Annotated in this window: 56 protein-coding genes (1 of these 56 running past the window's edge); 27 read left to right on the top strand and 29 right to left on the bottom strand. The window is 35.9% G+C overall.

The genetic code is table 11. From position 1 onward, the window contains the following. Positions 1–1,117, bottom strand: a 1,117-nt coding sequence (locus AsFPU1_RS04020) for a helicase (RefSeq protein ID WP_125061048.1), incomplete at its 3' end; no start/stop codon positions are given. Continuing rightward, complete coding sequence (locus AsFPU1_RS22945) at positions 1,105–4,194, bottom strand: hypothetical protein (RefSeq protein WP_227875705.1); 3,090 nt, start codon at positions 4,192–4,194, stop codon at positions 1,105–1,107. The genes AsFPU1_RS04020 and AsFPU1_RS22945, both read right to left, overlap by 13 nt. A gap of 258 nt (positions 4,195–4,452) precedes the next feature. Between AsFPU1_RS22945 and AsFPU1_RS04030 the strand changes: the two genes are divergently transcribed. From AsFPU1_RS04030 to AsFPU1_RS04050, 5 genes are all read left to right on the top strand, one after another. Beyond that, positions 4,453–6,417: a sodium:solute symporter family transporter gene (locus AsFPU1_RS04030; RefSeq protein ID WP_124976426.1), complete on the top strand. Its 1,965-nt coding sequence runs from the start codon at positions 4,453–4,455 to the stop codon at positions 6,415–6,417. 145 nt (positions 6,418–6,562) lie between these two features. Further along, entirely contained in the window at positions 6,563–6,769 is a 207-nt protein-coding gene (locus AsFPU1_RS04035; RefSeq protein ID WP_124976428.1) for a type II toxin-antitoxin system HicB family antitoxin, read from the top strand. Next, on the top strand, positions 6,762–6,974 hold the full coding sequence (locus tag AsFPU1_RS04040) for a type II toxin-antitoxin system HicA family toxin (protein ID WP_124976443.1): 213 nt from the start codon (positions 6,762–6,764) through the stop codon (positions 6,972–6,974). Before AsFPU1_RS04035 ends, AsFPU1_RS04040 begins: the two co-directional genes overlap by 8 nt. Before the next feature lie 99 nt (positions 6,975–7,073). Continuing rightward, positions 7,074–9,797, top strand: a complete 2,724-nt coding sequence (locus AsFPU1_RS04045) for a valine--tRNA ligase (protein ID WP_124976430.1) — start codon at positions 7,074–7,076, stop codon at positions 9,795–9,797. 33 nt (positions 9,798–9,830) lie between these two features. Further along, entirely contained in the window at positions 9,831–10,310 is a 480-nt protein-coding gene (locus AsFPU1_RS04050; protein ID WP_124976432.1) for an HmpF-related protein, read from the top strand. Between the two features lie 154 nt (positions 10,311–10,464). Here AsFPU1_RS04050 and AsFPU1_RS22445 read toward each other — a convergent pair whose 3' ends face one another. Beyond that, positions 10,465–10,614, bottom strand: a complete 150-nt coding sequence (locus AsFPU1_RS22445; RefSeq protein ID WP_172957544.1) for a hypothetical protein — start codon at positions 10,612–10,614, stop codon at positions 10,465–10,467. Positions 10,615–10,882: 268 nt separating this feature from the next. Here AsFPU1_RS22445 and rbp point away from each other — a divergent pair, with 268 nt between their 5' ends. Both rbp and AsFPU1_RS04060 read left to right on the top strand, forming a co-directional pair. Next, positions 10,883–11,161, top strand: coding sequence for an RNA-binding regulator (rbp, locus tag AsFPU1_RS04055; protein ID WP_124976434.1), 279 nt, complete (start codon positions 10,883–10,885; stop codon positions 11,159–11,161). Between the two features lie 131 nt (positions 11,162–11,292). Then, entirely contained in the window at positions 11,293–11,502 is a 210-nt protein-coding gene (locus AsFPU1_RS04060; RefSeq protein ID WP_124976436.1) for a hypothetical protein, read from the top strand. Positions 11,503–11,675: 173 nt separating this feature from the next. Here AsFPU1_RS04060 and AsFPU1_RS04065 read toward each other — a convergent pair whose 3' ends face one another. Continuing rightward, positions 11,676–12,152, bottom strand: coding sequence for an SRPBCC family protein (locus AsFPU1_RS04065; protein WP_124976438.1), 477 nt, complete (start codon positions 12,150–12,152; stop codon positions 11,676–11,678). Positions 12,153–12,378: 226 nt separating this feature from the next. On the opposite strand from AsFPU1_RS04065, the gene AsFPU1_RS04070 reads away from it, so the two are divergent. Continuing rightward, a complete protein-coding gene (locus tag AsFPU1_RS04070; protein WP_124972238.1) occupies positions 12,379–14,004 on the top strand; it encodes an IS1634 family transposase in 1,626 nt (541 codons plus the stop codon). Positions 14,005–14,481: 477 nt separating this feature from the next. Here the strand turns inward: AsFPU1_RS04070 and AsFPU1_RS04075 are convergent, their stop codons facing one another. Both AsFPU1_RS04075 and AsFPU1_RS04080 read right to left on the bottom strand, forming a co-directional pair. Beyond that, entirely contained in the window at positions 14,482–15,021 is a 540-nt protein-coding gene (locus AsFPU1_RS04075; protein ID WP_124977490.1) for a ComEA family DNA-binding protein, read from the bottom strand. A 5-nt stretch (positions 15,022–15,026) separates the two neighbouring features. Continuing rightward, positions 15,027–15,437, bottom strand: a complete 411-nt coding sequence (locus tag AsFPU1_RS04080; RefSeq protein ID WP_124977559.1) for an NINE protein — start codon at positions 15,435–15,437, stop codon at positions 15,027–15,029. A gap of 296 nt (positions 15,438–15,733) precedes the next feature. Between AsFPU1_RS04080 and AsFPU1_RS04085 the strand changes: the two genes are divergently transcribed. The 4 genes from AsFPU1_RS04085 to AsFPU1_RS04095 all read left to right on the top strand — a co-directional run bounded on the left by AsFPU1_RS04085 (position 15,734) and on the right by AsFPU1_RS04095 (position 19,155). Further along, on the top strand, positions 15,734–16,048 hold the full coding sequence (locus AsFPU1_RS04085) for a DUF1825 family protein (RefSeq protein WP_124977493.1): 315 nt from the start codon (positions 15,734–15,736) through the stop codon (positions 16,046–16,048). Positions 16,049–16,095: 47 nt separating this feature from the next. Continuing rightward, positions 16,096–17,286, top strand: coding sequence for an L-2-hydroxyglutarate dehydrogenase (lhgD, locus tag AsFPU1_RS04090; protein WP_124977495.1), 1,191 nt, complete (start codon positions 16,096–16,098; stop codon positions 17,284–17,286). 153 nt (positions 17,287–17,439) lie between these two features. Then, positions 17,440–17,574: a hypothetical protein gene (locus AsFPU1_RS23280; protein ID WP_265415792.1), complete on the top strand. Its 135-nt coding sequence runs from the start codon at positions 17,440–17,442 to the stop codon at positions 17,572–17,574. A 192-nt stretch (positions 17,575–17,766) separates the two neighbouring features. Beyond that, positions 17,767–19,155, top strand: a complete 1,389-nt coding sequence (locus AsFPU1_RS04095; RefSeq protein ID WP_124977497.1) for an esterase-like activity of phytase family protein — start codon at positions 17,767–17,769, stop codon at positions 19,153–19,155. Positions 19,156–19,375: 220 nt separating this feature from the next. Here AsFPU1_RS04095 and AsFPU1_RS04100 read toward each other — a convergent pair whose 3' ends face one another. The 4 genes from AsFPU1_RS04100 to AsFPU1_RS04115 all read right to left on the bottom strand — a co-directional run bounded on the left by AsFPU1_RS04100 (position 19,376) and on the right by AsFPU1_RS04115 (position 25,692). Further along, positions 19,376–20,428 (bottom strand): D-alanine--D-alanine ligase family protein, encoded by a 1,053-nt coding sequence (locus AsFPU1_RS04100; RefSeq protein ID WP_124977499.1) that lies wholly within the window; start codon positions 20,426–20,428, stop codon positions 19,376–19,378. A 294-nt stretch (positions 20,429–20,722) separates the two neighbouring features. Further along, on the bottom strand, positions 20,723–21,895 hold the full coding sequence (locus AsFPU1_RS04105) for an S-layer homology domain-containing protein (protein ID WP_438357540.1): 1,173 nt from the start codon (positions 21,893–21,895) through the stop codon (positions 20,723–20,725). A gap of 317 nt (positions 21,896–22,212) precedes the next feature. After that, positions 22,213–24,681, bottom strand: a complete 2,469-nt coding sequence (locus tag AsFPU1_RS04110) for an HD family phosphohydrolase (RefSeq protein WP_124977503.1) — start codon at positions 24,679–24,681, stop codon at positions 22,213–22,215. A 135-nt stretch (positions 24,682–24,816) separates the two neighbouring features. After that, entirely contained in the window at positions 24,817–25,692 is an 876-nt protein-coding gene (locus AsFPU1_RS04115) for an ADP-ribosylglycohydrolase family protein (protein WP_124977504.1), read from the bottom strand. A 92-nt stretch (positions 25,693–25,784) separates the two neighbouring features. Here AsFPU1_RS04115 and AsFPU1_RS04120 point away from each other — a divergent pair, with 92 nt between their 5' ends. Beyond that, positions 25,785–27,581 carry a fatty acyl-AMP ligase gene (locus tag AsFPU1_RS04120; protein WP_124977506.1) on the top strand — a complete coding sequence of 599 codons (1,797 nt, stop codon included), beginning with the start codon at positions 25,785–25,787 and terminating at the stop codon, positions 27,579–27,581. A 345-nt stretch (positions 27,582–27,926) separates the two neighbouring features. Continuing rightward, positions 27,927–28,619 (top strand): photosystem II repair protein Psb32, encoded by a 693-nt coding sequence (gene psb32, locus AsFPU1_RS04125; RefSeq protein ID WP_124977508.1) that lies wholly within the window; start codon positions 27,927–27,929, stop codon positions 28,617–28,619. Positions 28,620–28,865: 246 nt separating this feature from the next. Here psb32 and AsFPU1_RS04130 read toward each other — a convergent pair whose 3' ends face one another. From AsFPU1_RS04130 to AsFPU1_RS04145, 4 genes are all read right to left on the bottom strand, one after another. Beyond that, complete coding sequence (locus AsFPU1_RS04130; protein WP_125061049.1) at positions 28,866–29,504, bottom strand: DUF3011 domain-containing protein; 639 nt, start codon at positions 29,502–29,504, stop codon at positions 28,866–28,868. Between the two features lie 33 nt (positions 29,505–29,537). Then, complete coding sequence (locus AsFPU1_RS04135) at positions 29,538–30,482, bottom strand: TAXI family TRAP transporter solute-binding subunit (protein WP_227873629.1); 945 nt, start codon at positions 30,480–30,482, stop codon at positions 29,538–29,540. 124 nt (positions 30,483–30,606) lie between these two features. After that, positions 30,607–30,747 (bottom strand): tRNA isopentenyl-2-thiomethyl-A-37 hydroxylase MiaE, encoded by a 141-nt coding sequence (gene miaE / locus AsFPU1_RS04140; RefSeq protein WP_124977563.1) that lies wholly within the window; start codon positions 30,745–30,747, stop codon positions 30,607–30,609. Between the two features lie 136 nt (positions 30,748–30,883). Next, positions 30,884–32,167, bottom strand: coding sequence for an ATP-binding protein (locus tag AsFPU1_RS04145; protein ID WP_124977510.1), 1,284 nt, complete (start codon positions 32,165–32,167; stop codon positions 30,884–30,886). Between the two features lie 244 nt (positions 32,168–32,411). On the opposite strand from AsFPU1_RS04145, the gene AsFPU1_RS04150 reads away from it, so the two are divergent. After that, positions 32,412–33,887 carry a leucyl aminopeptidase gene (locus AsFPU1_RS04150; RefSeq protein WP_124977512.1) on the top strand — a complete coding sequence of 492 codons (1,476 nt, stop codon included), beginning with the start codon at positions 32,412–32,414 and terminating at the stop codon, positions 33,885–33,887. Positions 33,888–33,927: 40 nt separating this feature from the next. Then, complete coding sequence (locus AsFPU1_RS22950) at positions 33,928–34,443, top strand: PEP-CTERM sorting domain-containing protein (protein ID WP_227873630.1); 516 nt, start codon at positions 33,928–33,930, stop codon at positions 34,441–34,443. 60 nt (positions 34,444–34,503) lie between these two features. Here the strand turns inward: AsFPU1_RS22950 and AsFPU1_RS04160 are convergent, their stop codons facing one another. From AsFPU1_RS04160 to AsFPU1_RS04180, 5 genes are all read right to left on the bottom strand, one after another. Then, the gene (locus AsFPU1_RS04160) at positions 34,504–34,839 is read right to left on the bottom strand and encodes a XisI protein (RefSeq protein WP_124977514.1); all 336 of its coding nucleotides are present in this window, start codon (positions 34,837–34,839) and stop codon (positions 34,504–34,506) included. After that, the gene (locus tag AsFPU1_RS04165) at positions 34,827–35,243 is read right to left on the bottom strand and encodes a XisH family protein (protein ID WP_124977516.1); all 417 of its coding nucleotides are present in this window, start codon (positions 35,241–35,243) and stop codon (positions 34,827–34,829) included. Before AsFPU1_RS04165 ends, AsFPU1_RS04160 begins: the two co-directional genes overlap by 13 nt. A gap of 193 nt (positions 35,244–35,436) precedes the next feature. After that, positions 35,437–36,414: a vitamin K epoxide reductase family protein gene (locus AsFPU1_RS04170; RefSeq protein WP_124977518.1), complete on the bottom strand. Its 978-nt coding sequence runs from the start codon at positions 36,412–36,414 to the stop codon at positions 35,437–35,439. A gap of 49 nt (positions 36,415–36,463) precedes the next feature. Next, on the bottom strand, positions 36,464–37,312 hold the full coding sequence (gene btpA / locus AsFPU1_RS04175; RefSeq protein ID WP_124977520.1) for a photosystem I biogenesis protein BtpA: 849 nt from the start codon (positions 37,310–37,312) through the stop codon (positions 36,464–36,466). Between the two features lie 229 nt (positions 37,313–37,541). After that, positions 37,542–38,177, bottom strand: coding sequence for a Uma2 family endonuclease (locus tag AsFPU1_RS04180; RefSeq protein WP_124977522.1), 636 nt, complete (start codon positions 38,175–38,177; stop codon positions 37,542–37,544). A 291-nt stretch (positions 38,178–38,468) separates the two neighbouring features. On the opposite strand from AsFPU1_RS04180, the gene AsFPU1_RS04185 reads away from it, so the two are divergent. Then, the gene (locus AsFPU1_RS04185; RefSeq protein ID WP_124977524.1) at positions 38,469–38,930 is read left to right on the top strand and encodes a Bdr protein; all 462 of its coding nucleotides are present in this window, start codon (positions 38,469–38,471) and stop codon (positions 38,928–38,930) included. Between the two features lie 99 nt (positions 38,931–39,029). Here the strand turns inward: AsFPU1_RS04185 and ychF are convergent, their stop codons facing one another. Together ychF and rimI are read right to left on the bottom strand one after the other, a co-directional pair. Further along, entirely contained in the window at positions 39,030–40,121 is a 1,092-nt protein-coding gene (gene ychF, locus AsFPU1_RS04190; RefSeq protein WP_124977527.1) for a redox-regulated ATPase YchF, read from the bottom strand. Between the two features lie 76 nt (positions 40,122–40,197). Then, positions 40,198–40,743 carry a ribosomal protein S18-alanine N-acetyltransferase gene (rimI, locus tag AsFPU1_RS04195; RefSeq protein WP_124977529.1) on the bottom strand — a complete coding sequence of 182 codons (546 nt, stop codon included), beginning with the start codon at positions 40,741–40,743 and terminating at the stop codon, positions 40,198–40,200. A 320-nt stretch (positions 40,744–41,063) separates the two neighbouring features. On the opposite strand from rimI, the gene AsFPU1_RS04200 reads away from it, so the two are divergent. The 3 genes from AsFPU1_RS04200 (at position 41,064) to AsFPU1_RS04210 (ending at position 44,803) form a co-directional block, all read left to right on the top strand. After that, positions 41,064–42,242, top strand: a complete 1,179-nt coding sequence (locus AsFPU1_RS04200) for a GumC domain-containing protein (protein ID WP_124977531.1) — start codon at positions 41,064–41,066, stop codon at positions 42,240–42,242. A 512-nt stretch (positions 42,243–42,754) separates the two neighbouring features. After that, positions 42,755–43,432, top strand: a complete 678-nt coding sequence (locus tag AsFPU1_RS04205; protein ID WP_124977533.1) for a response regulator transcription factor — start codon at positions 42,755–42,757, stop codon at positions 43,430–43,432. A 21-nt stretch (positions 43,433–43,453) separates the two neighbouring features. Then, positions 43,454–44,803 (top strand): sensor histidine kinase, encoded by a 1,350-nt coding sequence (locus AsFPU1_RS04210; RefSeq protein WP_124977535.1) that lies wholly within the window; start codon positions 43,454–43,456, stop codon positions 44,801–44,803. 162 nt (positions 44,804–44,965) lie between these two features. Here the strand turns inward: AsFPU1_RS04210 and AsFPU1_RS04215 are convergent, their stop codons facing one another. From AsFPU1_RS04215 to folB, 6 genes are all read right to left on the bottom strand, one after another. Then, positions 44,966–45,445: an ATP-binding protein gene (locus AsFPU1_RS04215; RefSeq protein ID WP_438357539.1), complete on the bottom strand. Its 480-nt coding sequence runs from the start codon at positions 45,443–45,445 to the stop codon at positions 44,966–44,968. Further along, complete coding sequence (locus AsFPU1_RS04220) at positions 45,432–46,439, bottom strand: anti-sigma factor antagonist (protein WP_124977537.1); 1,008 nt, start codon at positions 46,437–46,439, stop codon at positions 45,432–45,434. The genes AsFPU1_RS04215 and AsFPU1_RS04220 overlap by 14 nt, the downstream gene beginning before the upstream one ends. A 28-nt stretch (positions 46,440–46,467) precedes the next feature. Continuing rightward, entirely contained in the window at positions 46,468–47,118 is a 651-nt protein-coding gene (locus AsFPU1_RS04225; protein ID WP_124977539.1) for a DUF3318 domain-containing protein, read from the bottom strand. Positions 47,119–47,341: 223 nt separating this feature from the next. Next, a complete protein-coding gene (locus AsFPU1_RS04230) occupies positions 47,342–47,956 on the bottom strand; it encodes a DUF3318 domain-containing protein (protein WP_124977541.1) in 615 nt (204 codons plus the stop codon). 27 nt (positions 47,957–47,983) lie between these two features. Next, positions 47,984–48,178, bottom strand: a complete 195-nt coding sequence (locus AsFPU1_RS04235; RefSeq protein ID WP_124977543.1) for a hypothetical protein — start codon at positions 48,176–48,178, stop codon at positions 47,984–47,986. A 604-nt stretch (positions 48,179–48,782) separates the two neighbouring features. Continuing rightward, complete coding sequence (gene folB, locus AsFPU1_RS04240; RefSeq protein WP_124977545.1) at positions 48,783–49,145, bottom strand: dihydroneopterin aldolase; 363 nt, start codon at positions 49,143–49,145, stop codon at positions 48,783–48,785. Between the two features lie 35 nt (positions 49,146–49,180). On the opposite strand from folB, the gene AsFPU1_RS04245 reads away from it, so the two are divergent. The 3 genes from AsFPU1_RS04245 (at position 49,181) to AsFPU1_RS04255 (ending at position 50,757) form a co-directional block, all read left to right on the top strand. After that, positions 49,181–49,771 (top strand): rhomboid family intramembrane serine protease, encoded by a 591-nt coding sequence (locus AsFPU1_RS04245; RefSeq protein WP_124977547.1) that lies wholly within the window; start codon positions 49,181–49,183, stop codon positions 49,769–49,771. A gap of 295 nt (positions 49,772–50,066) precedes the next feature. Then, on the top strand, positions 50,067–50,420 hold the full coding sequence (locus tag AsFPU1_RS04250; protein WP_124977567.1) for a DUF433 domain-containing protein: 354 nt from the start codon (positions 50,067–50,069) through the stop codon (positions 50,418–50,420). Then, the gene (locus tag AsFPU1_RS04255) at positions 50,395–50,757 is read left to right on the top strand and encodes a DUF5615 family PIN-like protein (protein ID WP_124977549.1); all 363 of its coding nucleotides are present in this window, start codon (positions 50,395–50,397) and stop codon (positions 50,755–50,757) included. The genes AsFPU1_RS04250 and AsFPU1_RS04255 overlap by 26 nt, the downstream gene beginning before the upstream one ends. Positions 50,758–50,822: 65 nt before the next feature. Here AsFPU1_RS04255 and AsFPU1_RS04260 read toward each other — a convergent pair whose 3' ends face one another. Together AsFPU1_RS04260 and AsFPU1_RS04265 are read right to left on the bottom strand one after the other, a co-directional pair. Next, positions 50,823–52,364: a bifunctional pantoate--beta-alanine ligase/(d)CMP kinase gene (locus AsFPU1_RS04260; protein ID WP_124977551.1), complete on the bottom strand. Its 1,542-nt coding sequence runs from the start codon at positions 52,362–52,364 to the stop codon at positions 50,823–50,825. A gap of 15 nt (positions 52,365–52,379) precedes the next feature. Further along, positions 52,380–53,384, bottom strand: a complete 1,005-nt coding sequence (locus AsFPU1_RS04265) for a septal ring lytic transglycosylase RlpA family protein (RefSeq protein ID WP_124977553.1) — start codon at positions 53,382–53,384, stop codon at positions 52,380–52,382. 713 nt (positions 53,385–54,097) lie between these two features. On the opposite strand from AsFPU1_RS04265, the gene AsFPU1_RS04270 reads away from it, so the two are divergent. The 4 genes from AsFPU1_RS04270 to iscB form a co-directional block, all read left to right on the top strand. Then, positions 54,098–54,307 carry a hypothetical protein gene (locus tag AsFPU1_RS04270; protein WP_124977555.1) on the top strand — a complete coding sequence of 70 codons (210 nt, stop codon included), beginning with the start codon at positions 54,098–54,100 and terminating at the stop codon, positions 54,305–54,307. 381 nt (positions 54,308–54,688) lie between these two features. Further along, entirely contained in the window at positions 54,689–55,696 is a 1,008-nt protein-coding gene (egtD, locus tag AsFPU1_RS04275; RefSeq protein ID WP_124977557.1) for an L-histidine N(alpha)-methyltransferase, read from the top strand. Between the two features lie 54 nt (positions 55,697–55,750). Then, positions 55,751–56,224, top strand: a complete 474-nt coding sequence (locus tag AsFPU1_RS04280) for a lysozyme (RefSeq protein ID WP_125061050.1) — start codon at positions 55,751–55,753, stop codon at positions 56,222–56,224. 197 nt (positions 56,225–56,421) lie between these two features. Further along, positions 56,422–57,671, top strand: the 5' portion of a protein-coding gene (gene iscB, locus AsFPU1_RS04285) for an RNA-guided endonuclease IscB (RefSeq protein ID WP_124975186.1). Its footprint extends 28 nt past the window's final position; only the first 1,250 of its 1,278 coding nucleotides appear in the window; its start codon is at positions 56,422–56,424; the stop codon falls past the right edge of the window.

A 57,671-nucleotide genomic window follows, 5' to 3' on the forward strand; every position in this document is an offset into this window, starting at 1 on the left:
AAATAGGAGAAAGGGGACTAGAAAAATTTTCTATTTTCTCTTGATGAACAAAAGAAGTAATTCCATCACTAGAAATATTTAAAAGTTGATTTAAAAAACTTTTTCCCTCGTTAAAGCTGTTTGCTCCTTTCACTTTAATTACCTCTAAAATCTTGCTTCGCGCAGTCGAAATTTCTTGAACTGGAGGTTTTTTTTTATAAATATGATGACAGGTTTCAATGATTTCTATATTTTCTTTTGTATCTGTCAGCGTCATGGAACTAATACCGCGATCGCTATATCCCATAATATTAAATGTTACAGAAATATCATCTCTCAGAAGATTATGGGAACTAAGAAATTTCCAGAAACTATAAGCATAACTTCCTGCTTGTATCATCTTGATACTTTCTTTGTCTTTGGTCGCAAATGCAGTGTAATGATTGGCTAAACTTTTAGATAATTGAATACCTGGATTTTTACTATCTAATCCTAAATTAGAAAAAATACTTTTCTTTCTTAAATAACTAATTTCTTTCAGTAAGATTCTTTTAAAAACTTCTACACTATGAAGATCTTCTAACTGATAAATTTCTTGAATAGAAAAAATTGAGTAATCTATACATAAAATATGCCATTTATTCTCATATTGAATTAGCATGAGAGTATCTGCTTTTAAAAATTCTCCTGTCTTTTTGTATTGATCAATATGTTCAACATCTTTTAACTGAGAAATAACTGCTTTATATCCCTCTATTTCTCCTTTATTATTATAAGTTCCTAAACTATTATCACCATGAAAATAACACTGATAATAGAGAATTTCTAAATCTTTATAATTACGTTTTTTAACAGGAATGGCCTCCAGGTACTCTTGGCACAAATTAAGTCCTGACAAAAAAGATTTTTGTAAGAAAAAAAGTACCCACTTTTTAATAATCTTTCGATCTGACTCATTCATAACTCCTTCACTATCAGCTATTTTTTTGATGATTTTAGAGAACTTTAGCTGTTGCAAATCTTGAGAGTATAAGTCACCAAAGCTATTTTTAATGTTGTTTTGTTTGATATAAGTGAGTAATCCGATATTAAATCCAACCTCAAACAAAAAACCTAACTTTTCTCCTAACTTTGACATGATTCTGTTTCCTCATTATCTGGGTTAATGTTTAAAAATCTTCTCACTTCTGTCAAAAAGGCAAGACAATTAAAGTCAATGTTGCTATTACTATGTTTAAATATTGATAATGCACCGACAGATTTTTCCCCAATTATTTGTTCATAAGGGTCTAATTTTAAATTTATTTTTCCCGATGCTGCTTCATATCGAGAAAAGTGGAACAGAGTTAAATAATTGAAGAGATCATTTTTAAGTTTACCATCATCTATTAATCCTGTGTGAATATCTGTCTCATGTTCAATTTCATCATAAATATTTAAGAACGTTGTATAGGATATGACTCCATTATAATATTTTTCTCCCCCTGGAACTGTCATACCATTAAACAAGTTAAAAAATACAATTGATTTTTGACTAGAATCTTTAATATCCTTAACTAATTGTGTTAATTCTGAAACATCTTGAATATAAAGTGAAGTTACCTTGGGTTCTTGAAGTTTGAGGACATAATATTTATCAAAGAAAACGGGATAAATTTTTATATCTTTTCTGTCTCTCTTTAAACCTTGAATAATATCAGGAGACATAAAAAATAACTCTCTATCTGTTCCTGTGATATTGACATAATTAGAGTAAGGAGATTTAGCAATATATAAAAAGTGACGATATCCTTTATTATAAAGTTCATTTACTTTATCAAAAAGAACATCGGGATACTTATGGATCTTTTCACTACCATAATTACTAGAAAATGTTCCCTGATTATACAGTCGAATAGTATTATCTGGTTGACGATATAGACAAATAACCTCTCCCATCATATTAGAAATTTTGTAACCATTTTTATACGGGCGATCGCATTCTCGACTACAAACAACAATAATCGCTAATTTATCTAACTGAGGAGTATAATTATTAAACTTAAATACTTTAGGGATAATAGAATAAAGAGAACTTAAACTATTCTTTATTTTATATTGTTTCAGAGCTTTAACATTAATTCCTTGAGTGCTAAAACGGTTCTTTTCATTTAAAAGATGGGATAATATATAAGAAAAAGAGCGCATAAATGTTTCTTCTGGTGAAGCATCATCTTTTGTCGTTAAATGAAAACGTAATAAAGAGATAAATAACTGAGGTTTGTAGTCATCAAGTAAAGATTTAAGGCTAAGATAGGTTAATAAGGAAAAAGTTAGTTGATAACAAAAAGCATTATTGTTATCTAGTTTATTAAAAATGTTTTGTTTAAGACGTTGATAGTTATAAGAAAAATAAATAATATTGTTTGTCAGACAAATCTGTTGGAAAATTTGATTACATTTATTTTCTTGGGGAAATAAAAGAATAGGTATAGTTTTTATTCCTCGTAAATCATAATTCATGCTAAATTTTTGCTCTTCTTCAGTAGGAAAGTATTGAATATCATTGATTTTTATATCAACGGCAAGACTACATAGGGACTGAGGATTAACAGGAGAATCATTAACTGAAATATATTTTAAAGCTTGCTTAATGTTTAAGATTGGTTTAAATAAGCTAATGGTGTTTTCAATATTGTCAATATCGTTTTCCAAAATTGCCGTACTAACACTAATCTTAAGTGGGTATGTTTGAGAATTAAATATTTTTTTATCTTTCATAAACTTTATTAAAAGAACTTTAAGTCTGTCAATTTTAACTGAAACATTATAAAGTTTAAATCCTTCTATTATATCTAGAAATAAACTTTTTTTGTCTAGATCATTAGCATTTTTTAAAATAGGCAAAATAACTTGTTCAAAGTATATTATTGGATTATAATTTAATTCTGAAGATCGATCATACTTATCGTCTAAAGGATTACTACGAGAATTAAAAACCAAACAATATAAAAAGACAATTCTTAAGACTTTTTTGATTAATCTTTCTTTCTCAATCTCGTTATCAAGTTTTGCTTTATTTTCTTTAGTATCTAGATCAAGATGACTAAGATGATAGTCAAAAGAATTCATACCTCCAGCAGTTTGTACTTGTCCATTTAATTTTAGTTTAAGTCCATAGATAAACTCTTGTTTCTCCTGTTCATGATCATTAATTTCTCCTAAATAACCTTCTATTTGAGGAATAATTGGTAACTTATCAAAAGCATAGGAATTATTAAAAAACTCTTGATAATCAACTTCTACCCCTTGATAATACACTTTATAATAATTATCAGGTTTATTTTCATCATTAATATACTGTTCTATGATCTTAAGTCTTCTAATTAAATCTTTAAGATAAATAGCATTTTCTTCATGTTTAACTTGTTTGTATAAAAATTCTAAATATTTAATACTTGCTGTTTTTTTGAGTTTACCTAAAGCTTCTTCTGTCATCAGTTTTTTCAGTAAAAAAATATGATTACCTTCTTGTTCTTGATTCTCAAATAGTCCATCTAAAATATCTTGTAAAGTTTCTCTTTCATCCTCATTAAATCGCTCTTCGTTGTTAATATAATTTTGTAGACTGTTTTTTAACTCAGTGACAAAAATCGTTGGTTTTTTGATAGTTATTGTCAATTTATGCAACCTTAATAATGGAGAGGTAGTTAAATTATCTTTAGGAAGTGTTAACCGTTGCTTTTGTAAATTTGTATATTGTTTTTCAAAAGGGTAATTAAAGCTGATTTCTTTTTTATTTATTGTTTCACTAAACTTTTGCTCTGTAACTTTTAAATTTGTTAAAGGCGTTGCTATGATATTTATATACTCTTGAATTGATAATGTTTGATTTTCTTGTTTGGGTAAAGCTTCTTCTAATAAAAATTTTACCCTATCTTGAATAGTATGAAGTTGCTCACTAAATTGAGTTTCTAAACCTTTTAAAAAGTTAATAGAAGCACATTTTGTCCCAGAAGTTCTTCCCGTAAAAAGACTTTCAATAGGTAAGCAAGCAACTTGATAAGCAATTTCATCAACATTCATTAGAAGTCGTTTACCGTCATCAGACACTTGAAAAAGTTCCTCAGATTTATCACTTTGTAACACTTCAATAATCTTGTTTAAGATATCACTATAATTTAATTTAACTAAATTGTTACCATCTTCTCTCAAATTACTTCCAGAATTTGTCATTTTTTTGTAACCAATATGTAAATAAACAATAATCTTTCATCACCCATTAATAAGTTTATGGATCACGCTATAGTTATAGTACCCAAAATTGAAGCTAAAATTATCATCAGAATGTCAAGATTTATAACGATTGAGAACATCAAGAACAAAAAATCGTCTAAATGTGATCTAAAAAAATATCTATTAATCGATATACCTTGACTAATTGACACTAGGAATGTTATAGTTCTGCCCTAATTACCTTATCCTCCAAAGCCTATGCAACCTATTGATTATCTCATTATCTTATTTTACTTAATTATGACTCTGATTATTGGCTTTATGCCCCTTTTATTTCGCAAAAGAAAAGATATTAGTTATTTCTTGTTTAATAAAAAAGATATTCCTGGTTTATGGCATTCACTACGCACAAATGATGATCAACAAAGTTTAGAAGACTATCACTTAGGAAACTTCCCCTGGTGGGCGTTAGGGGCTTCAGGAATGGCTTCTAATGTGGATATTGCCGGAACAATGGTTATTGCTGCCCTGGTTTATGCTTTGGGAACTCAAGGCTTCTTTATTGAAATTCGGGGTGGAATTGTGCTAATCATGGCATTTTTAATGATTTTCATGGGAAAATGGACGAGAAGGGCTGTTATTACTGAAAATGGAGAAGAAAGACGAGTAATGACGACGGCAGAATGGATGATTTTCCGCTTTGGAAAAGGCAAAGGGGGAGATTTTGCTCGTCTTATTAGTGCCGTTTCTAATATAGTATTTTCTATTGGGGCAATGAGTTATTTTTCCATTGGTGGCGGTAAATTTATCGGAACTTTAATGGGAATTGATGATCGTTTTGCTTCCATATTATTAGTGGTTTTAGCTGCAGTTTATACCATTGCTAGTGGCTTTAGTGGAGTAATTTGGACAGATGTTTTTCAAGGTTTATTAATCCTTGTTGCTGTGATTTATATTTCTTGGTTATCTTGGACAACTGTGACACTACCTGAGACATTTTCTGTATCAATTCCTAATGGTGACAGTTTCATTATTAAAAATTGGAATTTTGCAGATTGGAGTCATATTTATCCACCTTTTACCGCAGATTTACCAGGAGATTATGCTATTTTTAATTTGTTTGGTGGTGTCATTTCGTTTTACCTGTTAAAAACAGTTATTGAAGGCTGTAGTGGGGCAGGTGGATATATGGCACAACGATATTTTGCTGCGAAAGATGAAAAAGCAACGGCATTTTTATCCCTGTTTTGGATTATTTCTATGTCCTTTCGTTGGCCCCTAATTGCTGCTTTTGCTATGTTAGGTATTCACTATGGTTTAACCCATAGTTCGCCTATTACTGACCCTGAATTAATCTTACCTATTGTTATAAACACCTATGTTCCCACAGGTTTAAAAGGATTATTAGTGGCTTGTTTTATGGCAGCAGCGATGTCAACCTTTTCCTCAATTATTAATGCGAGTGCTGCTTATTGGACAAAAGATATTTATGAACCTTATGTCCTCAAAAATAATCCCTCTCGACGTAATCAAATGTCCCTTGAAGAACAGAATCAAAAATTAGTTTTTCAAAGTCGTTTAGCTTCTCTTTTAATTGTTGCTACTGGATTAGTTTTTAGCTTTAATTTGAGTAATATTAATGAAATTTGGGGTTGGTTATCTTTGGGGTTAGGAGTTGGATTAGGAATTCCTTTATTATTACGCTGGTATTGGTGGGAATTTAATGGTTATGGGTTTGCTTGGGGTACATTAGGAGGAATGATAGCAGCTATCCTTACTAAAGCGGTTATTTTACCCTTAACAAATAATCTTCAAAATCAAGAATATATTCTCTTTTTTGTCCCGGCTATTTTTTCTTTATTAGGTTGTATTATTGGCACTTATGCTACACCTGAAGAACATAAAACTGATAAAAAAGTTGTAGAAAATTTTTATAATATAACGAAACCTTTTGGCTTCTGGGGAGAATTTAGTAAAGGTTTAACGAGAGAGCATAAATTTGATATCATATCCACATTTATTGCTGTTCCTTGGCAATTATGTATGTTCTTGCTAGGAATGATGATTATGATGAAGAATTGGGAAAATATTAAAATCTTAAGTTTAGTATTTTTCTTGTTATCCATTGCCTTGTATTTTACTTGGTTAAGTCCTATCATCAAACAATCATTAAAAGATAACAAAAAAGAAAAATTGAAGGAGATTGAGAAAATTTCTTCCTAACCTTTACTGACTTATTGATTAAAATTACTTCCGTATAAAGACTCTAGACTAGATAAACTAAGCCTGGCGACCCAGGCTTTTTAATTTGAATTTTGTTAGAATAATAATATGGAAATGCTATAGATTTATTGACAAGAGGAACAATATGCGTTATAAAGTCACCCTAAAAAAGACCGATGAAGGATATGCTATTTGGTGTCCAAACTTGCCTGGATGTTGTTCTCAAGGAGAAACAAAAGAAGAAGCTTTAAACAATATTAAAGATGCAATAGAATCGTACTTGTTTGTTCAGGAACAGCTTAAACAAGATGAAGAGTCTTGTTATGTAGAAGTTGAAGTTAATTATCCCTAAATTATCAGGAATTAATCATCAACGGGCAATTAAAGCATTTGAAAAAGCAGAATTTTATCTGGCCAGACAAGGTAAACATATTACCATGACAGATGGAGAAAAGATCATTACAATTCCTAGAGCAAATCCCATTAATGCCTATACAATGGGAACAATTATAAAAGGGCCAGGTATGACAATTGAAGAATTCAAAAAACTTTTATAATTAATAAAATATTGCTGAAAGCCTATTTTTTAGAACTTTAGACTTAATCTATTATAATCTGAATAAGGATAACGACAGACACCCCTATTTTGATCGTCCATGACTGCAAATATACCCGAATTACCGCCTCAATACGACCCCAAAACTACCGAAACCAAATGGCAAACCGCTTGGGAAACCCATCAAGTCTTTAAAGCGGATAATAGCCACAATGGGAAAACGTTCTGTATTGTTATCCCACCCCCCAACGTTACGGGAAGTTTGCACATGGGTCATGCTTTTGAAGATTGTCTCATGGATGTGCTAGTACGATATCATCGGATGGATGGCTATAATACCCTCTGTCTCCCCGGAACTGACCATGCGAGTATTGCAGTTCATACAATTCTTGATAGACAGTTAAAAGCAGAAGGCAAAACCCGTTATGATATTGGACGGGAAAAATTCTTAGAAAAAGCTTGGCAATGGAAGGAAGAATCTGGCGGTACAATTGTTAATCAGTTAAAGCGGATGGGTCTATCTGCGGACTGGTCACGGGAACGATTTACTCTCGATGAAGGGTTATCAAAAGCTGTTAGAACTGCCTTTGTAAAACTCTATGAAGCAGGATTAATTTATCGTGGTAATTATTTAGTAAACTGGTGTCCCGCTTCTTTATCAGCAGTCTCAGATTTAGAAGTTGAAAGTAAAGAAGTTGATGGACATTTATGGCATTTTCGTTATCCCTTAACTGATGGTAGTGGTTCTGTAGAAGTAGCAACAACTCGACCTGAAACTATGTTAGGAGATACAGGAGTAGCGGTTAATCCTAATGATAAACGATACCAAAAATTAATCGGTAAAACCGTTACTTTACCAATTGTAGGGCGAGAAATTCCTATCTTTGGTGATGAATTAGTTGACCCTGAATTTGGGACTGGTTGTGTGAAAGTTACACCGGCCCATGACCCCAATGATTTTGAGATGGGAAATCGTCATAATTTGCCCTTTATTAATATTATGAATAAGGACGGCACTTTAAACGGAAATGCAGGAATTTTTGCTGGACAAGACCGTTATATTGCTCGTACAAATGTTGTTAAAAAGTTAGAAGAAGATGGTTATTTAATTAAAGTTGAAGAATATCGTCATGCTGTCCCTTATAGTGATAGAGGAAAAGTTCCCGTTGAACCCTTATTATCAACTCAATGGTTTGTAAAAATTGACCCCCTTTCTCAAAAAGCATTAAAGTTTTTAGACGAACAAAATTCTCCTCGATTTGTGCCGGAACGTTGGACAAAAGTATATCGAGATTGGCTAATTAAATTAAAAGATTGGTGTATTTCTCGTCAATTATGGTGGGGTCATCAAATTCCTGCTTGGTATGTCATCAGTGAAACTAACAACACAATTACCGATCATACACCGTTTATTGTGGCAGATAATGAAACAGAAGCCCTAGAAAAAGCCCAACAAAAATACGGCAAAAATGTTAAATTAGAACAAGATCCCGATGTCTTAGATACTTGGTTTTCTTCCGGTTTGTGGCCCTTTTCAACTTTAGGATGGCCCGAAAATACAGAAGACTTTAAAACTTATTATCCCACCAGTACCCTAGTAACAGGATTTGATATTATCTTCTTTTGGGTAGCCAGAATGACCATGATGGCCGGATATTTTACCGATCAAATGCCTTTCCAAGATGTCTATATTCATGGGTTGGTGCGGGATGAAAACGGCAAAAAAATGTCCAAATCTGCTAATAATGGGATTGATCCTTTAATATTAGTGTCTAAGTATGGAACCGATGCCTTACGTTATACTTTAATTAAGGAAGTAGCAGGGGCCGGACAAGATATTAGCTTACAATATGATCGCCAAACAGATGAATCTGAATCTGTCGAAGCTTCCCGAAATTTTGCCAATAAACTGTGGAATGCTGCTCGGTTTGTTATGATGAATTTGAAAGGAGAAACCCCCCAAACTTTGGGAACACCAGATTTAGAGCAATTAGAATTATGCGATCGCTGGTTACTTTCCCGTTATTATCAAGTGGTAAAACAAACCAGACAAGATATTGAAACTTATGGCTTAGGAGAAGCAGCTAAAGGACTTTATGAATTCATTTGGGGAGATTTTTGTGATTGGTATATTGAACTGGTAAAATCTCGTTTATGGCAAGATATACCATCCCGTAAAGTTGCTCAACAAACCTTAGCTTATGTGTTAGATGGTACACTAAAGTTACTCCATCCCTTTATGCCTCATATTACCGAAGAAATTTGGCAAACCCTCACCCAAACTACAGATAAATTTATTGCGTTACAATGTTATCCAGTAGTTGATGAAACTTTAATTAATCCAGAATTAGAAGTATCATTTAGTCAACTATTTGAGACTATTCGTACTGTACGTAACCTGCGGGCCGAAGCGGACATCAAACCAGGAGTCAAGGTTTCAGTAATATTACAGAGTGAAAATGAACAAGAACGGTTGATCCTAGAATCCGGTCAAGATTACATAAAAGACTTAGGAAAAGTGGAAAAATTAACCATTACCTCCCAATTAGAAAAAGAGACGGAACAAGTAATTGCCGGAGTCGTCGGAACCATACAGGCGTTAATTCCTCTGTCGGGTGTTGTAGATATTGCCAGTTTACAGGCTAAACTAGAGAAGAAATTGAGTAAAATTGAAGCAGAGGTAAAAGCCTTAAGCGGTCGCCTAAACAACCCTGGTTTTGTTAATAAAGCCCCCCAAGAGGTTGTTCAAAGTGTAAGGGATACCTTAGCAGAGGCGCAAAAACAAGCTGAAATTTTACGGGAACGTCTGCAACGTCTGAAATAATAACTAAAGCCACCCCTGAATTCTTTATTTGCTATGTTGCACTTGGCTCAAGTTAAAAAGAATCCGACTTCAGGCGAGAGGGAACTTCAGTTGCTGGCACGCCAAAAGTCTCAATATCTCTGGGATGTGAGTTACTCGCAGATGAGTGACTCACCCATTATCTCCCGTGAAGCGGCAATCGCTTTAGGAGAGGGAGTTTTAGTGTTAATTGAACTAGAAGAAAATCAGCAAATAGTAAAAATTTATGAAGCAAAAGATTGGATTATTAGTTTAATTGATACTTATCTAACCAATGAAGTGATTACACCCGAATGGGTAAAACAAGAACAGGAAAGAATTGAACAATGGCGACAAGAAATGACAGCTAAAAGTCTCGATTTAACTCGTCGTCAATTAGAATTAGAAACCCATACAGAACAAATTCAAGAATTAGAAACTAAGTTAAAACAGGAACGGGAAGAATTAGAAAGTCGTTGGGAAAAACTAAAAGCATTAGAAGATGAGTCTGAATAAGTTTAATTCGGATAAATTAAATATTGATGAGGTCAAAGAACAGGGAAGTCGAACTCAGCTTTATTAATGAGAACTTTGTATTTTACTTAGGTGTGGAGTGTTTGGGTCGTCACTCCACAAAGTAATTTAGAGAGATTTTTTAATTCCTAGCCCCTTAATAATCAGTTTCTCTGTGAGTCAGTGCGACGGTATTGTTCACAAAAGGATTAGACAAAGAAGCGGTTTGAATCTTGTGAAATAAGGCCCCAAAACCACTCAGAAAAATAAGGATAGCCACACTGTTGATAATAGTTGTAAGTTTCATGAGGATTTTATATTTGAAGTTCTTCTTTATTAAGTTAATAGTTAGATGTGTCTTTTTCATGTCATTGTCTTGACACTTTCAATGATTGACTCCCCTTGTTTAATCGATTTGTTTGTGCGGATGCTCAAAAAGATGTTATGATGGGAATCGAGCATTAAAGATCGGTACAAGAGTAAGTTATATAATTGACAGATTTTTCCGTTAAGTATTGGTACGTTTCTCTCCGAAATCTCAATCTCCACAATTCAAATAGCAATAGAGACAATTTATGTCAATTTATGTAGGAAACCTCTCTTATGAGGTAACAGAAGCTGAGCTTGGTTCTGTCTTTGCAGAATATGGTTCAGTCAAGCGAGTTCATGTCCCCACAGACAGAGAAACAGGTCGTGCGAGAGGATTTGCCTTTGTGGAAATGGACACACCAGCGCAAGAATCTACCGCCATTGAGACCCTTGATGGTGCTGAGTGGATGGGACGTTCAATGAAAGTGAATCAAGCTCGTCCCCGCGAAGAAGGCGGTCGTGGTCAAAGAAATAGCTTTAATTAACGCATGATTGAATATTAGAATCAAAAAATACAAGAGATTCATCCGTTTTGGGTGAGTCTTCTTTTTTTGAGATTACCAAGTATTTGAAATTTGTTATAATCTAGCTACCTTAACATCAAAAATTAAACCCGATGGAATCTCTAATTAACGAAAAAAAAACTAAAGAACTTCTCACCGAGATTTTAATAGAAATGATGCAATCTAAACGAGAAGTATTTTATGAAATTGTTTTAGAAGCCTTAGAAGAAATTGGTCTAGGGAATGCTATCGTTGAGGGAAGAAAGAATGAATTTGTATCTGAAGACGAAGTTCTGGCAATTCTTGATGGTCAAGTAGAATGAATGTCCGATTTGAGTCCAAATTTGCTAAAGACTTAAAAACGATTGCAAAAGCTATTATTGAAAATTAAAAATATTATTAGTGAATGAACTTGTTTTCGTACGTTTTTTACATAGAAAAGAAATTTATTGATTTTTTCCCTAATATTGTTAGTTGAGACAGTCTCCTCACCCCATTACCCTCCACCGAAAGTGCGCGTAGCGACCACCTCATCACATTCGCGTTGCGTGACTTCATGACGATAACGAAACATTTCTTTAAGACGAGAATCTACCCACCATCCTATTAAAAATTCTACGATCAATCCTCCAGGGATTTCATATTCTATTTTATCCGTTAAACGAGTTTGCCCATTTTCATTGACAAATTCATGACGATGTACCCATGATTCCATGGGGCCAATTTCTTGACGATCCACAAATAAATAAGGTGGGTTACACTCAATATGATGGGCTAACCAACGAATAGGAATAAACCCTAACCATAAACGAAATTCGGAGATTGCCCCGACTCCTAAACCCCCTTCTCTTTTGATGATTTGTACAGGTTGCCAAGGAGGTGTTAATAAAACTAAAATATCTGATCTTTCATGAAATTGCCAAACGGTTTCAATCGGTGCATTAATGAGAGTTGTATATTGGAAAGTCAGCATATTACTTAATATCTATTCAATTTACTTAAACCTTGGGGTTCTCCCGATATCTTAGTATAAAATGTATGTCGGAGCTACAATCTTTAACCCACATTCCGCACTTCAAAAAAGTAGTATTAAATACTACAGTCTTTTCTAATTTGTTCTAAGTATAATTGCTTAAAGAAGATGAGGCAAAAAGATGAGATAATTGTTTGAGTTATCCACCATAAAGAAAAACGAAAAAGTGTCTTATCTAGAAGAAATAGAAGTTAAAAATATAGACCATTTAGGCATAGTAGCCGGATTAATTGATGAAATAGGAATAGTCAAAATAATCAATAATAAATTAGGAATAGATGTCAGAGAAAAAATCTCAGCAGGCACGGTAGTTAAGTCCATTCTCATCAATGGACTAGGATTTGTCTCAAGACCCCTATATTTATTTAGCCAATTTTTTGAAGATAAAGCCGTCGAAAAATTATTAGGAGAAGGAATAGAACCTAATTATATAAATGATGATAAAATTGGGAGAGTCATGGATGAATTATATAAATATGGACTAAATAATCTCTTTATAGAAGTTATCTTAGAAGTTATAAATAAATTTGAAATAGAGATTAAATATTCCCATTTAGATGCCACATCATTCCATCTAGATGGAGAATATAAAAGTGAAGAAAAATACGAGAAAGAGCAAGAAGAAAAGATTATAAAAGAAAGACCAATTTTTATTAAGAAAGGATACTCTCGTGACCATCGACCAGACTTAAAACAATGCGTTTTAGACTTAATAACAACCCAAGATGGAGACTTACCCTTATTTGTCAGAGTTGGAGATGGAAATGAGGCTGACAAAGCCGTATTTGGAAAAATCTTAGTAGAATTTAAAAAACAAATAGAGTTTGACAGTATCATGGTCTGTGATAGTGCTTTATATAGTCAAGAAAATCTCAAACTAATCCAACATTTAAAATGGATAACTAGGGTTCCAATGACCCTCAAAAAAGCGAAAGAATTAATACAAAATGTAGAAATAGAAGAAATAACAGATGACGAAAAAAAGAAAAGAAGTCACCTACATTTAGAAGGTTATACTTGGAAAGAGGAAATAGTAACTTATGGTGGAATCAAGCAAACTTGGTTAATAGTATCAAGTGAAAAAAGACAAAAAAGTGACTTAGAGAAACTAGAAAAACAACTCAAACAAGAAGAAGATAAATGCCAAAAACTTCTTAAACAATTACAATCTGAAGAATTTGAGCATCCCCAATCTGCTAGATATAAATTAAAAGCCATTAACAAAAAACTGAGATTTTTTGAAATAATAGAAGTTGAACTTATTGAAGCTTGCTCTAAGAAAAATGAAACGATTTATAAAATTGTTGGTCTGGCTCAGAAAAATAATGAAGAGATAGCTAAAAGAACTAAAGAATCAGGGAGATTTATTTTAGCGACTAACTTAGTAGAGGAAAATAAATTAGAGCCGACTGAAATTCTCATAACTTATAAAAATCAGCAATCTTCTGAAAGAGGATTTCGATTCTTGAAAGATCCTTTATTTTTTGCCGATAGTTTTTTTGTCGAGAAACCGGAAAGAATAGAGACAATGTTATTTTTGATGTCTTTCTGTTTGCTCCTGTATAACTTGGGACAAAGAGAACTAAGAAAGTGTTTAAAAAGAGCCAAGGTAGGAGTCAAAAATCAAGTTGGTAAATTAACAGAGCGTCCTACATTGAGATGGATGTTTCAATGTTTCCAAGGGATTCATTTTGTAATTTTAAACGAAGTAAAACAGATTGTTAATTTAACGGAAGAAAGACGTTTTATTTTAAGTTGTTTGCCCGCATCTTGTCAAAAATATTATCTATAATTTTAAGCAAATACAACAAAAAGAATAAATCGATAAGAGTTGAATAATATTCACAGAGGAGGGGAAATACTCCTCTGTTTGTGGTGACTTCTTCTAATTTTCAACGAGTTAAAATATTCTAAATTTGATAAGTTCACCCAAACATCTGATGGATTGAGAATTTTTCTTTATTCCATCTGAATTTTTTGCCTTTTCAAAGCTCTGTATTTTTTAATACTACATTTTGAAGTGCGGAATCTAAGTTTAACATCCTGGGTTACGACGCGGACAAAAACTTATTAGTTTTCCGGTCAAAATTGTTGCCGCGTCTAATCCACCCTACGAATCATAAGCTTTACTTATCACCACTTAAACAAAATTAATTACACATAGCAGGGCGGATTGATCTAGTTTTTTCGTGAGAATCATGGATTTATATTTATTAGGCTATCCCAGTGTTTTAAATTATGATGGTTCTTGGAATCAATGGAGTCATCTTCAAAATTGAAGATAGTGCATTAATTGAGCTATAATTTGCCCGTCTAAGGTTAATCGTTTTTGGAAATCTACTAAGTTCTTATAATTACCATTTTCTTGACGATTATTAACAATTTTTTGGGCTAAGATTATATCAATTAAGAAAATTGATTCTAATTGTTCTATCGTAGCTGTATTAGGATTAATTCGTTGAGGAGTCAGCAAACTATCAGGATCATAGTAACAAAAGGAAAGAAGGGGAACTAAAGGATTAAGAGGTTGTACAGAAATACTTAATGCGGCGGCTACGTCTTCAATACAGAGTAATTCTACACCTATTCTTACCAAGTTAACTAATGTTCTGGCTTGATGAATAGAAATTCCTGGTAATCTCAACCAATCATCAATAGTGGCTTGATTTACTTCAATTTTAACCCCTAATTCTGCCGCGATCTCTATTTCTTCTAAGGAACAAAAACGATAATAGGGATCATTAAGAATTCGCTGACGAATAGCTTGTCGTTGGGGATTAAGTTTTTTAGTCCAAGCAGAAAATGTCATGAGTTTTAAGCAATGCGATCGAGTAGTTGACGGCGTTTTTGTTCAAATTCATAATCAGAAACTAACCCTTCTTCTCGTAAGCGATCTAATTCTCGTAAACCCTCGGCGATCGCCCCAACTTGTATAGGTTGACTGGTGTTAATATTGAGAAGATTCGGTTGAAGATTAACCCCATTAAATTGAGCGTTAAACTGTTGTTCTCCTTGTACAAAATACCACACAGCATCAATCGCACAAGCAATACGAGGAATGGGAGTATTCCATAAAAGAAAATAGATTACCCCCCAAATGGGTTGTCCGAGGTAAAATTTATGGATTCCTGCGATCGGCCAAGGGATAACCGTACAAATTAAGGCCAGTATTATCCCCATTTTACGGTTTTTTGGCTGAGTGATTAGCTTTTCTACGGATGACATCAGGTTTGAATCTAAAAGTGGGGTTGAGGATTTAAAATCTACTTTACCGTCTTTGACTCTTTTGAGCATGAGGTGTTCCAAACCTATAACTTTAATTGAGTAATACCATGTTTCCCAAACATGAGGGTGTTGGGTTTCGTCACCTCAACCCAACCTACATCTGTTGATCTCTATCTCCTTTGTTAATACGGAAAACCGTAGTTCCCCTAAGCTTTCAACTGATTTACAATACAATTAAGGGCTGTTTTTAAGCAGATAGTTCCTTAATATTACATCGCAAAAAAAGGAAGATAATCATGGGATTTTTTGATTCAGAAGTTGTTCAACAAGAAGCAAAAAAATTATTTGAAGACTATCAATCTCTGATGCAATTAGGAGGAGAATATGGTAAATTCGATCGACAAGGAAAACAAATTTTTATTGACAAAATGGAAGAACTTATGGATCGTTATAAAATTTTCATGAAACGCTTTGAGTTATCTGAAGATTTTATGGCTCAAATGACGGTTCAACAACTCAAAACTCAATTGAGTCAATTTGGAATTACTCCTCAACAAATGTTTGATCAGATGAATGTAACTCTAGAAAGAATGAAATCTGAAATACAATAAATCAGGGAATTAAAATCTAATAATAAAAATCTTTTTAATAAACAATTATGTACGATTTTGTCATTATTGGTGGAGGAATTGTTGGCCTGTCTACTGGGATGGCTTTAGGGAAACAATATCCTCAAGCTTCTGTTGTCATTCTGGAAAAAGAAACGGGTGTCGCTTATCATCAAACAGGACACAATAGCGGGGTTATTCATTCGGGTATTTATTATAAACCAGGTAGTTTTAAAGCAAAATTTACCCGTGCTGGTAGTCAGTCTATGGTAGAATTTTGCCAAAAATATGATATTCCTCATGATGTTTGTGGTAAGGTCATTGTTGCCACTCAAGAAAAAGAATTACCCTTATTAGATAATCTCTATCAACGAGGTCTAGAAAATGGCTTAAAAGTTCAGAAAATTACACCTGAACAAGTCAAAGAAAAAGAACCTTATGTTAGTTGTTTAGGAGGAATTTATGTCCCCACATCTGGTATTACCGATTATAAAAAAGTCTGTCAAAAATATGCTGAACTAATTGAATTACAAGGGGGAGAAATTCGTTTTAATACGAAAGTAACACAAATTATTGATACTCCACAAGGTAAAGTATTAGAAACAACTCAAGGAACTATTAATACTAATTTTGTCATTAATTGTGCCGGATTATATAGCGATCGCGTGGCTAAAATGGGAGGGGTTGACCCCCAAGCTAAAATCGTTCCCTTTCGCGGTGAATACTATCAATTAAAGCCAGAAAAACGATATTTTGTTAAAACACTCATTTATCCCGTTCCTAATCCCGAATTTCCCTTCTTAGGTGTACATTTTACTCGTATGATTGATGGTAGTATTCATGCGGGGCCAAATGCGGTTTTAAGTTTGAAAAGAGAAGGCTATAAAAAGACAGATTTTGATTTAAAAGAGTTCGTAGAAGTGATGACTTATCCTGGGTTTTGGAAGTTAGCCGTTAAACACGCTGATGAGGGCATTAAAGAGATAATTAGATCTTTTAGTAAAGCCGCATTTGTTAACAGTTTACAGCAATTAATTCCTGATGTTACAGCAGATGATATTATACCTTGTGAAGCTGGAGTAAGAGCGCAAGCTTTAAAGGCAGATGGTAAGTTAGTTGATGATTTTTTAATTATACAAGATAAACATGCCATGCACGTTTGTAATGCGCCTTCTCCTGCTGCTACTGCTTCCTTAGAAATTGGTAAATCTATTGTGTCACAAATTCCTCAATTAGTTTAGAAATGTAGCTAAACTAATATTTAATAAAAGGTTAAAGCCTTATCCTAAGGAACAGGTGAAGAAATGCGTCAGCTTTTAGGAACTGATCAACCTGCCGCAACTAAAAAACCTCAAATAACTCGAAAAAATATCAGTGAAATAGACGCATAATTTATGAAGATCTTAGTAAATGCTGATATTGAAACTTATTTATTGTTAGCTGTTCCGATTGATTCTGTAATTGATTGTGTGACCATAATGAAAGGTAAAATTGTTGATTTAATCAACAATCATACTAATGAGTTTTAACTAAAAATGGTTCCTACTAATAGTGACCATTCAGCTATGACAAGGTAAGTTAATAATTATTTTGATTTCATTACTACTTCTCTGTCCTAATGAGATTATTTTAACAAATAACAAACAAAACTTAATCAATATTTAATAGGTAGCGTTTATACTTTTCCTGGACTTTTATTACTTTTAATCTATGAGGAGTTCATGTTAAAATTTTCGTTTTGTTTAAAATATAGTCTAACTGCGACTTCATTGATTTTAGGCTCAATTTTTACCTCATCTAATGCTTTAGCAACTCAATTAGTTGGTAGGGCAGTTTTATCTGCTAATACTTTCGCACCTGGACCAACATCAGGACAATTTATTACTCCTAGTAATGGGTTTATTCCTCCTTTTGTTAACCAAGAACCCGTACAAGGATTTTCTTCTATTTTACCTGGACTTAAACCAAATACTTATCGCGTACTCGAAGATAATGGATTTGGAAGTAAAGCAAATTCTGCTGATTCTGTGCTGCGTTTTTATGGGGTTGAACTAGATTTTAATACGGGTCAAGTATTTGCCGCAAATTGGCAAACTGGAGACAGATTAGCTAGTTTTACTAATGAGAGTTTCTTACAATTAAATGATCGGGATAATAAAGCGGGATTTCTTATTGTTGCTGATTTAGTTAATTATCCTAATTCAGCGATTCCTGTTGATGCTAATATCAAAAATAATCGTTGGTTAACAGGGGCAGATTTTGATATTGAATCTTTCCGTCAAGCGTCTGATGGTACATTTTGGGTAGGAGATGAATTGGGGCCATTCTTATTACATTTTGGCAGCGAAGGACAACTTTTAAAAGCTCCTATATCCGTTCCTAATGTGTTAGGATTCGATGCAAATCCTTTTGTACAATCCCCTGATAATCCTAATCTAACAACGGCTAATTTAGGTCGTTCTAGAGGGTTTGAAGGACTGGCAATTAATCCTAGTGGTACTAAATTATATCCTCTTTTAGAAGGGCCATTAACCTCTGATTCTCAACGCGATCGCCTGTTAATTTATGAGTTTGATTTGACTACGGAACAATTTACCGGAAAGTCCTTTAATTATCGTTTGGAAGATACTTCACACGCTATTGGTGAATTAACTGCTATTAGTGACAATGAATTTATTGTCATTGAACGAGATGGAAGACAGGGCGATCCTAATAATCCTGCTTTTACTAATCCTGCACAGTTTAAACGTCTCTACAAAATTGATATTAATCAAGTAGATGGTAATGGATTTGTCAAGAAAGATTTATTAGTTGATCTGTTAAATATTGATGATCCTAATAATCTGGGAGGTAACGGAACCACGAACGGAATTTTTACCTTTCCTTTTGTAACTATTGAGTCAGTTTTACCCATTAATAAAAATACCTTGTTACTCGTTAATGATAATAATTTTCCTTTTAGTGTTGGTCGTACACCAGGACAAGCAGACAATAATGAATTTATTTTAGTTTCTGTCTCTGTTCCTGAATCAAGTTCATTGGTGGGATTATTATTATTAGGAGGTTTAGGATTATTTTTGATGATTAAACATCAAAGAAAGTCAGAATAAGGTTCTACCGGACTTACTATGCTAAATTAATAATGAATAAAAGGTTAAAGCCTTATTCTATAGAAACAAAGTCTGACGAACGCGGACAACCATTAAAGGTTGCGTAGGCAACCTTTGTTTGTATAGCTTAACTCTGAGCGAGTTAAAGTCTATTCTTTGTGATAATTTAGCATAACTTGTCCGGTAGAAGCAAAAACGTCCTCTTGCAATGACAGATTATTTACGCTTTTTCTACTGCTAGTTGAATTAATTGATCAACTAATTCAGGAAATTTAATTCCGCTTGCTTCCCAAAGTTGAGGATACATACTAAAAGCAGTAAACCCTGGTAAAGTATTAATTTCGTTGATAAATATTTCTTGAGTTGCTTCTACATAAAAAAAGTCTACCCTAGCTAATCCTGAAGCGTCAATTGCTTTAAATCCTTCAATAGCCATTTCTTGAATTTGAGTGATAATATTATCAGGAAGTTGGGCCGGAATATGTAACTGGGCCCGTCCATCCGTATATTTAGTTTCGTAGTCATAAAAATCACTATCATAAGTAATTTCGCCAATAACCGACGCTTTCGGGTTATCATTACCTAAAACCGCACATTCTACCTCTCTAGCAGTCACTCCCGTTTCAATAACAATGCGTCTATCATAACTGGCCGCACTATCTAAAGCACTTTCTAATTCTGAACGCGATCGCACTTTAGCAATACCCACCGATGACCCTAAATTAGCAGGTTTAACAAAACAAGGATAACCCAGAGATTGTTCAATATCATCACAAAGTTTCGGGAAAACACAAGCATTTGACCAGACCTGCGATCGCTCAATAAACTTATAATTAACTTGAGGTAATCCAACTTGTGCAAAGGCCGTTTTCATGGCAATTTTATCCATCCCCACAGATGACCCTAAGACCCCACTACCGACAAAAGGAACCCGCATTAAGGTTAATAACCCTTGTATTGTGCCATCTTCTCCATTAGGGCCATGAAGAATGGGAAACCAGACATCAACCGTCTTAACTTCTGGGGGAAAATCCCATAATTGTTGAGGGTTACTATCATCACAGACTAAAGGAGTTCCCGTCTCTAAAACCTGTTGTCCTACTTCTGAGGCTTGCCAAACCCCGTTTTTGGGGATATAAACGGGTAATACCTCATATTTGCTCTGATTATCCCCTGTTTGTAAAGCTGTAGCGATCGCCCTTGCAGAATTAATGGAAACTTCATGTTCTCCTGAACGTCCCCCAAACAATAACCCAACCCGTAACTTACTCATTTCGTCGTTCCTTTCCCGTTTTTGTTTTTGATGGTTCTACCGGACAAGTTATGTTAAATTATTACAAATAAAAGACCTTAACTCGCTCAGAGTTAAGCTATACAAACAAAGGTTGCCTACGCAACCTATAATGGCAGTCCACGAAGGTGGACTTCGTTTTTATAGGATAAGGCTTTAGCCTTTTATTAATTATTAGTTTAGCATAACTTGTCCGGTAAAACCAAATTTTCTCTGATAAAATCCTCGAACAATAAGCCCAAATTGTTCATTGTTCATTGTTGAAAGAAGGGAGTATTATTTTTGTAAAATATCTTCTACTGAGACACCATCTCCTTGATAACCAAAGTAAGATAAAGTAGCGGCAGCTTCAGCACGAGTGACAGTTTTTTTCGGTTGAAAAAGGGTTGTATAACCAAATACTCGGCGAACATTAGCTTTTTCTCCATTCTGAAAATCGGCGTATAAGGCTTGTAATGCTTTAGAATTAATTTTAGCGGTATCTTGAAATCCCCACGTTTCTTTAACCCCATCAATAGACGCTTTGGGCAATGCTTTACCTGTGTCTAAAGGAACTTTCCAGGTCATTAAATCTTCCCGCGTTAATGGGGCATCAGGACGAAAAACAGTAGTGCTAGTATCTCCTGTTAAACTAGAAGGAATTAAGCCCGCTTCAGCTAGGCCTTGAATTACCTCAAAATCTGAGTCTTTGGCAAGAACATCTCCAAAAGCAGGTTGAGCAGTTTTTAAGCCTAAACGAATTTGTTTTTCTGGGGCATTTTCATAAAATTTATTATGAGCATTTAGCAACCATTTAGCATAAGTTCGACGGCTAATAGGTCCATTAGGATTAAAAACATTATCGCCAGTTTTATCAGGGGTTAAAATGCCTAAACTGGCTAAATTTTGTACCGAAGAACGTAAAGGTTCAGGAACAGTATCGAGATCAGAAAAATTAACCACTTCCAGAGTAGAAGGGGAAAGATTAGGAGAAGATTTAACTGTTGATGGGGTTGAGTTTTTAACAGCTTGATATTCGAGAGTAAATTCTGTATTTGAGTCGGCAGAATTCAAAAAAGAAATTTTAATTTCTAGTCCATTTCCCTGAACAATTAAAGGTTTATCTTGTGGGTTAGATGAAAAAGGTTCTACAATTTTCCAGGGGGTTGACTGGAATTGTTGTTGATAAAAATCAGCGATCGCTTTGATAGAATCAGAAGATGACCAACGAGTCAGACCTTTTTCAGGTGTAAGACCTTCGGGATTTTCTTGCGAAGTGGCTTTAGGATAGATAGGAATAGTAGTGGGAAAATTATTAGGCAGTAGGGATGCAGAAGGGTTATTTGTTTCCGAATTAGGGGATAATTCAGGATTAGGGGCCAAACGACCCTCTAATTCTTTAGTGCCACTACAAGAACTTAATAAAGCCACTAAAGACCATAAAAAACCCCAACTCATTAAATTTTTCATCATCTATAAATTATGAATTATGAATTATGAATTATGAATTATGAATTTAAGTAGGTAGTCATAATTAAAGTCATAATAGAAAAGTTCGTATCTGAGTGCGTAACTCCTAGAATTATTCATTGTTAATTGTTCATTCTCCATGACCCATTGTTTATTAGACATCTCCAAAAGCCCAGATTTTACCTTGATGATACAAGGCTTTGAGGTTAAGTTCGGTCGATATCTATTATAATTCATAATTCATAATTCATAATTCATAATTCATAATTCATAATTCATAATTCATAATTCATAATTCATAATTCATAATTTATAATTTAATTAGCCTTTGCCGTTCGTTGATGTTCTAAAGCACCTTTGGGATAAACAAGACGTTGATGATGAAATTGCTGCCAAACTTTAACAAAAACTTCAGCAATAATGGGTAATTCCTCATATTTAATGCCACAATCACACAATTGCTCATCACGCCAACGGGCCTTAAAAATTTTCTGAATCATGCCTAAAGCCATTTCTGGAGTGGCTTCTTTTAAGGAACGTAAAGCAGCCTCACAACCATCAGCTAACATGACAATACCTGTTTCTCGTGACTGAGGGACAGGTCCATAATAACGAAATTCTTCTTCAGGAATGGGATTACTTCCTTTACGCTCAGCTTCTTGTTTAGCCTGATAATAAAAATAAGAAATCAGTAAAGTCCCTTGATGTTCAGGAATAAAATCGCGGATGACTCGTGGTAAACCATATTTATTAGCCATTTCTAAACCTTTACTTACGTGCTTTTTAATAATCTCTACACTTTGGAAAGGATCATTAATTTCATCATGTTTATTGGGGGCCCCCATCTGATTCTCAATAAAGCCCAAAGGGTCGTGCATTTTGCCAATATCATGATAAAGAGTTCCGGCTCTAACTAATTCTACATTACAGTGCAATTCTCGGGCCGCCGCTTCAGCCAAACAAGCTACAAATAAAGTATGTTGAAAGGTTCCAGGGGTTTCTGTCGCCAATCGTTGTAATAGAGGACAATTAGGGTTAGCTAATTCTACCAGACGAATAGGGGTAACTAAGTCAAAAATACGTTCTAAATAAGGAGAGATACCCAGGGCCATTACACTCCATAAAAATCCTGATAACCCATAAACCATGGCCCCCGGTAAGACAGCCGACCAAATGGTGGCGGCCACAGGTGCAACAATTAAATAACTAAAAAAGTAGAGGGTTCCTTGAATTAGGCCTACTCCTCCCCCAAGGCCAGCTAATTCATCCCGTGAGCGCAATTTCCCCGCGATTAAAGCGGCTAATAAACCTCCGGCAGTTCCCGCTATAATATAACTCCAATTAATTGTACTAGCCGCAAAGGTAGACAATCCACTTAAGAGAAGCACTTGGGTAATAGCTAAAGTTGGTCCATAAAAACTACTCGTAAGTAGACCCACCGCCGGTAAATTAGTATAGCCAAGATTAAAAATCGCTAACAGAGGGGTACTTAAACTCAATAGACATATGAGTAAATGATCTCGACGACGCATGGGACGATGAATGCGCCTTGTTACCACACAGAAGATGGTGATTGAGCCAGCCACTAGAATAGCAGAAACTCCTAACCCTAACCAATTGGTTCCCCGACGACTTAACCCAAAACTATCGAGGAGGACAAATTCTTCTTGGGTAATGGTTTTTCTGGCTTCGACAATGACATCTCCTGCTTTAATTTCTACAATAACAGGTTCTATGGCAAGAGCGGCTTGTTCGGCCCGTCGTTTGGTTTCTTCTTTATCGACGGTTAAATTATGTTGATTTTGCAAGATAGCCATCAATAATTCTGTGGCTGTTTCTTTTGCCGGAGAGGATAAAATTCCTTGTAGTTGAATGTTAAGAATATCTCTGTGAATATAGTCAGGCATTCCAGCCGGAATTCCTTGGGTCAAAATTCTTTGTAAGGTTTGTCTGAGAATAGGTTTGCTTTTTTTCCAGGTAGAATCATCTAAATTGAGGAAATCTAGGGTTAATTTTGGGGTCAGACCAGAGGTTTTAAAGGTAGAACTTTTGAGAATGGCACTAGCATAGTTATTACGGGACTGGTTAATTTTTGTTAATAGGATGTTAAAGTTGTCATCTGATGTTGTTTTACGATAATTATTGAGTTGTCTGAGGGCATTTTTTATGGTTGGTTGTAAATCTGAGCTATTCTTAGATAAGAGATCAGCCCCTTGATTGGTAGTTATTGCTTTAACAATCATTTGCCAATCTTGTTCAGGACAACTGCGTAAATATTGTTGAATGGATAAGGAAAGAACCCCAACATTAAAGAAAGGAAAAGGGGCTGTTTGAACTCGTAATAAGTCTATTTGATCGATCGCATTACTTAAGTTTAAAGTCAGTTGGTTCGTTAATTCCACATCTCGTTGTAATACTGGGATAACACCTGTACGGACTTCTTTACGTTTTTCTTCGGTGGTTTTGGGGTCTTGAAAGGTTCCGTCTTGGGGAGCTATGATAGTGATGGGAGAAACCGTTCCTACTGATAGTTGGGGTTGGTTGTAGAAGCGATAACCAATAACACTCGTAAGAGACACCACCGTTAACCCCCACATTAAAGGGGGATGAATTTTGCGGATGGGGACACAACCATGTAATTTTTCGAGCATATTAGGGGAATGATTCACTCTAATACTAGGTTTTTTCGCTGAAGGATTAACCGTTTTCAAGGGAAATTGATGACGATTTTGGTAATTTCGTCGCCATTTCTCCAGATGTTGCGTTAAAAATTCAAGTGTCTTCATTATGTGTGAGGTTAGGGAAACGCAAGAGTTTTTAAAGAGTTATCGATAAGTCCCTAAATTAAACTAGGGTATCTGTTAAACAGACGTAAACCTTATAAAAATAATATCAAGTTAATCTTTGATTTTTTAAGTACTTTAGTGCTTATCTAAAGCGATCGCGGATAATCTTAAATATTCTTTTTGAGAAATTAGTCTTTTGGTGGGGTATTTTTGACCAATTAAGGCCGACGTAATCTCATGGGTTTCCCACTCCTGATGAACTTGCTCTGGAGAATAAACACCCGCCCACTTTGCCCACAGTTGCTTTACTTGTTCCTGCATTGACGCTCCCTTGTCTGGGTCTGATATCCCTAACCGCCAATGCAAAGGAATTCCTTTGATTCCATTATAAGCACCTGCTAAGGCTCCTGTTAAGGCAGTGATTACCGCATCACCCGTTTGAGTGGCCCGCAATACTCCTAAGCGAAAGTCTTCTGGATTATTCCTAAAACAATACACTGATAAGAGCATTTTAAATTGTTCTGGAGTAACTTGTTGTTTAAAATAAGTCTTTACCTCCATTAAGGGGGTTCCTTGTGCTAAAAAGACGTTAATCTGTTGCCAGGGTTGATTATCTGTGGAGTTAGCTAAGCTTTTAACACTCAATAGTTGTCCTAATAATTCTGACCACAAAAGCATATCTTCTATTTTCTGCGAAGACAATTGTTCAAGATTAATTAAGGGTTGTAATTGTTCCCTTAGTAGGTAAGGTGTATCAAACAAAAACACAATTAAGGGCAGTATCCCTAAAGTTAGTTCTCCTGTCGGTAAGGACTTGTTTTTGCCGCTTTCTGAGGGTATAATCATTTGCCAGTCTTCTTGAGAGAGTTCTCCCCTTTCGATCAGACGTGCAGTTATTTTTTGCTGCATAATTAACCACCAAGCCTCATATTTTGGGTAATTTCCGAGTTTTCCTGCGATAAAACTCCCTATTAAAGTTCCTTGAAATTGTCTTAAGAGTCTGTTACCCATATCGGAGTTATGATAGTTTTGCAAAGATGAAATTTTACTTTAAAATTGAGAGCAGTTTATGAATTTTTTTAAAGTTTATCTTTTTATCAACAATGACCCAACTTCTAGAAAAATCTTTAGCCAGTCCTACCACTCTCATTGAACTGCTACACTTAAGGGCGACGACTACCCCTGATGGCCACGCTTACACCTTTCTCATTGATGGCAAAAAAGAAACTGCACCCTTGACCTATGGAGAATTAGAACGTCAGGCCAAAGCGATCGCCGCACTTTTACAACAATATCAGGTTAAAGGGGAACGGGCCCTACTTTTATATCCTCAAGGTTTAGAAGTTATTGCCGCGTTTTGTGGTTGTTTATACGCGGGAGTCATTGCTATTCCGGCTCCTCCTCCAGAGTCAGGCAGACTTAAACGTACTTTACCCAGATTACGATCTATTGTCAAAGATGCTAATGCTACTTTTGCCTTAACTACTGCCGCAATTTTAGACTTAATTGGCAATTTTCCTGACGAATTCCCAGAATTTGAGCAAATGCACTGGATCGATACTGCGACAGTTGATCTATCTTTGTCTGAAAAATGGCAAGATCCCAAAGTAGATAAAGATGCTTTAGCCTATCTTCAGTATACTTCTGGGTCTACTTCTACACCAAAAGGGGTGATGTTAAGTCATTTTAATTTAATGCACCATGCGGGCTATTTACAACAAGCTTGCGGTTATGATTCTAAGAGTATTACCACAACTTGGATGCCTTATTTTCATGATTATGGTTTAGTCGAAGGTATGATAGTTCCTCTCTACAATGGAACCCCCTGTTATTTAATGTCTCCTTTTGCCTTTATTAAGCGTCCTATTCAATGGCTACATAATATTACGAAATATGGCATAACTCACTCTCAAGCTCCTAATTTTGCCTATGATTTATGTATTCGTCGGGTTAAACCCAAAGATATCCCCCAACTTAATTTAAGCAGTTGGCAAGCAGCAGGAAATGCGGCTGAACCTATTAATCCAAAAGTAATGGTTAATTTTGTAGAAACCTTTTCTGATTGTGGGTTTAAATGGGAAACTTTTGCCCCTGCGTACGGGTTAGCAGAATATACTTTATTAGTATCTAGTAAACCCAAGGGAAGTCATCCAGTATTTGCTTGTCTTGATGCTACTTTTTTAGAACAAGATAAAATTGTGGAAGCTGATCCCGAAAAAGAGAAAGGGGTTCGTATTATGGCCAGTTGTGGTCAATTAGTTTGTCAGACAAAAGTAGCGATCGTTCGCCCTGATACTTTCACTCGTTGTGCAACTAATGAAGTAGGAGAAATTTGGGTATCTGATCCGAGTGTGGCACAAGGTTATTGGCAACGACAAGAGGAAACAGAAAATACGTTTCAAGCATATATTAAAGATACTCAAGAAGGGCCATTCTTAAGAACAGGAGATTTAGGGTTTCTTAAAGAGGGAGAACTTTATATTACGGGACGGATGAAGGATTTAATTATTATCAGGGGAACTAATCATTATCCCCAAGATATTGAATGGACTGTACAACATCTTAATCCGGTTTTTCGTTCTGATTATGGGGCAGCTTTTTCAGTGGATAATAATGGGGAAGAAGCTTTAGTTATTGTCCAGGAAATTGAAAGACGCAGTGGAGAATTAGAAGTTGAACAATTATTAGGAGATATTCGTCAAGAAATTGCTGAAGAACATGAAATTCAAACTTATGCTATTGTTTTAGCCAAATCGGGAACGGTTCTTAAAACAGCAAGTGGTAAAATTCAGCGTCGCGCTTGTCGTCAAAATTTTCTAAATGGCACTATAAATGTGGTGGGTATTTGGAGTGATAATGCTGAAATTATGACTAAATTTAATGTGTCTGATGACGAATAATTTTCATGGTAAACTTCACAATAGTAAGGTGGATAATGCCCATCTTACTATTTATTGAAGATCAAGAGTTTAAGCAAATAATCTGCATTAGTCTAGGTGAAAATTTTGAAGATAAGTGGTACAAACTTGTGGCAATTATTTTTTAGTAGATATAACAATAGCTTGTCATTATATCAATCTTAACCCATAATTAATAATTAAATAAAAGAGGGTTTAATAATATTAAACCCTTAGAGATTATCATGTTAATAATTAATTGATTCTAATATATTTATAAATCAACAGGTGCAATCATATTTTATAATGGGGTGAAATTCCGTCATTATTCTCATCACACAAAATGCCATGAAACACCTAAAATCTTTAATAGGACTGCTATTATCCTTTGCGATCGCTATTACTGTCATTGTTGCCCCTGCTGCTGCTACAGGAGTGTATGATCTTCCTGTATTAAATGCGGGATCATCTATTTGGGTAGTCGATCAAGCAGAGGCCATCAGTTTAGCTAATGAAAACAGCTTAAATAATAAGTTTAAAAAATTAGCAGAAAACACCGGAAACGAAATCAGATTTGTGGCCATTCGTCGTTTAGATTATGATCAAACTATCGACACTTTGACTGATAAAATATTCAGTAAATGGTATCCTACCCCAGAAGAACAAGCCAATCAAACATTATTAGTAGTCGACACTTTTACTAACAATACTGCTATGCGTCAAGGAGAAACAGTTAAAACCCTTTTAACCGATGATATTGCTAATAGTATCGTCACGGAAACTATAGGTTATACTTTACGGGATGGCGAACAATATAACAAAGCATTTTTAGCCGCCAGTGATCGCCTAGTTGCTATATTATCAGGAAATGCTGATCCTGGCCCCCCAGAAGCGAAAGAAATTAACATTGAAAGTACCTTTACAAGTGCGGAAGATACAGATGATAAAATTTCCACAATTTGGGTAGTTGTGTTGTTAGTTTTAGCTACTGCTATTCCCATGGCAACTTATTTTTGGTATGTTGGTTTACCAGGAAGATAACTTCGTAAATAGGACTTACGCAAGGACACTAAACGTAGTAGGATGTGTTCCCAACACATCTCACTATCTATATGGTTCAGATTATAGTTTAATAGCATCTTATTAATTTAACTCACTCAGAAAGATCATGGATTTATGTAAAAAACCCAGGGCGGGTTTATCTGGTTTTTTGGTGAGAATCATGAATTTATGTAAAAAACCCGCCCCTACAAATTTTGTCTAATTAATTTTGTCCACCTACTTATCTTATCTTCTAACTTCAAACAGGCCACGACACCCTTTATCAACCCAAATACCTTCTCTATCGTATCCCCAAGTATCTCCTTCCCAACAACCTGCTTGACTCAGTTGACGTTGAAGATAAACCTCACCACGACGAGTATCTACCGGACAACGAGTATACCCATTATCTTTAGAATTACAAGTAATAGTTGGGTAGCCACTCGATGAATTATTGTTGTTATTGTTGTTATTGTTGTTATCAGAGCCACCTGAGATCGCTGCGGCAATAGCACCAACAATTAATGCACCACCAACAACTGCGGCTGCGGTACCATCCCCACTATTACTATTATTATTGTAGTCACTATTATTATTATCGTAACCCGTATCTTTGCCTCGAATAGAAAATTCAGCACTACAACCTTTATCTACCCAGATACCATCTCTATCATAGTCCCAAGACTCTCCTTGACGACAACTACTATTACTAAGTTGTCTAACAAGTCTTACCCCCCCACGAGTATTAACTCGACAAAATTGATAACGATATTTGTAAGATTCACAAGTGACATTTTGTTGGGCAGAGACGGGAATTGTTTGTAAAATTAGTCCGAGACTAATGCCCGCAATTAATGTTAGTTGGTTAAGGCGAGTAATCATCATTTTTGTTGGCTCCAAAATTGGTTAAATTAATTATCAAGCGGCACATTTAGAAGTTCGTGTAGAGTCTAGTTCAGATAAGTCTTTTAGGTTAACTTGTTTCCAAACAGGGTCGCCATTTTCTTTCAACCAAGATAAATTTTCTCGGATTAATTTGACTACAGGAGTTACACGATCACAGTTTTCTTCGGCAACTGTAAAGAGAAAAGATTGAACACTTAAGGTTTCTACTTTGTCTGTTTGCCAAGGATAAGTTTTAGCGGGAATTACCGCTTTTGAGTATAATTTTGCCAAAAACTCATCATCCGGTTGTGAGGGCAATATTAAGGGTAAAATGTGGAAGTTATCATCTGGAAAAATTTGCTCTTGCAATACTTGGGCGGGTATGCCTACAATATAAAATAGAGCATCAATTTCTTTTTTACGAAGTGCATCAATGCCTCGTTTAATATCTAGGGTTTCTAACTTTTTAGGGTTAATATTTAGCTGATAGATTAAAGTTGCTGCTGTGGTACTTGTACCACTTCCTGACTCTCCAATAGATACTCGTTTTCCTGTTAATTGTTCTACGGATTTAATGTATTGCCTTGTAATGATATGTACTTGTTCTTTATAAAGGGGAAGAACTACTCTAATTGATTCTGCTTGACGGCGCACTTCTTCATCTTTATTCGCAAAGGTATTAAGAAATGCCAAGATATCACCTTGAGTAATTCCTAATGCAACACTTTGGTAGTAGAATACATTATCAACATTTTGTAATGCTCCTTTTGTGGGAATGATATCAAGATCTAAATTCTTGGTTCGAGCTAATTTTTCTAGATCTTTGGCTATAGAATAGTATTCTCCTGTCTCATTTCCTGTGACAATATTAATTTCTAAAGGTGGCGTTTGTGCTACTGTATGGGACGGGATAAACACAAGTAGCATTACCATTACTGCCAGGAATATACAAAAAAAATAATATAGTCGTTGTTTCATGACTTTTTGAGCGCGTTTATTTGTTCAAATCTATATAACCTCGCTTATTCTCTCACAAATTATCTAGAATTGTCTATAACAATATTATTACAAAAAATTAAGATTAATAATTAATTATTAACTATTAACTATGAATTCTTGGTTGAAGATGTAACTTTTCTAAAATTTGACTTTCAATTAAGGACAATTCATCAAGTCTTATTTGCACAATTTCTCTATCAAAATAAGTATCTGCTAATACCCAATAAATGCCATTATGAATTATGAATTATGAATTATGAATTATGAATTATGAATTATGAATTATGAATTATGAATTATGAATTATGAATTATGAATTATGAATTATGAATTATGAACTGAGTTTAACGGTTTTCTTATTCATTGTCAATTATCAATTATCAATTGTCCATTATCAACTCTCCTTGTAAAAAATCAATAAATTGTCGAGCGGTTCTTCCTGATCTACCATTATATTTAGTAGCCCATTGTTTAGCTTTAAATTCTAACTCCTCTAATGGTAAATTAATGTTTAATTGTTGGGCTAAATGATGGACAATATTGAGATAAATATCTTGATTTGCCGGTTCAAAAGTCAAGGTTAAACCAAAGCGATCGCTAAAGGACAATTTTTCTTGTACTGTATCCCAATTATGAATTTCATCTGCATCACTAGGACGAGGACGATCAGCAAAAAATTCTCGAATTAAATGTCGTCTATTAGAAGTCGCATAAACTACGACATTTTTGGCTTTTGCTGTGACACTTCCTTCTAAAACTACCTTTAATGCTTTAAAACCATCGTTATCTTCTTCAAAAGATAAATCATCAACAAACATAATAAATTTTTGAGGAATATTTCTCACTTGATCCACAATTAAAGGTAAATTATGTAATTGAGACTTATTGACCTCTATTAATCTTAAACCTTGAGAACTATATTCATTTAATAACCCTTTAACTAAAGAAGATTTGCCCGATCCACGACTGCCATATAATAAAACATTAAGGGCAGAATAACCAGATAATAACATCTTTGTATTCTTGATTAAAGTGTCTTTTTGTGCTTCATAACCCACCAATTCATTTAATTTAATCGGATCAGGATGAGAAATACCTATTAATTGACTATCTTGCCATTTCAAAGCTTTATACTCAGCAAAAATACCTGTTCCTTGTTGACGATAATATTGAGCTAATTCTTCTAAACAATTCTCCCAATTATCAGATTGATGTAAAAACGTATTATTAGAATTATCTAATTGTACAACTAAAGGAGAAAAAGGAACATTTGCTGATTGTTTTACCCATTGACTAATGGCTTCAAGAGGTAAATTATATAAAGTATTTAAAATACTTAAATCATGCTTACTTGCTTCAATTAAAGCATTAGGTAAATTTTGTAAGGTCATAATTTGAACTTGTTGACTAAAAGGATTGTTATCTAATAGGATTTTATTAATTAGATGATCTTGCCAACTAATTCCTTGAAAGGCTAATACTTTAAACCAATGACTATAAGCAGTTAAACAATGAAAATTTACATCAGTTTCATGGCGAGAATAAATCGTCTTTAACAGTTTGAGAAAAGCCCTTCCAACTTCATCATTAAAAATAGATTGATAAAGTAAAAGAGACGAAATTTCTTGATAAATGAGATAATAATAATTTAAGTTTTGATTCATAATAAGTGGAGTTAGTTGTTGTTCCTGGAAATTATATATAGTGTTGAGAGTTGAGAGGTCATTATGAATTATGAATTATGAATTATGAATTATCCATTATCAATTATGAATTATCCATTATGAATTATCCATTATCAATTATGAATTATCAATTATCCATTGTTGAATAATTATCCATTATTGAACTGATTGGGTTACAATTACAAAGATATGTTGTTTGCAACTAGACAATAAGAGAAAATAAATGGATATTCGTGGGACAGATACCTCCTTATTAAGCTGGAATGGAGACGCACTGGCTTTAGGCTTTTTTGAGGATTCTACAGAAATAACTGGAGAATTAAGCCAGTTAGAGGAGAAATTAGGAGGAACCCTACAAGAATTAATCACTGAAACTGAATTTGAGGGAAAATCAGGCACTAGCGCAGTAACTCGTGTGGGAGGTAATAGTCCCATTCGTAAAGTGATGTTAGTCGGGTTAGGCAAAGTTGATGAGGTTAACATCAATACAGTTCGGTTAGCTGCTGCTGCGATCGCACGTATGGCCAAAAAAGAAAAGGTCAAAACCTTGGCCATTAATCTTCCTGTAGTTAATGATAACTCCACTGATACGGTAGCCGCGATCGCCGAAGGTATCATTCTTTCCCTACATCAAGATAACCGTTTTAAGTCAGAACCCGAAGAAAAAGCCCCATTACTAGAAACTGTAGACATTTTAGGGGTAGGAGAGCAAACTGAAGCCATTAAACGCACAGAAATGGTCTGTTCTGGGGTAATTTTAGCACGAGAATTAGTAGCGGCCCCCGCTAATACCGTCACTCCTGTCACTTTTGCCGAAACTGCCCAAAAAATTGCTACAGACTACGGGTTAGACCTAAAAATTTTAGAACAAGAAGACTGTGAAAATTTAGGCATGGGGGCCTTTTTAGGAGTAGCCAAAGCCTCAGATTTACCGCCTAAATTCATTCATTTGACCTATAAACCTTCAAAAACCCCGAAACGCAAACTAGCCATTGTGGGTAAAAGTTTAACCTTTGACTCCGGGGGACTTAATATTAAAGGAGCAGGTAGTGGCATCGAAACCATGAAAATGGACATGGGAGGAGGGGCCGCCACATTAGGGGCCGCCCAAGCTATTGGTCAACTTAAACCCGATGTGGAGGTTCATTTTATTTGTGCTGCCACAGAAAATATGATTAGTGGTAAGGCCATGCACCCAGGGGATATTTTAACCGCGTCTAATGGCAAAACCATTGAGGTGAATAATACGGATGCTGAGGGACGTTTAACCTTAGCTGATGCCTTGGTTTTTGCCGAAAAATTAGAAGTAGATGGGATCATAGATTTAGCGACTTTGACCGGAGCTTGTATTATTGCATTAGGGGATCATATTTCTGGGTTATGGAGTACAGATGATACTTTAGCCAGTGAGATTAAAACCGCCGCAGAAGCTGCCGGAGAAAAGTTCTGGCAAATGCCCTTAGAAGATAAGTATTTTGAGGGGTTAAAGTCTCCTATTGCAGATATGAAGAATACGGGGCCCAGGGCCGGAGGGTCTATTACGGCGGCCTTATTCTTGAAACAGTTTATTAAGGAAACACCTTGGGCCCATTTAGATGTAGCCGGCCCAGTTTGGGCCGATAAAGAGAATGGGGTTAATAATGCGGGGGCCACGGGTTTTCCGGTGCGTACCCTGGTTAATTGGGTGTTGAATCAATAATTACCCCCAATATAATCGTTTTAATGTGGGCATTGCCTACATGAACTACCCCACCGTAAGACGGATGGGGTTTCCAACTTCACAGGGAACTGCATCTAACAAAACCGAAGTTTTGTTAGGTTGTCTTACGGGAATTAAGGGTAAACGAAATGGTGAAAAAATTATTGGTCTACAACCTACGGGAACTCCCATCCCAGGAAACGAACCTTTCAATGTTGACAATTTGATTAGTTTAAATGCTCAGCAGTTAACAGGTGACGGTTTTGGGTTTCTGACTAAAGAAGGAAACTATGCTAGTCCATTTTTCGCTAGTTTCTTACCAACACCAGGTTATTTAGAAGTTTTTTCTGCACCACCATTTATACCTGGTCCTAATAGTTTTGGACCGGAAGATAGTGAGTTGTCGATTAGTTTTTCGGCAAGTATTAAGTCATTTAGTCATTCTTCGGCCGGTACAGTTCCTGAACCTTTAACTATTTTGGGGGCAGGAACTGCTATGGGTTTTGGCAGTTTCTTTAAGCGAAAACTAACTAAAACAAAAAATAATAAAGCCTAACTAACATCACCAATATTGTAGGGTGTATTAATGCAATGTAATGCACCCCCTACACTGTATTTATGCAACTCCATATCCTGTATAAGGACGTTTATAAGGAGGATGCAAGCCCAAAACAATATCCTCTTTAGATACTCCCATCTCCACCAATAGTTGTCCAATATCTATTTCCGTCATATTGCGCTGAATCCAGATCTTGTCATTTTTAATATCTAAATGAATAAAACAGTTGTAAATTCGCTTCAGACCATCCCAGCCGAGATCTAATAACTGATAGTGGTCATGTTCTATATCAAAAATTAGTTGGCATTCAATTTCTGGACTTTCTTGTGCAATTGTTGCTTGTTGGTTTAGCAGCTTACGAATACATTGACGGTAATGATCTAATCTCTCCATTCGATAATTACCTCCTCTTTAGGATCGTAAACAATAAGATTGAGTTGATAAAGCTTAATAGCCTGTTGAACAAATAGTTCTTGAAAGAAAGAATCGAATGTATCAAATGGTATTGCCAGATATAATATCCTATGTGGTTCAGTCATTTGTAAGGCAAGGCGGTAATTTAAAAATTGCCCCAAGGCAGTATGAAAATCACTGAGGGCAGAGTTGTTCAGAAAGCTTTTGATTTCTACGGCAATTCTTCGCCCCTCTTTCTCAGCCGCAAAGACCTTTTCTGCTGCCAAATCAATCTTAAATCTGACCCCTTCAATCCTGATTCTCAATGGGTCATCTGTAATCACCCACTGCTCTTTCAAGAGAGATTTTCTTACAGCATCATGAAATAAGTCTTTAGCTGCCATTGCTCATTATATCGTTTTATCTTATTAAGTAGTCGGACATAAATAAACAATACTATGTTAAGAAATGTAACTAGGTTGTAACCCCTCTCCGGCGCTCCCCTGCTCACTTCACCGTAACGTTTATTTTTGTCCAGTTACTTAGTGCGATCACTTTTTGTGTGAGAAGGTGGGCAATGCCCACCCTACAGGTTAATTAACGGCCAGGAAGAGTATATTTAAAGTTTGTTGGTCCCGTATAACCAGACACTTTCGCTAATTTTTCAGGAAGTTGGGCCCCTGATAATTTTTGTCCCTTAACATCCCACGTAGGAAAAGACTTAATATCTGCGGCCAGACAAGCCTGAGTCTGAGGATTTTTGCCATCAGAAGCACATTCAAGATAAGTAACATCTTTAAATGCTTCTTCTCCAAAAATTTGTTTTTGCTCAAAACAATGGGGACACCAATAAGCCCCATACATTTTCGCACCGATCGCGGTTAAATGTTTCGCTAAAGCAATTTCTGCTTCCCCTGACTGACTGGTAATTTTCCAGCCTTCAGGTGGTTTAGCTTCAGTTGTCGGTTGTTCAATCGGTAAACGGCCGTCTGCTGTAGGGCCATTAACATTGGCATAAACCCCTAATGTTCCTACTAGAGTAATCATAGCGACAACAACTGGAATAAAAAAGAGTTGACCGATTTCTTCCCATTCTCGGCCCAAAATACTTAATGCCATTAAAGCCAAAGAAAACGTTGCAGACCCGATACAGTAATAACAAACAGATTTAAGATCTGTGGCTAAAATATACATCAAATAGCCACTAAAAACAGCCATTGAGGTTCCTCCAGCTAAAAGGAGTAACCAAGTCCATTCATCGAGTTGTTTTCTAAAAGTTTTATTAGTTTCAGGTTTAATTAATAAAGGCCCTAAAGAAAAGACGGCCATACTGCTATAAGCCAGAGAACCGAATAAACTTAAGGGTAAGCCAAAAACAGTGGCATAGGGACTATCAAGAACACCTTTACAACCTGATTTTAAGCTTTCTGCTTGACTAACCCCACAAGCCACTTCTCCCCCTGTCAGTTTCGTAATAGCCAGATAAGCGGTTAGAATAGCACCAGCAATAGCGATCGCACCAATGATCGGACGAGACCAACGGTAAATCCAAGGAACAGAACGTTTACGACTCATAATAGTTACTATTTAGTAAATCATCATTATTGCTGATTCTAGCAAGGTCTTATGAAGTCAGTTTGAGAGGTTGCTCAGATTTTGATTTTTCTTTAAATGCGCTAATTTCTTGGGCCGCTTCTACAAATTGGGCCACTCGAATCGGATCAATGGGTTCCGTAATTTTACCATGACGTTTCAATGAACTAGCCACAATGACCCCATCAGCTGCTTGCATCAGGGTTCCGATATTATCCCAATTGGCCCCACTACCTATTAATACAGGGGTTCTCTTAGCCGCAGCAGTTGCCAATTCTAAATCTTCTAGACTCGGAGGACTTCCAGTTGCCCATCCTGACAGAATGACTCCATCAGCTAATCCTCTTTCAATGGTATCTTGAACCGCCGTAGTTAGATTAGGGGTTCCTAAAGGTCGGGCGTGTTTGACTAAGACATCCGCTAAAATTGCCACATCAGACCCTAATTCTCGCCTATAGCGCAGTAATTCGTGAGCATTTCCTTCTATTAATCCTTGATCAGTAGCCATGATGCCTGTGAGGACATTTACCCGAATAAATTGGGCATTGATGGTAGACGCGATCGCCATTGCGCCTAAAGCATCATTCCGCAATAAATTGATCCCTACCGGAACCACCACTAAATTTTTGATGCGATCTACAATTAAGGTCATAGAACTGATAACAGCCGGATCAACCCGATTTTTAGTAAAAGGCGCATCAAAGAAATTTTCGACAATAATCCCATTAACTCCCCCTGCGGCGAGGGCTGTGGCTTCTTGTTCTGCCCGTTCGATAACAGCAGTTAAACTTCCTCCCCAACGAGCAGAGGTGGGCAGGGGTAACAAATGAACTACCCCAATGATCGGGTTTTTGGTGTTAAACGTTTGAATCAAGTCCACTGAATCTACCTAAGAGTCGGCCACGGGTTCTCCCGTCTGAAATTGAGATCCAATTACAAATTGTATCTTATTAAGAACCCCTCATCCTAGTTTTCGGCTTAATACATATGTTTCAAAACGAAAAATGTGGAAAGCTACCCAGACTCAAATATTAATAATTCCTCGGATAGTCCGCGCAGGCGGACTTTGTTTGTATAGCCCAACCCTTTAGGGTTAGAGAGTTTTAGACCTACAAATATTCATCTAAATTAACTCCTAATTCTTTTAATTTTGCGGCTAATTTTTCAGCCCGTTGTCTTTCTTCTGTGTAGGTGGTAAAACTTTCCCCATTGGGATAATATAATTTTAATTCTGGTTCTGCAAATTCAAAGCGAATACCTAAAAGGGGACTCACCCAACCGTTAATATCTTCGATAATTTCTAATCCTTCTTCTCCCCGTAATAAACCACTCAATTCATTCTTATTGGGATCATAAATATAATATTCTTCTACCCCATAACGTTCATAAAAGAGCAATTTTCGACTCATTTCTGTTTGTGTATTCCCTGGTGAGAGAATTTCAAAAACAACTTGAGGAGCAATATTATTTTCTTTCCATTGTTGATATGATCCTCTTTCTTCTTTGGGTCGTCCAAATACTACCATGATATCGGGTGCTTGTCGTTTTTTATTGTTGCCTTCTACGGGATACCAGAGTAAATCTCCTGCCACAAAAACTTGATCGTCTTGATTAAATAACCAGTCTAAATTGGCTTTAATTAGGGTAATCCAACGAAACTGAAGGGTATTATCTGCCATTGGTTTACCATCGCTGTCTGGATAAATTATCTCTGGCGTTGTTAAATTATTAAGTTGAGCAACCATGATTTTATCTCATTGTTTCTTGGGGATTATTTTATCATTTTACGTCCCAGTAGAAATGCTAATAACATTAGTCTAACTTCCTCTGGCTTCTACAGGTTTTTGTAGCATAATAGAGGCATAATGCCATTCATTGGTGTCAGCTTAGTCCAAAACGCCGACAGGCTAAAGCCTGTGGCTATACCAACAAAGTCCGACGAGCGCGGACTTGCTGTAAAATTAGCCTGCTATGCTACGGTTAAGAAGGATAATGAAGTTAGTCCCCTGACAACATTTCAGATAGGAGTTTAACTGATGAGTCAAACACCCATCACTGTGACTTACTCGTTAGAAGAAATTTTAGGTCAAATTAATCAAAAATTAGACAAGATTGATGATAGGTTTGACCGTATTGAAGAAGATCTTACAGACCTTAAGATTGGACAAACTAGACTTGAAGGAAAAATTGAAAAACTCGAAATTGATCTCAACGGAAAAATTGAGAAACTCGAAATCGATCTCAACGGAAAAATTGAGAAACTTGAAACCGATCTTAATGGAAAAATTGAAAAAATTGAAACTAATCTCAATGGAAGAATCGATAAATTGGAAACCGAACTTAAGGGGGAAATCAAAACACTTTCTACAGAAGTTCAGGGAATTGGTAAACGGTTAGATACTCAAGAATTTATTAATCGTTCTGTTGTCGTTGGTTTTGTCTTAGGCATTACTACCGGAATCATTAAATTATTGTTCCCAAATTTCCCTAATCGATGATGATGAAGCAGTTTAATTTGTGGGCATAATTAGGGGCATAATGGTATTATGTCCCTACAGGTTTTTATAGGAATTTAACACTGTTAAATCCTACCTTCATCAAACATTAAACCTAAATAATAGTACATCTCCTTCTTGAACAACATACTCTTTACCCTCGCTACGAACTAACCCTTTTTCTTTAGCCGCATTCATGGTTTTATAGGTGACTAAATCATCATAAGAAACCGTTTCAGCCCTAATAAATCCCCTCTCAAAATCAGTATGAATAACCCCAGCCGCTTGAGGTGCTTTCATCCCTGCCTGAATCGTCCAAGCGCGAGTTTCTTGGGGCCCAGTCGTTAAATAAGTTCTTAAACCTAATAACTCATAAGTTGCTTTAATTAATGATTTTAAACCCCCTTCTTTAACTCCTAAAGCTTCTAAATAATCCGTTTTTTCTTCCTCTGGAATCTCCACTAATTCTGATTCAACTTGAGCCGAAACTATCACTACTTTAGCGTTATCTTTGGCCGCTATTTTTTTGACTTCTTCAACCCATTCATTACCTTTAGCTAAATCATCTTCTGACACATTAGCCGCGTAAATGATAGGTTTTCGGGTCAGTAACCCCAAAGATTTAATTAATTCCTCTTGTTCTTCAGTTAATTCGACGTGACGCGCCCCAATTCCTTCATTGAGAGCAGCTACAATCGCTTCTAAGGCAGGTATTTCTTCTTGTCCTTCTTTTTTGCCCTTAACCTGCTTTCTTGCCCGTTCCAGACGTTTTTCAGCTTGGGAGAGATCAGCTAAAGCCAGTTCTAAATTAATGACTTCAATATCTCTAGCCGGATCAACAGAACCCGATACATGAATAATATCATCGTCATCGAAACAACGTACCACATGAACGATCGCATCTACTTCTCGAATATTAGCCAAAAATTGATTACCTAAACCTTCTCCTTGACTGGCCCCTTTAACTAAACCAGCAATATCAACAAATTCCATGCGAGTCGGTACAATTTTCTCGGAATGTGAGAGTTTAGCTAATACCTCTAAACGTTCATCAGGAACGGCTACCACTCCAACATTCGGTTCAATGGTACAAAAAGGAAAATTAGCGGCCTCTGCTTTAGCGTTAGCGACTAGGGCGTTAAATAAAGTCGATTTACCCACATTGGGTAGTCCCACAATTCCAGCTTGTAGCATAGGTCAATTATTAATCAGCACTAAGTCACTATAGCAGAAGTTGGCCTAGGGGCTTAATGTTATTCATTACCTTATTTCACCAAGAAATTTGCCAATGATGTTGGTTAAGGCGATCGCTAATATTAGGCCACAAATTGGACATTTGTGTTTGGAACTGGGGATAATGTAAATCACCCCGCCAAAGAATTAGAGCATCTTCTCCCGTTTCTTGATAATATCCTTTACGTCGTCCGGCAATTTTAAAGCCAAATTTTTCGTATAAAGATAGGGCCGAATAGTTAGATACTCTCACTTCTAGGGTAGCTCGTTCTAGTTGACGTTGACAAGCATCTTTTAATACTTCATAAAGTAGTAATTGCCCTAAACCTTGTTTTTGATAGTCTGGATGAATCATTAGTAAGGTAATGTGAGCTTCTTCTAAAATAGACCAAAAACAACCACAACCAATAATTAAATTCTGAGATTCTATAGATAACACTAAAAAGCTACTATTAAGACTCTCTAATTCCTGTTGATATCCTTTAATTGTCCATAAACCTCCTAAACAGTGACGATCTAATTCAACAATTTGGTGCAAATGTTTTAACTCAGGACGATTGATCTTCAGAGATAAACGGGACATTTTTTTAATAATTGGGATAAAAATTAAACTTTATTCTTGATTAGAATATAAGTCTTACAAAGAGTTAATTAGAGTTATAATGAACTAACAGATAAATTTTAAGGGTCTTAACGAGTTTTTTACAATTGTGACTTATGGTGTAAGCTATAATTTCTTAGGAATACTCAATGATTGGCTAGGACAGTTATTTAAGTGGCACAGGAAAATTCCCAATGCCATTCAAATTTGAAATACCATCCATAAGTAATAAAGAAGTAATATTATACATAAAGGATGTTACCTTTGTCTGTGACGGAGAAACATTGTGTGAGGATTGAACCATGAAATCTCTGATGGATGTCATCAAAACTCTAATTAAGATTAATGGAGTATTAGCTCTGTTAACATTGATCGCTTTTATTGCTATGCGAGAAAAAGAGCCTAAAATGATGAGTGAGGCTTCCCAATTTCGGCGCGATCTCCAAGCAATGCCTTCGGAAGATCAACAAAAAATAGCTAATATTGAAGCAAAACTCGAAGAAAAGAATCTTTCTTCCGCAGATCAGCAACAAATTGCTGAAAATCTCCAAAAAATAGCACAACTTCAAGACAAACTTCGAGAAAAAACTGTTTTTTTAGAAGAACAGAGAAAACTAGCGGAATATAATGAAAAAATAGCCAATCTTCAAGCAAAATCTCAAGCTAATAATCTTTCTTCAGAAGAGCTAGGACAAATGGCTGAATATAATCAAAAAATAGCTAATCTTCAAGCGAAATTCCAAGAAAAAGACCAACAAATACAACAACTTCAAAGACACTTAACGGCTTATCAACAGTCTCAGACAGCCCAAAGAGACATCACAAAAACGGAAATAGCCTCTAATTTAGCCAAAAATACGACTCAAAACTCATCATTTGCGGCTCAAGCTCAATTAAATCCTCAGCCTCGTCCTATTGCTTCTTTTACTCCCACTAATTCTCCTGTTCAATTAAGTCAAAGAAGTCAGTCCGAGTATGAACTTTCAAAAAACCGTTTTCCGCAGAATCTAGCCTTCGTTCCCCCTAAGACAGAAATAACACCAAACTTAGCCAGCAGTTCTACTCCTAAAACAATTCAGAAGCAACCTACCGCCATAGAATCAAACGCTAATATAGCGATGATTTCTGTCTCTAACGAATTCTTACAAGAAGATACATCAGTTCCAAAGCAACAAAAACCTGTATCTGATCAACTTGAACAAGAGAATAAAGAAAAATCATCCTTTATTTCTAAGAAGAAAACTCCTAGAGATCAATCAATTCATATGGCTAATGATTTAGCGGCCGGTTTACAGGTTGCGGACAAGAAAAAACATATTAAGTACGGGACATGGACTTATAACAAAGTACAAACCGCCATCGGTTCCCTACGGCGAGGAAGTAGCACTACACTGCAAGAAGCCGCCCAGATGTCAGGACTTGACCCTTCTGTTTTAGCACAAGTTGTCAAGTGGGGAGAAAACCGGCCAGGCACTTTTTAGGCCGATGATCAAATCAGTTTAGCTGGCCTAGAATAATCTAACTTTAGGCTAAGTAAGTGTACCAAATTAATTACATAAAATTTGTAGGGGCGGGTTTTTGGCAAAATACCCTGATTCTTACAAAGAAACTCCATAAACCCGCCCTGGGTTTTTGAGAAAATACCCCTGATTCTTAGAAAAAAACTCCATAAACCCGCCCTGGGTTTTTGAGAAAATACCCTGATTCTTACAAAAAAACTTAATAAACTCGCTCTGGGTTTTTGAGAAAATTCCCTGATTCTCACAAAAAAACTTAATAAACTCGCTCTGGGTTTTTGAGAAAATACCCTGATTCTTACAAAAAAACTTAATAAACTCGCTCTGGGTTTTTGAGAAAATTCCCTGATTCTCACAAAAAAACTTAATAAACTCGCTCTGGGTTTTTAAAGAAATTAGATAAACCCACCCTGACTGTGCAATTAATTTTCCGCGTGGTACTTACCCTATTAAAAAGTAACTATTCCAAAAGCATCATGAAAATCTTATTAGTAGAAGACGACGAAGGCATTACCATCCCCGTGGTTGAAGATCTTGAGGATCGTAATTATGTAGTAGAGGTTGCCCATGATGGACAAATCGCCTCGGAACTTTTAGATGTGTTTGAGTATGACATCATCTTGTTAGATGTCACGATGCCCAAAATGGATGGAATAACCCTGTGTCGGCAGTTACGTTCTCAAGGACGTAAAATCCCTATTTTGATGATAACTGCCAGAGATACACTCACAGATAGGGTAACAGGGTTGGATGCTGGGGCCGATGATTATTTAGTTAAGCCTTTTGAACTTGAGGAATTATCGGCTCGCATTCGCGCTTTATTACGTCGGGGAGAGTCAACTTTACCCCCTGTCTTGCAGTGGGGAGACTTATGTCTAGATCCGAGTTCTTGTCAAGTGTCTTACCAAAATCATCTGATTTCTGTAAGTCCTAAAGAATATACTTTACTCGAATTTTTCTTGCGTAATCCTCGTCGGATGTTTACTCGTAGCCAAATTTTAGATCGACTTTGGCCGTTAGAACAACTACCTGAAGAAGCCACTATTAAAGCTCATATTAGTAGTTTACGCCAAAAACTCAAAAAAGCCGGACTTTCCTCAGATGTGATTGAGACTGTTTATGGGTTAGGTTATCGTCTCAGGGAATCTCCTTAATCAGTTTTGGGGTAATAGCAAATGTTTCAAGGTCTGCGGTTTAATCTGCTTCTATGGTATGTGGTGGTCATGGAGATTATCTTAATTTCATTTAGTGGCGGGATCTATTTTTTGTTCACTGATACTCTCTCTAGTCAAGTTGACAAAAAGCTAGTCAATTTAGCTAACTTTATGGCCCCTACTTTGAGTCAGGTATACACTCAAAAAAATCAATATCTTGAGCAATTTGAACTACATAATCTCTTGAATTCAAAAACGGATTCTATTGAATGGTTTGATAGCAATAAACGGCTTTTAGCCAGTACAGGAGGGATTACTGTTTCTTTGAACCCTGAACCAGGTTTAAGTTCTGAAACAATGCCCAACTTTGGAGAGATTCGCACTGTTACTCTATTTGTATCGATTGATCGTTCTAAATTTAATCAACCTGCTTTAAAAGGGTATGTACGCATTAGTCAATCTTTAAAAGAGTTAGAACAAGAAAAAACGCAATTGTTGGTCAATTTAGGATTTGGTATTTTCCTAAGCTTAGTTTTTGTCACTCCTTGCGGTTTTTGGCTCACACAAAAAGCAGTTAAACCAGTTGAACAAAGTCATCAACAAGTTGAACAAAGTCTTAAGCAAGTTGAACAAAGTCATCGACAAGTTGAACAAAGTCTTAAGCAAGTTGAACAAAGTCATCAAAAATTAAAACAGTTTACGGCTGATGCTTCTCATGAATTGCGTAATCCCTTAACAGCAATTAAAGCCTCAATTGACGTTATGCTCAAGCATCCAGAGCGAATTCATGAGAAAGATGTACGAAAAGTAGGAGTTATTGCGAATTCGGTAGAGCATATGACTAATTTAGTCAAAGATTTACTGTTTTTAGCTCGTAGTGATGGGGAAATGTCTATCCCAGAGCGTGAATTGACTAAAATTTCTCTTAATTCTTTATTAGATGATTTAGTCGAGTCCTTAGAAGATTTAGCCCAACAAAAAGAAATTACCCTGACTTATGAAGGATTCGCTCAGCTATCAGTAAGGGGAAATAGAGACCAACTGATTCGTTTATTTTCTAATTTGATCCAAAACGCTATTAATTATACTCCTGAGCAAGGTTTTGTCATGGTTCGTCTAGTGCAGCATAATTCCTCGGCAGTAGTAACAGTTGAAGATACGGGAATGGGTATTACTCCAGAACAAATTCCTTTGGTTTTTGAGCGTTTTTGGCGAGCAGATAAAGCTCGTAACCAACGCGCTGGAGGGACAGGTTTGGGACTATCTATTGCTCAAGCGATCACTAATACTCATCAGGGAAAAATTAAAGTCAGTAGTCAGGTAGGTATAGGAACTTGTTTTGAGGTTTCTTTACCTGCTTATGAATTATGAATTATGAATTATGAATTATGAATTATGAATTATGAATTATGAATTATGAATTATGAATTATGAATTATGAATTATGAATTATGAATTATGAATTATGAATTATGAATTATGAATTATGAATTATGAATTATGAATTATGAATTGAGTTTAACCTTTTTCTTATTAATTATCAATTATCAATTGTTGAAAATGTTTTCGTAAAATTAAACAATTACGTCGGTCAGCAACACGAATATAGTTTAATTCATCAGTTAAATTTTTCATAAAAAACAGACCTCGATAATTTTCTTTTTCCAGGGGACTACTTTTATCTTGTTCAATTTGAGCTAATTTTGTCAGTAAATCAAACTTTGGCCCTATATCCCAAATTCTAATCTCTATCACATAAGAATAAAGATTAACTTCTACAATAATAGGAACCACAGGTGGTAAATCTTTATGAGCATAAATAACCGTATTTGTAAAGCCTTCCGCCAAGGCCAATTTACACTTCCATAGACATTCTTGGACTAAATAAGGATGAGCGATTTTCTCAAACCAAACTAAAACTTTCTCCAACTCTGTCAACTCGGTTCTAAGTTGTAGACGCACTTCCTTAATTAATGAGTTATTTTTATCTTCTTTTTTTTCAAACAGCACCACTATTTTTACGAAATAAAATTAACAAAGTTTTGAAAATCAATTTGAGGTCATACCAATGACTCCAATTTTCTTGATACCGTAAATCTAATTCAATCACCTCCTCAAAATTTTTGATCCTTGATCGTCCATAAACTTGCCATTCTCCTGTCATTCCTGGTTTAACATCTAATCTTTGCCATTGAGGAATTTCATACTTTTCTACTTCATCAGGAGTAGGTGGTCTGGTTCCTACTAAACTCATATCCCCTTGTAACACATTCCAAAATTGAGGTAATTCGTCTAAGCTAGTCCGTCGTAAAAATCTCCCAATTTTTGTAATACGTGGATCATTAGGATTCTTAAAAATAGCTCCTTTTGCTTCATTAGGAATTTGATTTTTTAATGCTTCTGCATCAATACACATAGAGCGAAATTTAATAATTTTAAACCGTTTTCCCAGCCAACCACAACGAGTTTGGCAAAAAAATATCGGACCTGGACTATCTAATTTAATAATAATTGCAATAGGAATAAGCAAAATTACAGTAATTATTAATCCCACTAAACCACCCACAATATCTATCGAGCGTTTCATCCAAGAACGAACAGAAGGATGAGTTTCAGGAGGCTGTTGATAATTAGTCTGACTATTATTAATTATGGTAGAAGATTTAGAGTCTAGACTGGAAGTAATAGTAAAGATTTCATCGAGTCCAGTCATAGACAAAACCGCCATCACTGGAGGATGAGTATTATAGAGAATTAATTGAACCTCTTTGTTTTGAGCCGCCTTAAAATTGTGAACTAAAGCCCCCACCCCACTACTATCCATAAACTGAGTATGACTAAAATCAAGAATTAGTTGAGGTGGGAGGTCATCACCCGACAGAAATTCATAACAAATACCCTTAAACTGTACCGCCTCTAACACAGTCAAACGAGGCGGCATTTGCATGACAGGATAATTGTTGACAAAAACAATGGGAAAATATGCTTCTGGTATTTGACTAGTCATCAACTATCAAGATAGGGCAATTGAGTAATTAGGGGCGTGTCGGTTTATCTTGTTCCTGCTGCATTTTGGTTTTTGCCTTAGCAGCACTCCGTCTGAGGGCTTGTAAACGAGATTCGTATTGTTTACGCTGACGACGGTTAGGCGTTTGCTCAATTAGGGTTTTAAAGGCACTGCCGAGACTTTTATAGGCATTGGGCAAGGAGTAACCAAAACGACCGGCTAAGGCGATCGCTTTTTCATCAGCATCTAAAGACTCTTTGAGTTTGCGATCGCCATTATTTTTTTGCCAGAGTCGATACCCAGAAATGCCACATAGGCCTAATGCTAATAATAACAACAAACCATCTTGTACCCATAATTCTCCAACTGCACCCCCTAAACCAATAGCGAGGGCTGCCATTTCCCATCCTTCTCTGGGAATGGTGTCATTTTGAATACGGGCAACTTCATGCCAAAATAACAAATTTCGTTGATCAATGGCTAAATTTTCCCATTTAGCCAGATCAATTTGAATTTCCACTTCGTCTCTTCCTAGTTCTTCGCAACGGACTAAAGGCGGGTTAATTTCGGTACTGCCTTCTATCATAACCCAACTTTGTAATTCTGGCGGTAATAATGTTTTTAACCGCCTTAGTTCGCTCATTTCCGCTCTAGCTGATGAGGTAGCATAGGATGTCATAGGACTGTTTACGTTCTAATTACTATCAAAAGAATTCTATCCTTAGATTGTAGCGGTCTGAACATCAATCCGCTTTTTTTATCATAAGCTTTCCTTGTAGGCTAATGTTACACAAAGTCCGCGCTCGTCGGACTTTGTTGGTATAGCCACAGGCTTTAGCCTGTAGGCGTTTTGGACTAAGTTGACACCAATGAACATTGTGTTTTGCCCCTACGATAACTTCTCATTCATTCATTTTCACTCGATCAGGAACTCCCACTGGCGAAAGATTAGCCATAGCTTTCAGATGCTGAGTGCGAATTAACTCGGTAAAATTGAGATTAGAACGTCCTTCTAATTGGGCAGTGACTTCAATCCCCTCTAAGAGATTTTTCGCCGCTTCTACGTCCGTATAGCCTCGTCTGACAGCCACTTTGATCGCCGCTTCATCCGCATCAATTTCTCGCTGCACACTTCGATTATTACGCCAGATGTGGTTAGCAGCGATCGCGCTTAAACCCCCAGCCACAAGCATTCCTAACCCATCTCCTTGAATTCCTTCGACGGTTAGTCCTATTACTCCAGCTAAGACAATACCTTGATAAACATCGGGTTTAAACCATTTAATCGCGATCAGACTGCTTGTTGCCCTTAATACTAACAAATCTCTCTGTCCTCTAGATAACCGCCGCCATAAGTCAAAGTTGATATAAATGGGGCGGTTATTCCATTTCCAGGGAGGTGTAAAAGGCGCGTCAATTACCTTAGACTGTTGGGGTTGGCTAACAATTTTAGTTAACATTCGCCCAGAAGCAGGCATTACATCTAATAGGCGGCTAATCTCAGATTCGATACTCATGGGTCAATGACACAAAGGTAGGCTCCTTTACTGAGTATAATGGCTTTGTGAGGCACTCTTCTTGTTCCAACACTTTTCTAACATTCTAATTTTGTAAAAGTACCAGAATTCATTCATATGTAAAATCATTCGCTGGTTTTCATCAAATAGGGGTTGATTGAGATATTGCCAGATTGCTGCCCCAACTTGTTTCAATTTCCATAACTCAACGTTGACATTCATTTTGTTACAACCCCTGATACTTTTTTAACGGCAAAAAATTTAGATGGTTTTTTAGCATTTCTAGGGGCTATTATTTAACAGTAAATAATTATCAGTAAAGAATGATGTGTTTATTCTTGGGTTTAAGTCCCTCACAATACGCCTTGATTACTGTTTACTGTTTACTGTTGACTATTTTAAGTCCCCTATTATTAATTTGACATATAGATGACTTTTTTTCTTGGTTATAATTACTGAATATTTTTCTGAGATCTACTTGATTTATGTAGTTTCACTGATTTTTTTTCTCGAAACCTTACAAAATGTCGCAATTTTTGATATAACTACATGGTTATTTCTCAAACTCTATGAAGTTACTCTTATCTGAATCCTCAACAATCAAGATTTTTACTAAGTGCTTAAACAAAATTAATTACACATAGCAGGGCGGGTTTTGATATGATTATCATGGTTGAGTGACAACGCTTAACCCTAAACCAGCTTCTACAAAATTTTTGGTAATTAATTTTGTGTACCTAATTAGATCAACTCTTGGTAATTGCACTTAGTGTTCCCTAAATTGCTAAAAATTATTACTTCAATTAATATTTTGTAATAATCAAAATTAGCTATAATGACTTCTAGTAATATCTACTGTTATTTTGCCACCAAAATCAGGAATAGGGGCGGCCGGTTTACTTAAACGCACTCTTACTTGTTGCACTCGATCTAATGTTAAAATGTCTTTAGCGATCGCGGCAGCTAATTTTTCAATCAAGGCAAATTTTTCGGTGGCGATCCGATTTTTAACAATAGCGATCGCCTGACGATAATCTAAGGTATCTTCAATGTTATCAGTCGTTCCCGATGGTTGTAAATCTACTGCTATAGTCAGATCTACTTCAAACCATTGTCCTAAGACTTGTTCTTCGGGTAAATAACCTATATACCCGTAACTGCGAATTCCAGTAATTTCAATTGAGTCCATATAATATAAATAGCTGTTATTTTTAGTATAACCTCATGAGCCACCATCAACATAATGATATCTCCCGTGAGATGAAAACCCAAGCTAAGATTTTAGGCGGATTTGTGGCTGTTTTTTGGCTATCAGAACTATTAGATTTATTCGTTTTTCATGGTAGTTTAAATCAGTTTGGTATTATACCTCATAATATAATCGGGTTAAGAGGAATTTTATTTGCGCCTTTTTTACATGGAAATTTAGCTCATTTAATCGGTAATACTATTCCTTTTATAGTATTAGGCTGGTTGGTAATGTTACAAGAAACCAGTGATTTTTGGATTGTTACTGCCTTAACTATGGTAATTGGTGGTTTAGGTACTTGGCTATTTGGCGCACCTGGATCAGTCCATATTGGGGCCAGTATTCTAATTTTTGGTTATTTAGGCTTTTTATTATTACGAGGCTATTTTCAAAGAAATTTTGCCTCTATTTTATTATCAATTGTGGTAGGATTTTTTTACGGACGTTTAGTATTTGGTGTTCTACCATCTGATCGTGGAATTTCTTGGCAAGGTCATTTATTTGGCTTTTTAGGAGGAATATTAGCCGCTAAATTAATTGCTAATGAAAAGCGATCTTATCGATAAGTATTTCTCTTGTGTGGCGTTGCTGATTGATGGTATTATTTGTATCTCGCGCAAAGACAAGGCAGCGCGGTCTTGGGGAGGCAGCTTTTGGGGGAAGCTTCCCCCCAAAACGTGCCTTGTCTCCCCAAGTAAAGCGTGCAATCGCGCCGCAGCGTAGCGAGGAACTGCCGCGCAAAGACGCAAAGAATCGACGCAAAGAATGGTTATTTCATACTCTGATTGCTACAACCGCCACTTTACAAGAAATTAGGTAAGATGATTTTTTATATTCAGTACAGTTTGGGTGAATTTCATGATGCAACTCGAAGACTATTTTAACTTTCTAAGCCCTAATGATATTCGTTTAAAAGGAACAAGAATTGGCATTGAAACAATTCTCTATGACTATATTTATCATGCCAAAACACCAGAAGAAATTACCAAAACCTACCCCTCTTTAAATTTAGAACAAGTTTATGCGACAATTTTATACTACTTACACGACAAAGAAAACATAACTAATTATTTAACCGAATGGATTGAACATGGAGAACAAATGAGAGAAAGACAAAAACAAAATCCTCCTCCGGTTGCTGAAAAACTGAGAAAATTAAGGGAACAAAGAAAAATAAGCAAACAAGCAAATGACTCTGAAATATTTATTAGATGAAAATATTGATCCTCTCTATGCGACTCAATTACGGAGACTCAAACCTGATTTAGTTATTAGAGTTATTGGAGAACCTGTCACACCATCTAAAGGGAGATTAGACCCTGAAATTCTCTGCTGGTGTGAAGAAAATAATTTTATTCTGGTAACAAATAATCGGACTTCTATGCCAGTTCATTTGGTTGACCATACAGCAAAAAATCGTCACATTCCAGGCATTTTTATTCTGAATCCCAATTTGAGCATTGGTGAAAATATAGAAGAATTAATTCTTGCGGCTGAAGCTTCATTTGATAATGAGTATCAAGACCGAATTGATTATCTTCCTTTACCTTAACCTGTTTGGCTTAAGCATAATATAATTATCACTACTAATAAGTAGTGTCAATTCATGAATTGCCCCTATTTAGGACAAACATTAAGAATCTTATCAATCACTTCCTCAATACTTAACCCATCCGTATTAATTTCAATAGCATCTACCGCTTTTCGTAGGGGTGCAAGACAACGATTACTATCTAAATAATCCCGTTGCTCAATATCATGTTCAAGTTGCTCTAAAGACATATTTTCCTCTCCTTGAGCTTGAAAATCAAGTAACCGTCGTCTGGCCCTTTCCTGTACCGAAGCTGTTAGGTATATTTTAACTTCCGCATCAGGAAAGACATTAGTACCGATATCTCGACCTTCGGCCACAATTCCCCCCTTTTTACCCAATTGTTGCTGATAAGCGACTAATTTCGCTCTTACCGAAGCTTGGGCCGATAAAGGAGACACAAGGGCCGTTACTTGGGGGGTACGAATAGCTTGACTAATATCTTGACCATTAATGTAAATTTGAGGCGGTTTTCCCTCAAAAGGTGGCAAAAATTCTAATTTTGCCTGAGACACTAATTCCGCGATCGCCCCATAATCTGAAAGCTCAACCCCAGACTGTAAAACTAACCAAGCGATCGCTCGGTACATAGCCCCCGTATCCAAATATACCAAATTGAGAGCTTGAGCTACCCGACGAGTCACAGTAGATTTACCGGCCCCGGCCGGCCCATCAATAGCAATAATCGGTTGACGTACTCGTAACATAACATTATCAATCAAACGAGTAGACCCCACATAAGCTGCGATCGCCAATAATCCCTGATCTTCCACTTGTTCTAAAGGGGTCAAAGTTTGAGGATCAACTAAATCCACATATTGAACCTGAACCAATGGAGTCAAAGCTAATACTTGCTTAACCGTCTCAACAAGTGCATTAGCTTGTCGTTCCCCTTGTGCAAAAGCTAACTGAGCCTGTTTCAGACTAGCAAATAAAGCTAAAGACTGCTCTCGTTCTTCCTGACTCAAATATTGATTACGAGAACTATAAGCCAATCCTGAAGATTCTCTAACGATAGCACAACCTTTAATGATGATCCGAAGGTTTAAATCTGCCACTAATCGCCGAATAATCGCCAATTGTTGGGCATCTTTCTCCCCAAAATAAGCCACATGAGGACTGATAATATTGAATAACTTTGTGACGATAGTGGACACTCCCGGAAAGTGTCCAGGACGAACCGCACCACATAACATAGAAAGCATAGAATGGGGAGGCATAACGGCGGTAGTAGTCACTGAGGTAACATCAGTGTTGGTGTCCATGCCCATTTCTTCAGGAGAAGGGGCAAAAACCACATCTACGCCCATTGTTTGACACAATTGACAATCTTCCTCTAACTGACGGGGATATTGCCCTAAATCTTCAGTAGGAGCAAATTGGAGTGGGTTAACAAAAATGCTAACCACAACTAGATCTACTTCGGCCATAGCTTGACTAATTAAGCTCAAATGACCTTGGTGTAATGCTCCCATTGTGGGGACTAATCCAATAGTTTGAGTGGATCTCAACTGTTCTAAATGGGCCCGTAATCCCGCTACGGTTCTATAGACACGGAGGTTATTCATGGGTAATCATCAATCTTAACGTCCCAGGATTTCAATTTGAACAGGGGCCACCCCACTACTGACTAAACCCAGGATTTTGGCTGCTCCCTTGGATAAATCAATGATTCGTCCGTGAGCATAAGGACCGCGATCGTTAATCCGTACAATGATCGTTCGACCATTACTGAGGTTAGTCACTCGAACTTGAGTACCAAAGGGGAGATTACGATGGGCTGCAGTTAATTCGTATTGATTATATCGCTCTCCGTTAGCGGTTAAACGACCGTGAAATCCTGGCCCATACCAAGAAGCCATACCTTTACGGGTGGCGGCCACTCGTTTTTGCATACCTTGAGTAGCATAACCTGATTGGGGAGTTTGCGCAATGGCAGTTAAGGGGGGAGCGTCTCCCATCAGTCGTCGCAAACGATTAGTAATTTGTAATGCGTCGGCAGCTAATTTATTAGTGGTATCAGGAAGAATGGTTCCCTGATCAAGTTTAATCAGTTCTTGTGAATTAACGGTAATGGTATAAGATCGTTTGTCTTGATTGATATTAACGTTAATGCTTTGAGATTTAAACGTTTGTTCTTGACTGAGTTGGTTCAGACGAGCGACTAAAGCTTTGCCTCGGATAATGGCTTGACTTTCAACCTTTGAGGGATTATCACTGTGTTGTAATTGGGCTAGGTCTGCTCTGGAACCTAAAAAGGTGATCACTGGGATTTGGCTAACCTTGACGGTGACAGCTAGTTGATATTTCCAGCGATGGAGTTCGAGAGTTGCCATCTGATTTTCAGAGGTTGGACTATTAGAGTCCGTTGCCGTAGGGTTTACTATTGAGGAGTTTTGGTTTTCGGGTGTTAAGGGTTGGGAACTGTCTACCGGATTTGTTATTTGCGTCTCCACAGTTTCTTGATTAAGGGTATCTTTTGCGTCAAATGCTTGTGATCCCTGTAAGGAAAGAGTGAGAAACGCGGTAGTGCCTAAAGTGGTCATGAGAGCGGTTGTTGTTAGCCCTTTCCAAAATTTTCTGTTCATAGATATTGTGTTAAGTGAGTTGTTTAACCCCTCGAAATGTTTGTGATTCAATGGATTGTTCAACTTCTTTTTCCTCACAAAATGGACTTAATATTTCTTAAACTGTTACACAGTAGCACGAAATTTTAGGTCTATGTTGCCGTTTTCATAATCATTCGGCATGGTTTCCATTGAATCTTTAAATATAGGTTTACATTAAAAGTGAGATGTAATACTATGGTAGATTTGACTAACTTTGATTAAGTATAATGGCTGAAAAACTCTTTTTTTAACACCACACCCTAGACTAATATAGTCTGTAATGGTTCCTAGGAGCAAGATAGACAATTTGTAGTCTCTACAGTAATTTTTAATGTTACAAGTCAGTATAAATACTAATTTGGTCATGTTGATTTTAATAGATAAGGGACTTTTACCCCTAAAAAATTTAATCATTCCCCAGAAATAGATTAAAATTTTCAATATGTACTTGACAAAAATAAATTAATATGTATACAGTAAATTATTAGCAATACTTATTATTTTGTTCTGTATTCATAATCAAAGAGAAATAAATAGTACATTTTCCTGGTCACAGGACGGAAGGTAAGTAGTCGGACATAAATAAACAAAACGAAGTCTTGAGTCAGAAAGTTTCAGTAAAATCCCTCATGGCTAAAACGAACAATTGATTTATAGTGAATTAGGAACAATCAGCCATTCTTGTAAAAAAAATGTTAACTACTGTTATTGGTTACTATTCAATTATTGCCTTAGTTGTTTTTTTAGCTTGGTTTAAAGCATTTTGGAACGATTCAACAACATCAAAAACAGATTTGTCCTCCTGGATGGTGTTAATCATTGGTGCTAGTTTATGGGTGATTGTTGTTCCCTTTGCTAATCTTGAATTAGTCACCAAAGTTTCTACAACTGATACTTATTAACTATTTCTTAAGCTTACTTAAGCATTTTTTCATTAAAGATTTGAGCAAGTAATTAATCTGAGTTCGGTGTTAGGAGTTGAGAGTTAGGAGTTATAATTTTTCCAAGGTATATAATAAGGGTTGCCAGACTCCTAATGTTGACAACTTGTCCAGCAAAATCATTATGTAGAACTCAGGTTAATTTGGCTAAATTAATGGATGTATATTATAACATGATTAGGTCAAGTATAAATTAAATAATTTTTGTCGCGAAAAATTTGACGGTTGAGCATCTTTAGGATTAAGATCTTTTCATTAATAGTTCTTAAGCCAACAATAGGAATCACATAGAGCTTAAGCATATTTCTAGAGTTTAGTCAATTCCAACCAGCAGAATTTATTATGTTAGTGCAAGCTCAAAAAGAATCGTTAAAAGTTAACGATTTAACTATCCTTGAAGTCTCCGCAAATACCTTAGAAAAAGTAGGACAAGATGTTATAGAGGGATTAACTAAAACTCCAAAAAGTTTACCAGCAAAGTATTTTTATGATCAACGTGGTTCTGAAATATTTGAAGCAATTTGTCAACTACCTGAATATTACCCTACTCGAACCGAGGCTTTGATTTTATGTCAATATGCTGAAGAAATTGCTCAGATTACAGGCACTTGTGAACTGATAGAATTAGGGAGTGGTAGTTCTACTAAAACTCGTCTATTATTAGACGCTTATCAAGCTCAGAAAAAATTTTGTAAATATGTGCCAATAGATGTTAGTGAAACTATTCTCAAAGAGAGTGCTATTCAATTACAAAAGGACTATCCTGCTTTATATATTCAAGAATTAGTGGGAACTTATGAACAAGCATTAGCTCAGTTTACTCCAACTATTTGGCCAGCCAGAATGATTTTTTTCTTAGGTAGTTCTCTAGGAAATTTTAACCCGTCCCAATGTGATTATTTGTTAAATCAAATTACTGGGGTACTCGAACCTGGGGATTACTTTTTATTAGGTATTGATTTACAAAAACCTCAAGATATTTTAGAAGCGGCTTATAATGATTCTCAAGGGGTAACGGCTGCTTTTAACTTAAATATGTTATCCCATTTAAACTGGCGTTTTGGAGCAAATTTTGATACTCATTTCTTTACTCACGAAGCTATTTATAATCAAGAAAAATCTCAGATTGAGATGTATTTAACTTGTCAAAGTAGCCAAATTGTGCATCTAGAAAACCTAGATTTAACAGTCACCTTTAAAACTGGAGAAAGTATGCTAACAGAAATTTCTCGTAAGTTTGACTTAGAACTGATGGAAAAAGACTTAGAATTAAAGGGATTGAAAACCATTAAAATCTTTACTGATCCTCAAAATTGGTTTGGTTTAATTCTTTGTCGCAAATCAAGCTGATGTTACAATAAGCTAATACTGATAGCAATTTCTTGTAAATTGGAGTTGAAAAGTATGAATATCACCCAAAATTGTCTCGATCTGATCAAAAAATGGGAAGGATTTCGTGCCAACGCTTATTTAGATCCGGTAAATATTTCTACTATTGGTTATGGAACAATTCGTTATCCTAATGGGCAAAAAGTCCAGATGGGAGATATTATTTCGGAACCGGAAGCGGAGGCTCTAATGAAGTTAGAGGCTGATGAATTTGCCGAAATAGTAAGTAAAGCGGTAACGGTAGCACTCAATCAAAATCAATTTGATGGTTTAGTTTGTTTTTGCTACAACGTAGGAGCAGGGGCATTTCAAGAAAGTACCTTACTCAAGAAACTTAACGCTCAAGATTATACGGGAGCGGCAGAGCAATTTTTAGTCTGGAATAAAGGAACTATTAACGGTCGAAAAGTTGTTCTCGAAGGATTAACTAATCGGCGCAAAGGTCAACAACCCACCGTTAATCGGAGTACCGATGTAACGGGGGCTTGAAATATAGCCTAAGTTGACCAGACTAAGTATCTAGTATACTACGTTATTTTTGTCACGACACCTTGCGGATGCGAAGCTAGTCCCCTGCTCTGTCATTAGTAATTAAACATCTTTAAAGGGTTAAGGAAGTGTTACTAATTTAAAAAGCTTAAATAACATTGTCGAAGCTAACTTTACCCAGTAATGGAGAGGCAGTAATGTCAAATTATGTGTTAGTAATTGATTCAAACAAACAACCATTAAACCCTTGTCATCCGTCAGTAGCCAGAAAACTATTAAAAAGTAAAAATGCAGCAATATTTAGACAATATCCTTTTACTATTGTCTTAAAAAAAGAAATTCTCGATGTTGTAATTGAACCAATAGAAATTAAAATAGATCCTGGTTCTCAAACAACTGGTATTGCTTTAGTTCAAGGGGATAAAGTTATATTTGGTGCTGAACTTTCTCATCGTGGTTCAACTATTAAAGATAGTTTAGAATCAAGGAGATCATTACGTCGCGGTCGTCGTAGTCGTAAAACTCGTTATCGTCAAGCTAGATTTCTTAATAGAAAAAAACCTTCATGTTGGTTAGCTCCTTCCTTACAACATAGAGTAGATACTACTTTAACTTGGATTAAAAAACTAATTAAGTTCGCTCCTATTGTTGGTATTTCTCAAGAATTGGTAAGATTTGACTTACAACAATTAGAAAATCCTGAAATATCAGGAGTAGAATATCAACAAGGTGAATTAGTTGGTTACGAGGTAAGAGAGTATTTATTAAACAAATGGGACAGAAAATGTTCTTATTGTTCAATAGAAAATGTCCCTTTACAAGTTGAACACATTCATCCTAAAGCCAAAGGAGGTACAAATAGAATAAGTAATTTATGTTTAGCTTGTGAATCATGTAATCTCAAAAAAGGAACTAAAGATATTAATGTATTTTTAGCTAAAAAACCTGATGTTTTAAAGCGTATTTTATCACAAGCGAAACGTCCCTTAAAAGATGCTGCTGCTGTTAATTCTACCAGATGGACATTATTTAATGCTTTAAAAAACACAGGTTTACCCATAACTACAGGATCAGGAGGTAAAACTAAATTTAATAGAACACGATTAAATTTACCAAAACAACACTGGATTGATGCAGCTTGTGTAGGAATAGTTGATACTTTAAAAGTGTTAACTAATAAACCATTATTAATTAAAGCAACAGGTCATGGAACTAGACAATCTTGCAGAACCGATAAATATGGTTTTCCTTCTAGATATGTTCCTAGATTCAAATTCATTAAAGGTTTTCAAACAGGAGATATCGTAAAAGCTGTTGTAACTAAAGGTAAAAAAATAGGGACTTATGTTGGTCGTGTTGCTGTCCGATCAATAGGTAGTTTTAATATATCTAGTCCTAATGGATTAATCCAAGGTATTAGTTATAAAAACTGTACGCATATTCACAA

This window comes from Aphanothece sacrum FPU1, assembly GCF_003864295.1.
Taxonomy (GTDB): domain Bacteria; phylum Cyanobacteriota; class Cyanobacteriia; order Cyanobacteriales; family Microcystaceae; genus Aphanothece_B; species Aphanothece_B sacrum.

Bases quoted from the DNA above. Each gene is read 5' to 3' on its own strand.
- AsFPU1_RS22945 (WP_227875705.1), bottom strand. From the start codon at position 4,194: ATGACAAATTCTGGAAGTAATTTGAGAGAAGATGGTAACAATTTAGTT.
- AsFPU1_RS04030 (WP_124976426.1), top strand. From the start codon at position 4,453: ATGCAACCTATTGATTATCTCATTATCTTATTTTACTTAATTATGACT.
- AsFPU1_RS04035 (WP_124976428.1), top strand. From the start codon at position 6,563: ATGCGTTATAAAGTCACCCTAAAAAAGACCGATGAAGGATATGCTATT.
- AsFPU1_RS04045 (WP_124976430.1), top strand. From the start codon at position 7,074: ATGACTGCAAATATACCCGAATTACCGCCTCAATACGACCCCAAAACT.
- AsFPU1_RS04050 (WP_124976432.1), top strand. From the start codon at position 9,831: ATGTTGCACTTGGCTCAAGTTAAAAAGAATCCGACTTCAGGCGAGAGG.
- AsFPU1_RS22445 (WP_172957544.1), bottom strand. From the start codon at position 10,614: ATGAAACTTACAACTATTATCAACAGTGTGGCTATCCTTATTTTTCTG.
- rbp (WP_124976434.1), top strand. From the start codon at position 10,883: ATGTCAATTTATGTAGGAAACCTCTCTTATGAGGTAACAGAAGCTGAG.
- AsFPU1_RS04060 (WP_124976436.1), top strand. From the start codon at position 11,293: ATGGAATCTCTAATTAACGAAAAAAAAACTAAAGAACTTCTCACCGAG.
- AsFPU1_RS04065 (WP_124976438.1), bottom strand. From the start codon at position 12,152: ATGCTGACTTTCCAATATACAACTCTCATTAATGCACCGATTGAAACC.
- AsFPU1_RS04075 (WP_124977490.1), bottom strand. From the start codon at position 15,021: ATGACATTTTCTGCTTGGACTAAAAAACTTAATCCCCAACGACAAGCT.
- AsFPU1_RS04080 (WP_124977559.1), bottom strand. From the start codon at position 15,437: ATGTCATCCGTAGAAAAGCTAATCACTCAGCCAAAAAACCGTAAAATG.
- AsFPU1_RS04085 (WP_124977493.1), top strand. From the start codon at position 15,734: ATGGGATTTTTTGATTCAGAAGTTGTTCAACAAGAAGCAAAAAAATTA.
- lhgD (WP_124977495.1), top strand. From the start codon at position 16,096: ATGTACGATTTTGTCATTATTGGTGGAGGAATTGTTGGCCTGTCTACT.
- AsFPU1_RS23280 (WP_265415792.1), top strand. From the start codon at position 17,440: ATGAAGATCTTAGTAAATGCTGATATTGAAACTTATTTATTGTTAGCT.
- AsFPU1_RS04095 (WP_124977497.1), top strand. From the start codon at position 17,767: ATGTTAAAATTTTCGTTTTGTTTAAAATATAGTCTAACTGCGACTTCA.
- AsFPU1_RS04100 (WP_124977499.1), bottom strand. From the start codon at position 20,428: ATGAGTAAGTTACGGGTTGGGTTATTGTTTGGGGGACGTTCAGGAGAA.
- AsFPU1_RS04105 (WP_438357540.1), bottom strand. From the start codon at position 21,895: ATGAAAAATTTAATGAGTTGGGGTTTTTTATGGTCTTTAGTGGCTTTA.
- AsFPU1_RS04110 (WP_124977503.1), bottom strand. From the start codon at position 24,681: ATGAAGACACTTGAATTTTTAACGCAACATCTGGAGAAATGGCGACGA.
- AsFPU1_RS04115 (WP_124977504.1), bottom strand. From the start codon at position 25,692: ATGGGTAACAGACTCTTAAGACAATTTCAAGGAACTTTAATAGGGAGT.
- AsFPU1_RS04120 (WP_124977506.1), top strand. From the start codon at position 25,785: ATGACCCAACTTCTAGAAAAATCTTTAGCCAGTCCTACCACTCTCATT.
- psb32 (WP_124977508.1), top strand. From the start codon at position 27,927: ATGAAACACCTAAAATCTTTAATAGGACTGCTATTATCCTTTGCGATC.
- AsFPU1_RS04130 (WP_125061049.1), bottom strand. From the start codon at position 29,504: ATGATGATTACTCGCCTTAACCAACTAACATTAATTGCGGGCATTAGT.
- AsFPU1_RS04135 (WP_227873629.1), bottom strand. From the start codon at position 30,482: ATGAAACAACGACTATATTATTTTTTTTGTATATTCCTGGCAGTAATG.
- AsFPU1_RS04145 (WP_124977510.1), bottom strand. From the start codon at position 32,167: ATGAATCAAAACTTAAATTATTATTATCTCATTTATCAAGAAATTTCG.
- AsFPU1_RS04150 (WP_124977512.1), top strand. From the start codon at position 32,412: ATGGATATTCGTGGGACAGATACCTCCTTATTAAGCTGGAATGGAGAC.
- AsFPU1_RS22950 (WP_227873630.1), top strand. From the start codon at position 33,928: ATGAACTACCCCACCGTAAGACGGATGGGGTTTCCAACTTCACAGGGA.
- AsFPU1_RS04160 (WP_124977514.1), bottom strand. From the start codon at position 34,839: ATGGAGAGATTAGATCATTACCGTCAATGTATTCGTAAGCTGCTAAAC.
- AsFPU1_RS04165 (WP_124977516.1), bottom strand. From the start codon at position 35,243: ATGGCAGCTAAAGACTTATTTCATGATGCTGTAAGAAAATCTCTCTTG.
- AsFPU1_RS04170 (WP_124977518.1), bottom strand. From the start codon at position 36,414: ATGAGTCGTAAACGTTCTGTTCCTTGGATTTACCGTTGGTCTCGTCCG.
- AsFPU1_RS04180 (WP_124977522.1), bottom strand. From the start codon at position 38,177: ATGGTTGCTCAACTTAATAATTTAACAACGCCAGAGATAATTTATCCA.
- AsFPU1_RS04185 (WP_124977524.1), top strand. From the start codon at position 38,469: ATGAGTCAAACACCCATCACTGTGACTTACTCGTTAGAAGAAATTTTA.
- ychF (WP_124977527.1), bottom strand. From the start codon at position 40,121: ATGCTACAAGCTGGAATTGTGGGACTACCCAATGTGGGTAAATCGACT.
- rimI (WP_124977529.1), bottom strand. From the start codon at position 40,743: ATGTCCCGTTTATCTCTGAAGATCAATCGTCCTGAGTTAAAACATTTG.
- AsFPU1_RS04200 (WP_124977531.1), top strand. From the start codon at position 41,064: ATGAAATCTCTGATGGATGTCATCAAAACTCTAATTAAGATTAATGGA.
- AsFPU1_RS04205 (WP_124977533.1), top strand. From the start codon at position 42,755: ATGAAAATCTTATTAGTAGAAGACGACGAAGGCATTACCATCCCCGTG.
- AsFPU1_RS04210 (WP_124977535.1), top strand. From the start codon at position 43,454: ATGTTTCAAGGTCTGCGGTTTAATCTGCTTCTATGGTATGTGGTGGTC.
- AsFPU1_RS04220 (WP_124977537.1), bottom strand. From the start codon at position 46,439: ATGACTAGTCAAATACCAGAAGCATATTTTCCCATTGTTTTTGTCAAC.
- AsFPU1_RS04225 (WP_124977539.1), bottom strand. From the start codon at position 47,118: ATGACATCCTATGCTACCTCATCAGCTAGAGCGGAAATGAGCGAACTA.
- AsFPU1_RS04230 (WP_124977541.1), bottom strand. From the start codon at position 47,956: ATGAGTATCGAATCTGAGATTAGCCGCCTATTAGATGTAATGCCTGCT.
- AsFPU1_RS04235 (WP_124977543.1), bottom strand. From the start codon at position 48,178: ATGAATGTCAACGTTGAGTTATGGAAATTGAAACAAGTTGGGGCAGCA.
- folB (WP_124977545.1), bottom strand. From the start codon at position 49,145: ATGGACTCAATTGAAATTACTGGAATTCGCAGTTACGGGTATATAGGT.
- AsFPU1_RS04245 (WP_124977547.1), top strand. From the start codon at position 49,181: ATGAGCCACCATCAACATAATGATATCTCCCGTGAGATGAAAACCCAA.
- AsFPU1_RS04250 (WP_124977567.1), top strand. From the start codon at position 50,067: ATGCAACTCGAAGACTATTTTAACTTTCTAAGCCCTAATGATATTCGT.
- AsFPU1_RS04255 (WP_124977549.1), top strand. From the start codon at position 50,395: ATGACTCTGAAATATTTATTAGATGAAAATATTGATCCTCTCTATGCG.
- AsFPU1_RS04260 (WP_124977551.1), bottom strand. From the start codon at position 52,364: ATGAATAACCTCCGTGTCTATAGAACCGTAGCGGGATTACGGGCCCAT.
- AsFPU1_RS04265 (WP_124977553.1), bottom strand. From the start codon at position 53,384: ATGAACAGAAAATTTTGGAAAGGGCTAACAACAACCGCTCTCATGACC.
- AsFPU1_RS04270 (WP_124977555.1), top strand. From the start codon at position 54,098: ATGTTAACTACTGTTATTGGTTACTATTCAATTATTGCCTTAGTTGTT.
- egtD (WP_124977557.1), top strand. From the start codon at position 54,689: ATGTTAGTGCAAGCTCAAAAAGAATCGTTAAAAGTTAACGATTTAACT.
- AsFPU1_RS04280 (WP_125061050.1), top strand. From the start codon at position 55,751: ATGAATATCACCCAAAATTGTCTCGATCTGATCAAAAAATGGGAAGGA.